Raw genomic sequence first — 48,921 nt, 5'->3', positions numbered from 1 at the left:
ATTTTGAATGTCATCCATACTGCCGATGTTTGCCATCTGCAGCAGCTCACGGATTTTTTCCCTACGGGCATTTTCTTCCGGGGTACGATTCTTTCTAGCCATATGTAAAACCTCCTATGCGGTGCCTCTATTCTACACCACACAGGAGATTTACACAAAACTTGGGATAGTCTCGATAGAGGCTGTCCAATCCCAGGGCAGGATATTTTTGGTGTAGTTCCACTAATTTCCGTTTCAGTGCTTGATTCCGCTGCTCACGGATACAGGGCTTGTGATGCAGCCAATCATAGTAGCCGCTGCGCGAGATCTCCAGGATCCGGCATGCCTGTTCCACAGTGGCTCCCTGGCGGTGCAGCGCCTGAACGCAGCGGTATTTTTCCACTATGGTTTCGACAGGATGCCGACGGATTTTTTTAGGATGTCAATGACCTCCTCTTTCTCACCCAGCTGCTTGCGCAGCGTACGGATCTCCGCTTCCAGCTCCCGGATCCGCTGCTGTTCCCGGTTGTAGCGGCTCACCTGGCCCAGCTGCATCCCTGAGGCCTTCAGCCAGCTCCGTAGGGTGTCGATGCAAATGCCGAGGTCTCGAGCAACTTCCTTGGGGTCCCGTCCCTGCTCTGTTACCATTTTCACCGCCCCGGCTTTGAATGCTGTATCATAGCGAGGTGGCGGCGTACCTTTTTTGTCCTTTTGCTGTTCCATTTTTTTCGCCCCTTTCTATTCCAGTTTACGACTGATTTTTCTGTCCGTCAATTCGGGTATGGGGGCAATGAGCGCTTGGACCAACTCTCCGAGCTGCTCCCGCAGTCCTTCTGGGTTCCGCAGTTCCGCCTTGTCTCCGAAGGTCAAAACCCAACTGAGCACGCTGTCTCCGTCGGGAAAGCCATGGTGGACTTTCTCGTCCGAACCTACAAGGAGCAGTATACAGTGCTGCAAGTTGGCACTGGAGATAGCCCGTCCACCATCCCGTTTTATGAATCCTGCGGTTTTCGCAGACATCATCTGGTCAAGAACTTTTTCACCGACCACTACGACCACCCCATCTATGAGTGCGGGGTACAGCTGGTGGATATGGTGTACCTGCAAAGAGAGCTATGAAAAACGGAGCGCCCGTGGGCACTCCGCTTTCTCCTGACAGAATTTTTTCATTAGGCATAGCAGATTTTAACAAGCAATAGACAAAGATAACCGCCCACTGAAATCCATGGATATTCAGCGGGCGGTTTGTCGTCTGTAGAGTCAGGCGAAATCATGCCGATTGCCGCCGCCGGAACCCAGTTCCTCAAAGGTGCAGACGATCTCCTCGATTTGCTGAAAGCATTCGCTGTCTGTCAATGCGTCATTCTCCAGGATGGCCTTGATTTTAGCCAGGGACTTGTAGCATTCCAGCTCCACAATCTTTGTTACATCCGTGTTGATGAGATTAGGGAAGGAGATCTGAACTTTTTCGTTTGCAAACACATGACAAAGAATTTCCTGATACAACTCCATGCAACCACCGCCTTAGTACTTATAAGTTCTACAATCAACATTCTAATGAAAATCTGCGGTATCGTCAATAGTATCAATCAGTACTAAAGGCGGTGGGCGGTATGTTATTTCAACGACTGAGAGATTTACGGGAGGACAGGGATTTGCGGCAGGAGGATGTGGCGGAAATTTTAGGGATCAGCCAAACGGTGTATTCCCGCTACGAGCGTGGATTTCAGACGATTCCGGTGATTCATCTTCTGAAATTGGCGGACTACTATAAGGTGTCCACGGATTATATCCTCGGACGGACCAACAACAGCAGACCATACGATATAAAATAGTTGTTTAACGCAGAAAAACCGCCTGTTTAGGCGGTTTTTCTAATAAAAATGTCGTGTGTCGACAGAAAAGATACCGCCGTCAAAGCCTTGTGCCGCAATGGTTTCTGCGGTTATGCCCCCTTTTTGAAAAGACAAACGGCAGAACATCCCTCGCATGGTGGATATTCCGCCGTTCATCTTCTCATTCATAGATTCCCTGCTCAATCACCGTTTTGCTGTCCCGGAACTGGATGCGGATGGTTTCCGCGTCCTCCACCGTGATCTTTTGGATGACCTGCCGGACGAGCTCATTGTCAAATTCCGTGTAGCCCGCGGCGCATTCCATGATACTGTCCCACATCTGCCGGCGTTTGGCAGCCTGCTCTTTCAGATCAGCCTCTACCTGCTGCGCGTCCGCAATCTGTGCCTTGAGGGATTCCTTCTCATCCGTCAGCGCTTTCATTCTGGCATTCAGCTCGGTATCGGCCATGTTGACGAGCAGCCGATTCAGCACATCGCTTTGCTCCCAGCTCACCGCATCCATGCGCTTCTTCAGCCGCAGCAGCTGCGCACCAGCCTGAGATAACGCCTGTTTTGCTTCCTCCGCCATGGCCAGCACATCGGGGCAGACCTCCTGCCGGATGGCGGCGTACTCATTCATGGCCGCGAGGATGGCACTGTGCAGCTTGCCTTCATCCAGTGTCGGGGAGTGCTGGCAGTATTTTGTACCGAACTCCAGCCGGGAGACGCAGCGCCATACGATGCGCTTTTGCCCATTTCTGGCCCATGTGACCCGCTTGTAGGGGGAGCCGCACTCGCCGCACACCAACAATTCTGTCAAAGCGTATTTGCCGGAGTATTTCCCAAGTTCCGTTTTTCCACTCTTTTGCAGCACCTTCCGTTTGCTGGACCGACGCGTCATCTCCTGCTGCACCTGATTGAACAGGTCCCTTGCGACAATGGCTGGGTGGCTGTTCTCCACATAGTACATCGTGCGTTCACCACGGTTCTTTTTGACCTTTTTGGTGATGCAGTCCGTCACATAGGTTTTCTGCAGCAGGGCGTCTCCAATGTACTTTTCATTGGTCAGGATATTGTGGATGATGGAGGGAGACCAGCGCTCTACACCCTGTGCGGTGGGAACGCCGTCCTCGTCCAGCTCCCGCTTGATCTGTCCCAAGGTGCAGCCGTCCAGATACCTATGGTAAATGCGGCGGATGATCTCCGCTTCCTCCGGTACGATCTCCGGCTGTCCGTCCGCCCCCTTCCGGTATCCCAGCATCTTCTTGTACTGGAAGGTGACCTTTCCCGCCTCCGCGCTCTTCTGCTTTCCCCATGCGACATTCTTGCTGAGAGACTCGGATTCCGCCTGGGCGAAGCCGCTGAACAGGGTGATGAGAAATTCGCTGGATTCCGTGAGGGTGTTGATGTTTTCCTTCTCGAAGTACACTCCAATGCCGTTTGCTTTCAGGAGCCGCACCGTATCCAGGCAATCCACCGTGTTTCTGGCAAAGCGGGAGAGGGACTTAGTGATGATGAGGTCGATGTGTCCCCGCTTGCAGGCGGTGATCATCTTGTTGAACTGTGTCCGCTTTTTCAGGCTGGTGCCTGAGATGCCCTCATCGGCATAGATCCCTGCCATCTCCCAATCCGGGCTGTCCTGGATCTTCTGGGTGTAGTAGGTCTTTTGGGCTTCGTAGCTGTTGAGCTGCTCTTCACTGTCCGTCGAGACACGGCAGTAGGCCGCTACGCGCATTTTTCCGTCATGGTCTCTGTGCAGTTCTTCCGGTTTTCTGGTTGCGGGGATCACCCGCACCCGCCGCTCTAAGGTGGCTGCTGTCGCTTCCATGGATCATTCGTCCTTTCCTGTCGCTTTTTTATCCGTAAATATAAGAGTTACTTCGGTATCCTGTGAGATGGTGATATGGGAAACCGCTCGTTGGAAGCGTCTCCAATCCGTCTCTGTCAAGCGCTCAGACCGATTAGATTCGGCAGACGGCGCTGGGCAGCAGGCATACCGTGCTGCCGCACCCTGCAGGATCAGCGCCATCACCGCTTCCGGCGAGTCCGGCTGCTCCAGCCCCCGGTTGATGGCGTTGTCCAGCCGCATGACCTCCGCGGAGGGCGCATAGGCGGTACAGCTGGGCTGCTCATGCTCTCGGAACTGCCGGACAGTCTCACTTACCGTCGCCTCCATGTCCACGACCGCGGTAGTCCCGCAGCCTTCGCATCTCAGATACAGCTTGCCGCTGTTCTGCCAGCCGCCGCCCAGCCGGGTCATCTTCCCGCCGCAGGCGCAGCGGAAGTATGGAGTCAACCGCGCAATGGCAGGCTTCTCTCCGTGGGACTGCTTCCTGGCATTCTTTTCCGCCGTCTTTTCCTGCGCCGCTTGGAAAATATCCGCTTCCACCAGTATGGGGTATCCCTCCTTACCGGTGTAACGGGGATTTTCCAAAAGGCGCTTTACCTTGTGCTTGTTCCAAAGCGGCACTTCCCGGCAATACGGAACGCCCTGCCGGTTCAAGGCGTCCGATATGGCCTGATAGGAAGCCCCGGCGTTATAGAGCGTAAAGACCATACTGACGGTCCGCTGCTCCTCCGGCACAATCACCAATGCGCCGTCACGAATCTGATACCCATATAAAATCTTTCGGTTTGTCATCTTGCCGCCACCTCCAATTGTTCTGCCAGTTCTAAACCACCATAAAGCCGGAAGCGGATGCGTGTCTGAGATTCTGCGATGACCTTTTCCACTAAGCTGTCGAACAAGTCCTCATCGAAGATGTTCATCTGTTCCGGCCCATTCTTTATGACATCTGTCATCTTGCGAATGGCATCCATGGTTTCATCCAAAGCCTCGTTTTCCGACAACCGGCGGCGTTCTCCTCGGAGCTGCGTCAGTTTGGCGCTGATGGCATTCATACGGGCGGCGCAGATATCCGCGTCCAGCAAACCATTGGCCCGCAGAGTGCTGATCTTATGGCTTTCTTCTGTAGCTTCCGCGATGGCCCGGTTGATGGCCAGCATCTGCGGATGATTCTGCCGCAGGATCGTGTCCAGCGTATTCAGCTGCCGGAGGGCCGGAGCCAGAATGATGTCCGCGTTGCTTTTGAGCCTGTGGTACATCCGCAGGAAGGCGGCATGGATCTCCGCTTCCGGGATGCGTCCTACAGGGCAGTCCGCGGCGTGGCGGTCGTGGGTCCGACAGACCCAGGTCACATATCCGTTCTGGCTGCTTCGGCGCTGAAACACCGTCCCACAGTTCCCGCAAACGATTTTTAAGGCGAGAGGGCTTTTTTCTCTGCGCTTTTTCTCTTTCTGCGCTTTCTTTTGCAGCAGTGCCTGCACCCGCTCAAAGGTATCCCGGTCGATGATAGCTGGATGGGAGTTCTCCGTGTAGTAGGCCGAATCTTTATCGGCTGTCACCGTGATGGTAAGGCAGTTCTCATCAGAAGCACAGGTCCCGCTGGTATCGGTGTACAGCACCTTGGAAACGCTGCGGACCGTGTAGCTTCTGGTGCCGAGCTTCGTCGTATAGGTGATGATGTTTCCTGTTTTCAGCGTATGGATCTTGCCGAAATGATTGGCAACGCCTCGGTTATGCCCCGCAAGGCAGACATTTCCGTCCCATATGCTCGTTTCTGAGAAGTGTCCCGCCCCTTTCCGCAGTGCGGCACTGTCCGTACCCTGGTAGACCTTGACATTCAGACCGATGGACGGAATGCTCAGAGTTCCAAGATGATCGTCATTGTAATAGAGGTTTGGCGTGACCGCCGTAAAGGATGCGCCAGTCCAATGATCCGCAGTCGAGTCAACTGTTGGATAACTCACTTCGCTGCTATCCGTTTTGACTGAGCTGATCAGTCCGCCGGACATTGCGCCGGGGAGCAGGTTCGGCGTCAACGGCTCGCCGCTGCCCGGCAAATAGCTGGTGGCCGTTCCGAAACCGGGCGGGATCAGGGCGGTGTTTTTTCCGCGATCCACATTGTTCGATTCCTGCTCGTACACAGTTCCTTCACTGGTGGGCGTGCCGAACAGATAGTCCTCCGGCGCATCTACGGTATATTCCAATGCGCTGGCCTGTCCAACACACAGGGTGCAGAGAACCGCAGCCGCGATCAGGCCGCGAAATTTCATTTTCACGATTCGTCCCCCTTTCTTTTTTTCTTTTTGATCTGTGTTGCTGCTCCACCGAGAATTGCTCCCAGCAGTGCCGCGCCGCCAAGCACAATGGGCAGGCGGTGATCCGTTTCTTCCACCGGCTGTTCCCCTTCCAGAGGCATACTGTCAAAAATCGCTGTGTAAACGACAGTACAGTGATCCGCTGTTCATAAACTGACGGATCACCTGTGCGGCGATGCCGCGTTTGCGAAGATAAGCGAATACGCGGCGGTCATCGGCATTGCGCGGAGGCAATGCAAACTGCTCTGCCGGCTTGTCCTGCTTGGTGACTGGTTTTGTTTTGACAGGAGCGTCTCTGGGTCTGCCTTGAAAGGTCAGCAGGTACTCTACTGCCTCCGGAAAAGACTGGTTGCAGAAATGCTGTAGGAAAGTGATCGCGTCGCCGCCGATGCCTTGAGAGTAGCGGAACCAGGTGCGCCGATCCTTGATCCGCAAGCTGTCCATTTCTGCGGTGGTGTGGTACCTGCCGATGCGTTTGACCTGATAACCCAGATGGGTCAGCAGCTCCGGCAGGTCGGTTTCTCTGGCAGTCTGCATTTCTGTGTCTGTGAAGCGTCTTTTGATCTCGCTTGTCATTGTGATGTCCTCCTCTCTGGTGAAACGCAAAAAGCCACCCAGGGCATCCGAATATCTCGGATGCCCTGGGTGGCTTTTCCCTAAATCGTGTTCTTTTGTTTGGCTTTTTGTGGGCTTACACGGCGTTATCTTCGTTGGGGGTGTCCGTGTCTATGGGGACGGTCTCGTCGGCCACACGGGGCGCGACAGGGGTCTCAGTGGGGGCGTTCTGCTCCGCAGTGTTCTCGGCGTCCGATTCGTCCAGCGCCTGCGTGATCAGGTTCAGCACGAAGTCTCGCTGGGTGAGCTTTTTGCCGGTTCGGAGCGTCTCGCGCTCCAAGTGACGCTTGATGCGCTGGAAGAGTTCTTCGGGAATCTGGAATGCCATGGTTCTGCCTTTTTCAGTCATTTGAAAGCCGCCTTTCTGATTTTTCATCATGTTGTAATAGTCTTGGATGAGGTTGGCGATGTACTCGCTGGTGGTCTGGCCCAGCCGTTCCCGTTCTTCGCTGACCCGCTCGTGCAGGTCAATGGGGATCTGAGCGCACAAGTTTTTGGTGGTTGCCATTCTCGGACACCTCTTTCGTATTTTTGTAACGCAAGCATACCCGAAAGGTTACGAGAAAGCTATTACCAACACCACCAAGGAATGATAGACAAACAAGGCGAAAGCAACATAAGCACCAATGTAACAGAAAAGGCCGCCGTTCTCTCCCACATGGGGAGCCGAACGGCGGCCTGCCTTCTTATTCTTCATTCTTTTTTAGCCTCGGTGTTCAAGTCACACCAGTCCGCAAGAGTGCTCTGCTGCATCTCTGAAATGTCGCCTCTCGCGCGGAAAAACTGAAATGTTGAAAAATCGAGTTTTTGCAACTTTTTCATCCTAAAAGTGGCGCATTATATGTGAAAACGCCGCACTCTTGTGCGGCGTTTTCTGCGTTGCATCTTTCATCAACACATTTTGGTCCGAGTGACTGGTTTCGAACCAGCGGCCTCGTGGTCCCAAACCACGCGCTCTACCAGCTGAGCTACACCCGGATTTAACATTCCTGGTTATTATACACGATTTTTTTGGAATTGGCAAGAGGATTCCTGTCGCCAACCACTTTACGTTGCTGCTGAAATTGTGTATAATGTATGCAATATTGCGATTTGTGAGGAACTGCCCTATGAGAATGAGAAAAAAGCCCAACCTCGGCCCACGGATGGAGGCCTGTGACCGCGTCTGGGTTCGCGATCCCGCTGCCCTAAAGGGTCACTGGAAGGACCTGATGCCTGCTGCGAGGGAAATCCGTCTGGAAATCGGCTGCGGCAAGGGAAAATTTACCGTGGAAACGGCCAAGGCCGAGCCTGATGTGCTGCTCATCGCCTTGGAAAAGGTCCCCGACGCTATGGTCATGGCTATGGAATACGCCATGCGGGAGAACCTCTCCAACGTCTTCTTCATCGATGCCGACGCCACGGTGCTGCCGGACCTCTTTGCTGAAGGGGAAGTGGACCTGATCTATCTCAACTTCTGCGACCCTTGGCCCCGGAATAAAACGGCCAAGCTGCGGCTGACGTATCGCACCTTCCTGGACAAGTATGCAGAGGTCCTCTGCGACGGTGGTCAGATTCACTTCAAGACCGACAACCGGCCCCTGTTTGACTTTTCTCTGGACGAGTTCCGCCGCTGCAACCTGGAAGTCCGCAATGTCACCAACGATCTGCACCGGAATGGCATTGTGGGCATTATGACCGGTTACGAGGAACGGTTCCACAGTTTGGGTACCCCCATCAACCGCTGCGAGTGCATTGTCCACAAGGACACCTATCAAAGGAGTGAAGAGCGCATGGAACGCATCAGAATGACCACGCCGCTGGTGGAGATCGACGGCGATGAAATGACGAGAATCCTCTGGAAGTCCATCAAAGAGCAGCTGATCCTGCCCTTTGTAGACTTGAAGGTGGAGTATTACGATTTGGGTCTGCCCAAGCGGGACGAGACAGGCGATCAGATCACCCACGACTGCGCCGAGGCCATCAAGAAATACGGCGTGGGCGTCAAGTGCGCCACCATCACGCCCAACGCCCAGCGCATGACCGAGTATAATCTCCATGAGATGTGGAAGAGCCCCAACGGCACCATCCGCGCCGCCCTGGACGGCACCGTGTTCCGCGCCCCCATCCTGGTGGACGGCATCAGCCCCGCCGTCCGCAACTGGAAGGCCCCCATCACCATCGCCCGTCACGCCTACGGCGATGTGTACCGCGGCACCGAGGTCCGGGCCACCGCCGGCGGCAAGGCCGAGCTGGTCTTCACCGACAAGGACGGCAACGAGTCCCGCCAGACCATCTACGAGTTCGAGTGCGACGGCGTGGTGACCGGCCAGTACAACAAGGATTCCTCCATTGCCTCTTTCGCCCGATCCTGCTTCCAGTACGCCCTGGACACCAAGCAGGACCTGTGGTTCTCCACCAAGGATACCATTGCCAAGAAGTACGACGGCACCTTCAAGGAGATTTTCCAGACGATCTATGACAGCGAGTACAAGGAGCAGTTCGAGGCTGCGGGGCTGACGTATTTCTATACCCTCATCGACGATGCTGTGGCCCGGGTTATCCGCAGCGAGGGCGGTTTCATCTGGGCCTGCAAGAACTACGACGGCGACGTCATGAGCGACATGGTCTCCACGGCCTTCGGTTCCCTGGCCATGATGACCTCCGTACTGGTGAGCCCCGACGGCAAATACGAGTACGAGGCCGCCCACGGCACCGTTACGCGCCACTATTATCAGTACCTGGAAGGGAAGGAGACCTCTACCAACCCCATGGCCACTATCTTTGCCTGGACCGGCGCCCTTTCCAAGCGGGGCGAGCTGGACGGCAACGAGGCGTTGCAAACCTTTGCCGCCAGGCTGGAAAAAGCCTGTATCGACACCATCGAGGGCGGTACCATGACCAAGGACCTGGCTGCCCTGTGGGAGAAGGGCAAGGCCCATGTGGTCACGTCCGACGGGTTCCTTGCCGCTGTGCGGACTCGTTTGGAACGGTCTCTGTAAGACGATTCAGGAGAACTTCCGGGCCGGGGCGCCGACTGCGCTTCCGGCCCGTCGTTTCCGGCGAAAGTTTGCAGAAAAGGTAAAAAAATCGTAAAAAATATGGGTGAAACCTATTGTCAACGGCGGTAAAAAGAGATATAATGGGTTGGATACGCAATCCGGGGGGATTTTCCCCTTTTTCATAGGTAACGAATTCATAAAGGATGTGCAAAATGGCAGAATCCAAGAATCAAATGAAAGCCAAGGACAATACGGAGGCCGTGGCAGCCATACAGAACCTCATTGCCAAGGCCAAGAAGGAAGGAGCCATCCAGGCGACGGAGCTGGTGGCCGAACTGGAAAAGCTGGACCTGTCGGTGGAGCGCATTGAGCAGGTCTACGAGCAGTTCGACGCCATGGGCATTCAGATTGTCGGCGCGGAGCTGGACCTGGATTTGGACCTGGACCACGACCTGGGTCCCGACATGCTGGACGACGAAGAGGACCTGGTAGACCCGGTGGAGCTGGCCGCCGAGTACAATCTGGACGACCCGGTACGGATGTACCTCAAGGAGATCGGTCAGGTGCGTCTGCTGACGGCCGATGAGGAGATCGAACTGGCCAAGCGGGTTTCTGAGGGCGACAAGTATGCCAAGGACAAGCTCACTGAGGCCAACCTGCGTCTGGTGGTGTCCATCGCCAAGAAGTATTCCGGTCGCGGTCTGCATATTCTGGACCTGATCCAGGAGGGCAACACGGGCCTGATCCGCGCTGTGGACAAGTTCGACTATACCAAGGGCAACAAATTCTCCACCTACGCCACCTGGTGGATTCGGCAGGCCATCACCCGTGCCATTGCCGACCAGGCCCGTACCATCCGCGTGCCGGTACATATGGTGGAGGTCATCAACAAGGCCACCCGCTGTAACCGGAAGCTGGTGCAGGAGCTGGGCCGGGAGCCCACCCTGGAGGAGATCGCCGCAGAGCTGAATCTGCCCATCGAAAAGATCATTGAGGCCAACCGGACCGCCGCCGATACCCTGTCTCTGGACACCCCTGTGGGTGATGAGGAGGATACGACCATCGGTTCCTTTGTGGAGGACGACAACACCCCCGGCCCCGCCGATGCCACGTCCAACACGTTGCTGGCCGAGGCCCTCAGCGAGATTCTGGGGACCCTCACGGAACGGGAAGCGTCGGTGCTGCGTATGCGTTTCGGTATGTACGACGGACGGACCCATACTCTGGAGGAGGTGGGCCAGCTGTTCGGCGTCACCCGCGAACGCATTCGCCAGATCGAGAACAAGGCCATCCGCAAGCTGCGCCACCCCAGCCGCGCCAAGAAAATCAAGGATTTTTATTGCTGAGGCAATAGCAAACGGGACGCCGTTTCCTGCATCGTGCAGGAACGGCGTCCCGTTTTCATGATACCGGCGGATCGAAGAAGCTGACCCGCACCAACAGAATCCATAGGGTGGCTGCGGCCAGACAGGCCACCAACAGCCATCGCATGCGGCGGGACCGCCAGGGCTGTCGCCACTTCTGGGACAGGATTCCAGCCACCAGAGACAGCAGGAAGATGCCGCCCCAGAGTGCCCAGCCGGAATGGCCATAGCCGTAGGCCGCCCCGGCAGGATTGGGGCCCAGCAGCTCTCCCAGCGCCAGCCCCAGACTGAAACCACAGAAAGTACACAGGGAAAAGCGGTGCAAGCCAAAGAGGGACGGCAGGGCCGACAAGGCCATGGCATACCAGTAAAGGTGGTTGTGGATCAGCCATCCATATACATAGCTGTGCCGTCCGGGTTCGGTACTCAGCAGCCAGCCCAGAACGCTGGTGTTTTCCAAATCGCTGCCCACCATGCGCCACAGGAGATACAGCAGCACATAGCCGCCCGCCGTACCCAAGGCACACCCCAGGTTCCGCTTCCACGGCGGGGTGCGGGGAGACGGCACAGGCTGGGAGGGGGGCGTTTCCACCAGCAGCAAATCCACCGTGGTATCGAAGACTTCTGCCAGCTTAAAGAGGTTTTCTGTGCTGGGGGCCGACTGGCCGCCCTCCCATTTTGCCACAGCCTGCCGGCTGACGCCCAACCGGCCGGCCACCTCCTCCTGGGAGTAGCCTTTTGCCATCCGCTGGGCCTTGATGCGCTCGGCCAATGTCATGGACCTCACCTCCATTTGTCCCGTATAGCATACGACAAAACCCGGTTGCTGTCCACCAACTATCGGTTGCGGCGGCAAAAAGCCGTCAAAAAGCAATCAAAAACCGGCAGACGCCGGAGGCGTCTGCCAGTGGAAAGGGTCAGCGGCGCTTGGCTTCCTTGCGGCGCTCCATGGCGCTGACGCAGACAGAACAGGCAATATCGCCGGACACGTTGAGACAGGTACGGCCCATGTCAAACAGACGGTCCACGGCCACAATCAGACCGATGTAGGCCACGGGAATGTTGATGGCTTCCAGAACCATGGCCAGCATGATCATACCGGCGCCGGAGACACCGGCGGTGCCAACGGAGGCCAGGGTGGCCGTCACTACGATGAGGACCATCTGACTCAGGGTCAGATTCATGTTGGCGCAGGAGGCGATGAACACGGCGGCCACACATTGATAGATGGCGGTGCCGTCCATGTTGATGGTAGAACCCAGGGGAAGGACGAAGGAGGCCACATCGCCGCTGGCGCCCAGGTCGTCGGCGCACTCCTTGGAGACGGGCAGGGTGGCGGCCGAAGAGGTGGAGGTAAAGGCAAACAGCATGGCCGGAGAGGCTTTGCGGAAGAAAGTCAGGGGGTTGACACCGGCAAACAGCTTGACCGTGGAGGAGTAGACCAGCAGGCCGTGGGCGATATAGCCGATGTAGGCGCACAGGAGCACCAGAGCCAGATGGCCCAGGATCTCCGCGCCCTGGCTGGCCACCACCCAGGCCATGTAGGTAAACACGCCGATGGGGGCCAGATTGATGATGAAGTGCATGAGCCGCTCAATGACGGAATAGGCCGAGGCGACGAAATCGCGGCACAGCTTGGACTTTTCCCCGGCGGCCAGCATGGCGCCGCCCAGGAACAGGGCGATGACAATGACCTGGAGCATATTGGCCGTGCGGAACGACTCCCACATGTTGGTGGGGAAGATGGCCACGATGGTAGCCATAAAGCCGGCGTATTCGCTGGGGGTGTATTCGGCGCTGCCCAGCTGACCGCTCAGGTCGGGGAACAGGCCCGCGCCCTTGAAGATGTTGGCCAGCACCAGGCCGATGATACAGGCTACGGCGGTGGTACACAGGAAGTACAGTACCGTCTTGACGCCGACGGAGCCCACCTTGCGCATGTCGTCCATGGACAGGATACCGTCGATCATGGACAGCAGTACCACCGGCACCACAATGAACTTCAAAAGATTGACGAAGATATCACCGAAGGGCTTGAGGTAGTTGGTGGTAAAGTCGGCGGTCTCTGTAAAGTAACAGATCAGACCCACCACCACGCCGAGAACAAGGGCGATGAGAATGCGCATTGGCAGACTCAGTTTTTTCCGATTCATACGCTTCACCTCTAAAATTTTCTGTTAAATCGAATCCTCCCACGAATTCTGTCCAAAGTATACCATGTTTTAGGAACATATGCAATGCTGGTTTGTATACTTCGACTATTTTTGTTAAGATTCCATATAGAAATTTTGCGCAGGCAGCGAGATTTTGACGGAATCGAAAAAAAGAAGAAAAGAAAAATGCAAGATTGCACAAAAAATGTTGCATTTTAAAATTTGAGAACGAGCAAAAAACCCGCTGGACTTCTGAAAGTCCGGCGGGTTTCCTATGGACAGCGGGACGGCGGGAATTACTGGGCCTTGCGGTTGTCGATGGCCTTGTTGCGGAAGTACATGATCAAATTGATCATGACGGTGCAAATGTTGATAAAGTACATGACCAGGACATAGTTGATGGTGCCGGAGATCAGCTTGGCGCCGACGCCGCAGAAGTAGCCGAAGAGGATCAACAGGATAAAGGTCAGACTGGTGCTGGCTGCGGTACGGGCTTTGTAGGCCTTGTAGGCATTCATGGGCCAGGACATACCGAAGCAGATCAGCATGATGGTTTCTAACAGTGATGCCATGGTATTCTCATTCCTTTTCATTTCTTTTTGATCCAGCACAGCTGGGGAGGCGAAATCAATATTTCTGTATCGATTTCTATTATACTGTATCACGTTCTACAAAGAAAGTAAAGACGTAAAACAAAAATATTGTAAAAACTGTCGAGCAGCGCCGGAGACGGTTTTTCCTGTGGAAATTTGGAAAAAAATCTGATAAACTATAGAATCAGTGTGTATCATATCGCAAAGGGGAGGCGTATTCGTGGTCTTTTCCAGTTTTGTGTTTCTGTTTCTCTTTTTTCCGGCGGTGCTGGCCTGCTATTTTCTGGTTCCCCGGCGGCTGCGCAGCGTCCGCAACGGCGTGCTGCTGCTGTTCAGCCTGTTTTTCTATCTCTACGGCGAGCCCAAGGGCATTTTTGTGATGCTGGGTGTCATCGGCGTCAGTTATCTGTCGGCCATGGCCATGGAGCGGACCAAAACCCAGCGGGCCCGGCGGTGGGCCATGGGCATCGCGGTGGCGGCCATGGTGGCGGTGCTGGGCTACTATAAATATACGGGCTTTGCCGTGGAAAATCTCAACAGTTTCTGCGGCCTGTCTCTGCCGGCGCCCCAGGTCATCATGCCCATCGGCATTTCCTTTTTCACCTTCCAGTCCATGAGCTATGTGCTGGACGTGTACCGCCGGACGGTTCCAGCCCAGCGCAACCCCCTGTATGTGGCCCTGTATGTGTCGCTGTTCCCCCAACTGGTGGCGGGTCCCATCGTCCGCTATGAGACTGTGGCCCAGGAGATTGTCTCCCGGCAGGAGCGGTTCGACGACTTCCACACGGGCTTGCAGCGGTTTTTGGTGGGCCTGGCCAAAAAAATGCTCCTGGCAAACCCGCTGGGCAAGGTGGCGACGGACCTGTTCGGCATGGGCGGCGACGCTCTTTCGACGCTGCTGGCCTGGCTGGGAGCCGTCTGCTTCGCCTTGCAGATTCTCTATGACTTCTCCGGCTATTCCGACATGGCCATCGGTATGGGCCGTATGTTCGGATTCCACTTCCTGGAGAATTTCCGGTATCCCTACCTCTGCGATTCCATCACGGACTTCTGGCGGCGGTGGCATATCAGTCTGTCCACCTGGTTCCGGGACTACATTTATATTCCCTTGGGCGGCAACCGCAAGGGCAAGGCCCGGCAGCTGGTCAATCTGGTGGCGGTGTGGGCGCTGACGGGCCTGTGGCATGGGGCCAGCTGGAATTTTGTCCTGTGGGGTCTCTATTTTGCGGCCCTGCTGATCTTTGAAAAGCTGGTGTTCGGCAAGGTGCTGGAGCGGCTGCCCGCGGTCCTGCGCCACCTGTACGCGCTGTTCTTTGTGCTGCTGGGCTGGGTCATCTTCAACTGTACCAGTCTGGATGCCATCGGCGCGTATCTCTATGCCATGTTCGCCGGAACGCCGGGAGCGGCGGACGGACAGTATCTGATCTGGTTCCTGCGGCAGTACGGCCTGGAGCTGGTCGGCGCCGTCCTGGCGGCCACGCCCCTGCTGCCCAGATTGGTCGCCCCCTGGAAAGAGAAAGCCTGGGCCCAGACAGCCTATACGGTGTGGCTTCTGGGGCTCTTTGGCCTGTCCCTGCTGACGCTGGCCAATTCGTCCTTCAATCCCTTTATTTATTTCCGGTTCTAAAGGAGGCGCCGACGGTGAAAGATAAACGAATCAAGCTGCTTTTGATCGTACCGGTGGTGGGCTTCCTGTTTCTGGTACCCCTGTTGACGCTGATTTCCAAGATTCCCGGCGGGCCGCTGACGCCGACGGCGTCCTATTCCGTGTGGGAAAACCGCACTATGGCGGTCTTTCCCCAGCTGACGGCCGAGGGCTTTTGGGACGGCTCCTATTTTGCCGGTTGGGAAACGGCGCTCTCCGACCAGTTTTACGGCCGGGACTATTGGCTCAAGGCCCACACCCAATACGCTATGCTGCGCCGCAGCGCTTCGGTCAACGATGTGGTCATCACCGAGGAGACGCTGCTGCCCCAGCAGACGGCCACCGATTACAGTGGACGGAACCTGGATGCGGAAGCTCAGGCAATGGCCGAGAATTTAGCAGCAGTGCGAGACCAGGTGGAGGACTACGGCGGCACCTTCCTCTATGTGGGCGTGCCGGAGCAGCGATCCATGCTGGAATCCTCCTATCCGGACTGGCAGACCACCAACCGGGATTACCGGCAGGCATTGCGGGACGCCTTTGTGTCGGCCATGGCGGCGGAACAGGTGCCGTTTCTGGAGATGAAGCCCCTGCTGGAGGGACGGGAGGATTTGACAGACCTCTATTCCACCGTGGACCACCACTATACGCTGCTGGGAGCCTATGAGACGTATCTGGCCGTCTGCGACCGGCTGATGGCGGCGGGCTGGGACTTCCCGGTGGTGACGGAGGAGCAGATCACCTTCACGGCCCTGCCCAATCCCTACCTGGGCACGTACAACCGCAAATTGTACGGCCAGTCGCCGGTGACGGAGCTTCTGTGGGTCTGTGAATCGCCTATGGAGGTACCCTTTACCCGTCAGGACGACGGCGAGGAAGTGGACGCGGAGGTGTTTGATCTGCCCGATTCCACTTGGCAGTATGTCTATTATACGGCCTACATGGGCGGCGATCAGGCGGAGACCATTCTGGACACGGGCCGGGAGGATTTGCCCAAGGTGCTGATCTGGGGCGATTCCTTTACCAATGCCTTTGAATCTCTGGCTTGGATGAGCTTCGGGGAGATGCGCTCCATTGACCTGCGCTATTATACAGAAAAGACGCTCTCCCAGTATATCGATGCGTACCGGCCCGACATTGTGCTGTGTATCCGGGATGATCTTTCCTATCTGGTGACCGAGGGCAACGGCGATATTGCGCCATAACCCGCCGGGGGATTGCACGGCGGCCGGGAACATGGTATGATTGGAATAGAATACCATGGAGCGGCAACGCAGTGAGGGAACGCCATGGAGAAAGTGGGGAATGGCTATGTATTGGAAGAAGGTCGCAATGATTCTCGCATTATGCGAATTGCTGGGCGGTTGCGGCCAGCAGCTGCCTGCCCCGGGCGGGGACCCCTCCACGCCGGTATCGGGGGAGACGACGCCGGGAACGGAGGACACCACGCCGGACGCAGAAGAGGAGACCGCGCCGCCGGTGGAGGAGGAGCCGGAACCGACGCTGGAAGCCCAGGTGACGGAGACGGCGGCGGAAGCCGGAACTCTGACTCAGCGCACCTATGACCTGGAAAATGGCGACACAGTGGAGCTGCTGTCTCTGGAGGCCCAGGAACCCACCGCCGCCGGGGCGACGGTCTATACGATCACCATTCCCAGCGACAGTGTGCTGCGGCTGTGCAAAGCCGACGGCAGCGGTTGGCAGGAGACCACAGCGGCGCCGGGGACCTACCAGACGTCGCTGCTCATGGTGGACAGCGGCGAAGCCGGGTCCTTTATGGCCTACATTCCCCAGGGCTGGGAGGCCAAGGAGAACGATTGCCGCCGTTATCTGGGCATGGGCGCGGTGGAGGTGACGGCGGCGGAGGATGGCAGCTGCGATCTGACGCTGACGGCTCCGGCCCTGAGCACGGGCAACACGGCCGAGTGCATGCTGGCCCAGTCGTCGGAAGCGCTGGTGGATTGGGACCAGAAGGGCGTTCCGTCCCTGTGGGCCACCTATACCAATCTGGGCGATGGCCGTTGGTGCTATGATGGGTACTACTGGATCACCTACAGCAACTATATTCCCACAGGCCCCGACGTCTATTTTCAGATGAGCGACGCCTATCTGTGCAACAGTATGCTGGCTATGGCGCCCTACAACCGCCTGGCCGACGATCTGGCCCCCTGCATGATGGACGTCATGGCCCAGCGGCAGAACGAGTACGGCTACTTTGCCACGTCGGCGGGCAGCGAGTGGCTCCTGGGGGACTATGGCATCGGCGCGGGTTTCTATGATACCCGGTTCAATACGGATTTGATGATGATGTTTCTGGACGCCTGGGAGCGGTATGAGTTCCCACAGTTCCTGGAGACGGCCCGGATTTACGCCGATTTCTTCACATCCTATGTGGAAACGCACAGCCGGACTACGGCGGGGGGCGGTCTGTTGGTGGACGATTACTACCATCCCGACGGCAATCTACCCACCCATACGTCCCTGAACCATCAGGTTGCCCAGAATATTCTGGTGTACCGGCTGGGAACCACCCTGGACCGGCCGGAGCTGACGGCGTTGGGCGATCGGATGCTGCTGGCCGTGACGGACACGGAGCAGAGTTGGATTCGGCCCGATTCCAGTCTGCACTATGCGGTGTACAGCGACGGCCATTTCGGCGGCAGCGACTACCCCTATCTGACGTACAACGACCTCTTTAATATGCAGGAATATCTGATGGAGACCCGTGGCAGCCGCAGCGAAAGTCTGGACCGGCTCATGGCGGCCAAAAAGGCCTGGATGGACGCCAACGGCGTGACCCAGTACAAAAAATAAGAGAGCAAGACCACGCGGGCGCGCTGCCGGAGACAGCGCGCCCGCGTTTTTTGATGTGGCAGGGGGGAATTTCACTGGCCTACTCGATTTTTTGATCAAAATCGAGTAAAACTTTTACTTATTCGCACAGGGGATACTTGCTGCAGATTTCAGCCACGGCGGCCCGGACCGCGTCGCGGGTGGCCGGGTAATCCACTGCCGTTTTATACATGCACTCGGCGATGATCTCCATGTCCTCCGCACCCAGACCGCGGGTGGTGGCGGCGGGGGTACCGATGCGGACGCCGGAGGTGACGGTGGGCTTCTCCGGGTCGTTGGGGATGGCATTTTTGTTGACGGTGATGCGAACGTCGTCCAGTCGGGTCTGGAACTCCTTACCCGTCACATGGAGGGGCCGCAGGTCTGCCAGCATCAAATGGTTGTCGGTGCCGCCGGACACCAGATCAAAGCCTTTTTCCAGCAGCGCCTTGGCCAGAACCTGGGCGTTGGACACGATCTTTTCGGCATAGGTGCGGAATTCCGGGGCCATGGCCTCCTTGAGACAGACGGCCTTGGCGGCAATGATGTGCATCAACGGGCCGCCCTGGGTACCGGGGAACACGCCGGAGTTCAGCTTCTTGGCGAACGCCTCCCGGCCGAGAATCAGGCCGCCACGGGGGCCGCGCAGCGTCTTATGGGTGGTGGTGGTGACGATATCAGCGTAGGGAATGGGGCTCTGATGGACGCCGCCGGCCACCAGACCGGCAATATGCGCCATGTCCACCATCAAAAGTGCGCCGTGCCGGTGGGCAATGTCGGCGAACTTGTCAAATTCCAGCGCACGGGGATAGGCGGAAGCGCCGGCCACCACCAGTTTGGGCTGCACCCGCTTCACCAAATCCTCCACAGCGTCGTAGTCGATGCGACCGGTGGCCGGGTCCACACCGTAGGCATGGAAATCATAGTATTTGCCGGACAGGTTGGCGTGGCTGCCGTGGGTCAGGTGGCCACCGTTTTCCAGACTCATACCCACCACGGCGTCGCCGGGCTGCAGCAGCGCCGCGTAGACCGCCAGATTGGCCTGGGCGCCGGAGTGGGGCTGCACGTTGGCAAACTCCGCGCCGAACAGCGCCTTGGCCCGGTCGATGGCTACCTGCTCCAGCACATCCACGTATTCACAGCCGCCGTAGTACCGCTTGCCGGGGAGACCCTCGGCGTATTTGTTGGTCAGGACGCTGCCCATGGCGGCCAGCACCGCCTGGGACGTGATGTTTTCCGAGGCGATCAGCTCGATATTGCGCCGCTGACGGCGCAGTTCTTCGTCCATGAGACCGGCGATCTCCGGATCGAAGGAACGGACAAATTCGATGGATTCCACAGCTGCATTGTTCATGGGGTTCATTCTCCTGTTCTGCATAAAAGTAAAAAAAGAGCCGGTCCCGGAGGGCCGACCAACGTGAAAATGCAAAGCAGCGACTGTACCGATTCCATAATAATATAATAGGGGTACAATCGGATACTCTGTCCTTTTGCCTGAGAGATTCGATAGCTGACGCCGTCTTGCACCTTCGGCACTCCACATTGGAGATTCTCCAGAGTTCCCTCGATCTTTCAGTCCCATCCCCGGAGGGATTCCTGAGAGTGTGGCTCCTTCGGCAGACCATGGCGGTCACTTTCCTGAAAGACTTCGCAGGGCGATATGGAATTGCTTTTATTATAAAGTGAAAAAAAGCGGGAGACCATTGACGTTTTACATAAAATATTGTGGCGGTTTTCAACGGAAAATATACGAAGTGTTAAAGTGGTGTAGGTTGACATAAACGACGGCCATGGTATGATAAGGAGAGAGATACCCGACAGAAGGAGGGACGGACCATGAGACGAAGCCTGCTTGCCTTGACGGCGCTGCTGTCGGTGCTGCTGACGGCCTGCACCCCGTGGGACAATCCAAAGACCGAAACCAGTGGTATGAATACGGACGGCGAAGAGACGACGGAATCCACAGAAAAAAATTTCGAAAATTCTGTAACCAATCCGCCGGTAACTCCGTCTAAAGAACTGGAGGAAACAATGCCCAAAGTGTCGGTTCGGGTGCAGACGGAGCAGTACGACGCCACGGACGACGACGGCGCGCTGTTGTGTACGGTACGACTGGCCGCGCCCAACGTGACGGTGGAGGGCCGGGAAGCGGCCCAATCGGCCATCCAGGCCGTATTGGACCAGACGGCAGACCAGCGGCGGACCGAGGCGGAACAGATCACGGAGCTGGCCCGGTCGGACCGGCCCAATGTGGAGCAATATACCACCTTCCAGGGCTATGGCGTCACCGACAGCCTGGACCTGGGACGGCTGGACGGCCGCACCGTCAATCTGCTCTGGACCACCAGCGACAATACCGGAGGCGCCCATGGCAATTCCGTGACCACAGCCTTTGTATTTGACGCGGAGACGGGGGAACGGCTCAGCTTGTCGGATGTGGCCGTCAACGCCGACGCCCTTTTCATGCAGCTGGAGGAACAGGTGTTGCAGCAGATGGCCCAGGCGCCGGAACAGTATTTTCCCGAGGCGCAGCAATGGGTACCCCAGCTGTTGGAGGACGGCTGCTGGTACTTTTCCGCGGAAGGGTTGGTGCTGCTGTCCAATCCCGGCGTGCTGGCCCCTTACGGCGCCGGAACCCTGGAATTTACGGCTACCTATGCGGCGTTGACAGGACTGCTGGACGAACGGTGGAACCCGGACCCGGCTGCGGACAGCCAGGGAGAGCCCCTGGTGGCCCTGACTGCCGACGACGGTGCGCCTGTACCCACGGAGACTGTCCAGGCCGATGACTTCGGCGCGGAGATGGTCCTGTGGACCGATGGTGTGCTGGAGGACTTCCGCATCTGGCGGGTCACCAGCAGCGACGGCGTCACCTGGTACCGGGGCGGCTGCTGCTATGCCGCCGACCGTCTGGAAACCGGGCAGGCCGTGGGCCTGACGGCCATGCTGCCCGACGTTATGACCAATGTGATGATCTCCTATACGACGGGCGGGGAGACCGTCTACCGGGGCATCGGGGAAAGCGGAAAGGACGGGTCAGTGTTTTTCCTGGAATTGGACACGGTTGTTGATTAAGAATCCTTTAAATTTCTACAAAGGGAATTGGCATTTTTCAAGCCTCCATTGACAAGACTGGGAAAGATTGATATATTTTCTGTACTAAGACATTTAACACACTCGTTTATATTTTAAGGAGGAATCGCCCATGGAGGATCAGGGTGTCAAGTTGGAACAGCGGCCGGAGGAAACGCCGGCTATTGACACGGCGGAAGCCGACCGTCTGCGGGTTCTGGAAGAAAAGAAGGCCCGGCGGGAGGCGGCAGCCAAGCTCAAGCGGAAGAAAATCCGCCGGAAACGGCTGATCACGTCTGTCATTACGCTGGCGGTGATAGGCGGCATTGCCTTTGGAATGATGCAGCTGTTCAAAGAGAAAAAACCGGAGCTGACCATCTGGAGCCAGCCGGTGGAGCGGGGCACCATCAGCAGCAACGTCAGCGGCAACGGCGAGACCAAGGCGTTGAAATCGGCCACGCTGACCCTGACCTCCGGCGGCACAGTCCAGGAGGTCTTTGTCAAGGAGGGCCAGCAGGTCAACGAGGGTGATCCCCTCTATACGGTGGATAGTGCCGAGGCCCGCAAAGCGGTGGAGGACGCCCAGAAGAACGTCAACGACTATCAGAAGCAGATTGACGCCTTGAACAAGTCCTATGCCGATCTGACCTTTACCGCCCCCTTTACGGGCAAACTCATCGAGGCCCCGAGTCTGAAAGTGGGCAACACCATTTCCAGCGGAGAAAAGCTGGGCAAGCTGGTGGACGACACTTCTATGAAGCTGTCCCTCTACTTCAGCTACGCCTATGAGCAGGAATTTGCCGTGGGCAAGACGGCCAATATCTCCATTCCCACCACCATGACCAATGTCACCGGCACGGTGGAGACCATCAACAAGGTCCAGCGCATCAGCCCCGAGGGGTCCAAGCTCTTTGAGGTCATCTTCTCCATGAAAAACCCCGGCACCCTCACCGAGGGCATGGGGGCCACGGCGTCGCTCAAGGCCGCTGACGGCAGTGAGATTTTTGCCTATGAGCCTGGTACGCTGACGTATAATCGCTCTGTGGACTTGGCGACCAAGGCCGGCGGCGAGCTGATTCAGGTGAATCTCGTCAACTACGGTACCGTCCAGGCCGGTACGGTGCTGGTCCAGATGAAGGGCGACAACAACGACGATCAGATGGCTTCCCTCAACACCTCTATGAGCACGGCCCAGGAGAACCTCAAGAAGGCCCAGGACGCCCTGGCCAAGTACAACGCTGTGGCTCCCATCTCCGGCACGGTCCTGTCCGTCGGCTTGCAGCCCGGCCAAAAGGTGCCCACCGATACGGTGGCCGTGACCATTGCCGACGTCAGCGTTATGACTGTGGAGGCCAAGGTGGACAGCATGAACGTCTCCTATGTCAAGCCCGGTATGCCCTGTAATATTGTCCAGTACACCATGAACGGCGAGCAGACCACCGCCCCTGGCACGGTTCTGTCCGTCAGCCTGGAGGGTAAGACGGAGAACGGCATATCCTATTTCCCGGCCACCATTCAGGTGGAAAACCCCGACGGCAGTCTGCGGCCCGGCATGTATGTGGAATACAGCCTGTCGGCGTCCCAGGTGGAGGATGCCCTGATGGTGCCCCTCCAGGCCGTCAAGCAGACGGAGCAGGGAACCTGTGTCTTTGTGGAGGCCGCCGAACCCCCGGCCAATGCTTTGGATTCCGCCAGCCTGGGTATGGAGGTCCCCAAGGGCTTCTATGCCGTCCCCGTCACCATCGGCGTCTCCGATCAGACCAACGTGGAGATCAAGGAGGGCGTGGAGGAAGGCCAAACCGTCTTCATCCAGTACATGACCAACGAGGGCAGCTCCTGGGATGACAGCGGCATGGGCGGCATCGCTTTCGGATGAGGTGAGTGACATGGATACCATGGAAACGAAACTCATCGACGTGCAGGAGGTCTATAAGATCTACAATGAGGATGAGGAAAATGAGGTCCGGGCCCTGGATGGCGTGTCCCTGGAGATCGGCCGCGGCGAATTTGTGGCCATTGTCGGCGCCTCCGGTTCCGGCAAATCCACCCTCATGAACATTCTCGGCTGTCTTGATGTGCCGACCTACGGCGAATACTATCTGGATGGCCACGATGTCACCACCCTGACGGATCAGGAGTTGTCCCGCATCCGTAACCGGGAGATCGGTTTCATCTTTCAGGGGTACAACCTGATTCCCGGTCTCAACGCCGTGGAGAATGTGGAACTGCCCCTGATTTACCAGGGCGTCCGGGGCGAAAAGCGCCGGGACATGGCCATGGAGGCGTTGGAGCGGGTGGGCCTGGAGGACCGGTACGACCGGCGTCCCTCTCAGCTCTCCGGCGGCCAGCAGCAGCGCATCGCCGTGGCCCGGGCCATCGCCGCCCAGACCCCCATCATCATGGCTGACGAGCCCACCGGCGCATTGGATTCCAAAACCGGTGAACATGTGCTGCAAATCCTCCACGATCTGAACAAGCAGGTGGGAACCACCATCATCCTGATCACCCATGATATCAAAATCGCCAAGACGGCCCGGCGCATTGTTCAGATTTCCGACGGCAACATCCTCCAGGATTGCCCCAGAGAGGAGGCGGTATTTTGAATCTGCGTCAATCCTTTAAAATGTCCATGCAGTCGCTGATGTCCAACAAGGGCCGCGCCTTTTTGACGATGCTGGGCATTATCATCGGTGTGGCTGCCGTTATGATCATGGTTTCGGTGGTCCAGGGACAGAACAAGATGACCAAGGAGCTTTACGAAGCCCAGGGAACCAATAAAATCAGCGTCAGCGCCACGAGCTACACGGGACTGGACCTGACCGAAGACCTCTATGAATACTGCCTGAGTCTTTCAGACTATGTGGCCGGCGTCACGCCAAACGGGTCGGTTTACGGCAATCCGGTGAAATACATGTCGGCCAACACGGAAAACAATAAAAAAATGGGGTCTCCCAATCTCTATTTGGGCAGCGACCAGTATTCGATCTGCAATAATTTCACCATCGCCCAAGGGCGGGACCTGTCCTATCTGGATGTGAAGCGATACAACAAGGTCATCGTTCTGGGCAGCAAGCTGAAGGAATATTTGTTCCAGGCAGAGAATCCCATCGGAAAATATGTGGCGGTGGGTTCCCAGTATTACAAGGTCATCGGTGTATACGCTCCCATTGGAGGAGATGTCAAGGGCAAAAACGCCCAATCCTTCGACTACATCAATTACATGGGCGTCATGCCGTACACCACCGGCCGTTTTCTCAACAATTACAGTATGTCTTCGGATTTTACGGTAAAGGCAAAGGACCGCGCATCCATTACCATGGCGGTCACCCAGATCACCGGTTTCCTCAAGGGAAAAATCAGTCAGAATACGGGATATTTCAATGTCTATTCTCCGGATACCTGGCAGCAGCAGGAGGAGAAGCAGAACACCATGATGAGTCTGGTGCTGGGCGGCATCGCCGGTATTTCCCTTCTGGTCGGCGGCATCGGCATCATGAACATCATGCTGGTCACCGTCACAGAGCGTACCAGAGAAATCGGCATCCGCAAGGCCATCGGCGGCAGCCGCCGGTCCATCATCACCCAGTTTTTGATTGAGGCCAGCGTCCTCTGTGGTGTCGGCGGCTTTTTGGGTGTGGCCGTCGGATTCCTGGGCACAGTGATTGCGGGCAAACTGATGTTGCAGATGCTGCTGCTGCCAAGCATCCCAATGACCTTGGGCGCGGTGGCGTTCTCGGTGCTCATGGGCGTGGGGTTCGGCATGTACCCCGCCGTCAAAGCGTCGGGATTGCAGCCGGTGGAAGCGCTGCGAGCCGATTAAAGGAGGAGTGATACGATGAAGAAAAAATTTCTTTCCCTGCTGCTGAGCGCGGCGCTGGTGCTTGCCATGGTGCTGCCCGCCTCGGCGGCCTTTACAGACATCACCGACAGCCAGCTCCAGAAGCAGGTGTCTGTCCTGCAAATGCTGGGCGTCATGGGCGGTACGTCGGCCAGTACCTTTTCCCCCAACGGCACCCTGAGCCGCGCCCAGTTCTGCAAAATGGCGGTGGTGCTCCTGGGCCGGGAAAATGAGGAGCCGCTGTACCGCAACCGGACCATTTTCCCCGATGTGAAATCCAACCACTGGGCCAGAGGCTATATCAATCTGGCCGTTTCCGTGGATGTGGGCGGCAGCACCGGTGAGAACGGCCAGACCACCGGCGGCGTCAAACTGATTCGCGGCATGGCCGACGGCACTTTCCAGCCGGATCGGGCCATCACCTATGCCGAGGCCGTCACCATTCTCATGCGGGTCCTGGGCTATTCCGACACCGACGCCGGGATGAATTGGCCCATGGGCTATTTGCAGCTGGCAGCCAAGCTGAACGTCACCGACGGCCTCACGGGCCTCGGTGCCAACAGCAGTCTGACCCGCGCCCAGGCGGCGACCATGTTCTATCAGGCGCTGTTCGCCAAGACCAAGGATGGCGCGCCCTACTATCAGAAGCTGGGTACCGCCAAGACCGGCGTCATCCTCACCGGCAACAACGGCAAGCTGGAGGATGGCTCCACCGGCGGTCTGGTCACCAGTGACGGCAACGTTTACAAGCTGGCCAACGGTATGTCGGCGCCCGCCGAGCTGGTGGGCCAGCGGGGCATGCTGCTGCTGCGGACCCTGGATAACGCCGTTTTGACCTTCCTGCCCCAGGGTACCCAGAAGACCGTGTCCGTGGACAAGGCCGAGGCGGCATGGTTCACCGACAACGCCGGGCAGAAGTACACCATCGACCCCACTACCACCGTCTATACGCCCAACGAGACCACCACCTATGAAAAGCTGTGGATGGACCTGCGGGGCGGCAGCGTGCTGACGGTGTACTACAGCGACACCGGCAAGATTGAATCGGCCTTTTACAGCATGGGCGCATCGGATACGGTCATGATCGCCAAGAGCCTGACCAACGGCGGCAATCCCTTTGGCGCCCTCCTCAATGGCGCCGCCAACTACAAGATCTATCGGGACGGCAACCCGGCCACGGTGGCGGACATTCAGGAATACGACGTGGGCATCTATGATGCCACGGCCCGGGTGCTCCAGGTGTCCAGCGCCAAACTGACCGGCACCTATGACAATGTGGAGCCCAACGCGAAGAGCCCGGTCAAGGTGACTGTCCTGGGCGTAACCTTTGAACTGATGACCCAGGCCCAGCAGGATATGGCCAAGTTCAAGCTGGGCGACCGGGTGACGCTGCTGCTGACGGCCGACGGCCGTGTGGCCGGTGTCCGCAGCGCCGGCGAAGTGGAAAGCAGCAATGTGGGCATTCTGGAAAAAGCCAGCGGCGGAGACGTGGAAGTGCGGCTGCTGAGCGGCCTTACCATCAAGAGCAAGGCATCCAATACGGCGGCCCAGCAGGGCCAGCTGGTGACCGTCAGCTCCAAGGACCTGTACAGCGTCTATGTCTCCCCGGTGACCAGCTCCAATGTCAGCGGGTCTCTGGATGTGGCGTCCGGCAAAGTGGGCACCCTGTCCCTGAGCACCAGCTGTCGGATTTACGACCAGGCCGGCGGCGGCCAGCTGGTGGAGGTCTCCCTGGACGATCTGGCGGTAACCACCGTTCCCAATCATAAGATTACCTATGCCTACCGCAATGCCAGCGGTCGGATTGACGTGCTGGTGCTCAACGATGTGACCGGCGACGGCTATACTTACGGCAAGGTCAGCTATGGCGATCAGGATGGCGTTACCGTGGGCGTAAAGGTGATCCTGACCAACGGAGAGGGCACCAAGACGGCTGTAGGCGCGGTCAGCGTGCCGGGCACCGGCTGGGGCGGCGTCGCGTTCAGCGGCGATGGCGCCAGCGCCATGGCTACGGTTCCCCTGAAGACAAAAGCCAATGTACACCGCAGCGCCTTCACCGAACGCGACGGTAAGACGTATGTGACCCTGGGCGATCAGGAACTGCGGGTTTCCGACAAGGTCCAGTGCTACAACAGCACCACCGGCCAGTGGTTGAACGACCTGGAGACGGCCAGAGCCTTTGCCGAGCGCTTGACCGTCTACTATGACCGCAACGCCAACGAGGGCGGCAAGGTCCGCGTGGTTGTGGTCGAGTAACCTCTGCTTCACTCACTCCCCAAGATACATCCCCGTACAGGGGGCAAAAACGGAGCGCCCCGGCGCTCCGTTTTTGTATGTTCCGTCCATCATGTGTTCGTCCTGGCTGGCATGCTCTGCCCTCAGAGAATCTCAATCTGACAGCACTGCATGGCGTTTAGGGCATTTTCATGACTCTCTGGTGTGACGCCGGCACAGCAGCGGCTGTCCACGGCAATGGGGACCTCCGGCAGAAACGCCTTGAGCAGCAGGGCGTTGGAGATCACGCAGATGTCGGTGCAGAGGCCCACCAGAGTCACGGCGGTGACGCCCTCCCGGCCCTGGGCCAGCAGATCCCGATGGTAGTCCTGTAGCAGCTGGCCCAGGGCGGTGCTGCCGAAGGTTGGCTTGTCGATGGGCGGTTCCGTGCAGGCGGCGGCCACCTCCGGGTGCAGCTGCCAGCCGTCGGTCCCTCGGATGCAGTGGGGCACCGGCAGATGACGGCCCTCCAGGCTGTCCGGATAGTCGGGGCCGTGGGTGTCACGGGTGCAGAGAATTCTGCCGTCAAATTGCCGCATCTTTTCCACAACGCGGGGCACTATGGCCACGGCCTCCGGCGTGCCCAGAGCGCCGTCGATGAAATCTTTCTGCATATCGATGACCAGTAATACGTGCATGGAATATCCCTCCTGTTTTTCTCTAGTATATACCACAGACAAGACAATGGCAAGGCGCATTGACAGACGTCTCCCGCTTTGTTATAGTCAAGGAAAGAAACCCACGGAAGGAATGGAACGTATGGCGCAGATTATGGAAGTGACCGACCTGAATGCCCCGGAGCTGGAGGTGTTCACGCGGCTGACGGAAGCCCAGCTGCGGAACCGGCTGGAGCCGGATAAAGGACTGTTGATTGCGGAAAGTCCCAAGGTCATCGGAACGGCTCTGGACGCAGGCTACGAGCCGAAAGCGCTGCTCATGGAGCGCCGGCATCTGGAGGGCCAGGGACGGGCCATCATTGACCGATGCGGCGATATCCCGGTCTATACTGGGGCGCGGGAGGTCCTGGCCTCGCTGACGGGCTATACGCTGACCCGGGGCGTCCTATGCGCCATGGGGAGAAAGCCGCTGCCCACTGTGGAGGACGTCTGCAACGGAGCCCGGCGGCTGGCCGTGCTGGAGGGCATTGTGGACACTACCAACGTAGGTGCGCTGTTCCGGGCGGCGGCGGCTCTGGGCATGGACGGGGTGCTGTTAAGCCCCACCTGCTGCGACCCCCTGAACCGCCGGGCCGTCCGGGTCAGTATGGGTACCGTGTTTCAGATTCCCTGGACCCGATTGGAGGAGGGCTGGCCGGAGCCGGGCTTGTCCCGGCTCCACAAGTTGGGTTTTTCCACGGTGGCTATGGCGTTGGATGACCGGGCGTTGTCCATCGATGATCCGGTGTTGAAAGCGCAGGACAAGCTGGCGATTGTTCTGGGTACCGAGGGCGACGGCCTGGCCCATGATACCATTGCCGCCTGCGATTATACGGCCTGTATCCCCATGCAGCACGGCGTGGATTCCCTCAACGTGGCCGCCGCCGGGTCCGTGGCGTTCTGGGAACTGCGGGCCAGATAAACCAATACAGCAAAACGCCGCGCTGTCTTGAAACAGCGCGGCGCGATTGCTATGGAACATTACTGCTGGTCGATGGGGAAGGTCCAGCCGAAGGGGTCTTCGGTGGTACCCCACTGAATGCCGGAGAGATCGTCATACAGCTTCTGGGCAAAGGGGCCGATTTCGCCGTTGTGAACGGTGTATTCCTCGCCCTTGTAGGCCAGAACGCCAATGGGGGAGATGATAGCGGCGGTACCGATGCCCCAGGCCTCGTCCAGGGTGCCGTCCTTGGCCGCGCCGATGAGCTCGTCCACGCTCAGCAGCCGCTCGGACACGGTGATGCCCTGGCTGGCCAGCAGTTCAATGGTGCTCTTGCGGGTGATGCCCGGCAGGATGGAGCCGGTGAGCTTGGGCGTTACGATTTCATCGCCAATCTTGAACATGACGTTCATGGCGCCCACTTCTTCGATGTACTTCCGCTCCACGCCATCGAGCCACAGGACCTGGGAATAGCCCTTGGCCTCTGCACGGTCACCGGCGCGGGTGGAAGCAGCGTAGTTGCCGCCGCACTTGGCCTCACCGGTGCCGCCGCGGACTGCGCGTACATCTTCATCCTCAATCATAATCTTAACAGGTTCCAGGCCATTGGGGAAGTAGCTGCCGACGGGGGAGGCAATGAGGATAAAGGCGGCTTCCTTGCTGGTGTGGACGCCCAGGGCAGCCTCGGTAGCAATCATAAAGGGCCGCAGATACAGGGAGGTACCGGGAGCGGAGGGTACCCAATCCTGCTCCAGCTCCACAAAGAGCCGCAGGGCTTCCAGGGCCAGCTCCTCATCGATGGTGGGCAGGCACATACGGCGGGCGGAATTATTCATGCGGCGGATGTTTTCCATGGGGCGGAACAACTGCACCGTGCCGTCGGGACGGCGATAGGCCTTGAGGCCCTCAAAAATCTCGGTGCCGTAGTGGAGCACCACGGCGGCCGGATGAAGTTCCAGATTGCCGAAGGGCTCAATGCGGGCGTCGTGCCAGCCGATACCGGCGGTGTAGTCAATGCGCAGCATGTGATCGGTAAAGTGTTTGCCAAAGCCCAGATGGTTCTGATCAGGCTTTGCCTTGGGAGTCGTCGTTCTGGTAATTTTGATGTTGCTCATGGTGTCTTCCTTTCCGCCGGGACCCAGGGGGGCGCCGGTTTATTCTGTCTGTATCTTCAATACTTCTCCTATTTTAGTCCTTTTTACAGGCCAGGTCAAGCCGAAGCCGTCGGGACCCGTCGTGGAATGCTTTATCGCATTTTAGTATTGAAGGATTTTCCCTATTGTAAACCATGGGTCTGCCGTTGTCAATGGCGGAAATCCGGGGGCGTTTTGTGCGGAGTGGCCGAAGGTTTTCTGAAAAAATTGTGGCTTTCGTGGAAAATAACCGTTGACGGCGTCCGGTCCGTATCGTATACTATGACTACTAATTCCATAGCTTGAAAGGCAATGAAGGAAAGAGTAAGCCAAACCGACCGTCCAAGAGAGCCCCGGCAGGTGAGAGGGGGCACGGCACGCTGTGCTGAACATGGTTCCGGAGCCGCGCACCGACTACCTGCGGGTACAGGCTGCGACGGGAGCGCCCGTCATCGCGCAGGCGTATGTCAGTACGCTGTAAGGCCGTTTCCGTGAGGCAGCGGTGAACCAAGGTGGTACCACGGTGGAGTTTTTCTGTCGTCCTTGATCGAAGATCAAGGGCGTTTTTTTGTACCCTTATGACATTTTTTCAACGAAAGGAGCCTATGGCCCATGGCAGAACCGATCATTCAGATTCGCGACCTGACCAAGACCTTCGGCCAGGGGGCGGGCGCAGTCCACGCCCTGGAGCACATCTCCCTGAATATTGAAAAAGGGGAGATTTTCGGCATCATCGGCCTGTCCGGCGCCGGTAAAAGTACGCTGGTGCGCTGTATGAATCTGCTGGAGCGGCCCACCGCCGGCAGTGTGGTGGTGGATGGCCAGGAACTGACCCAGCTCAGCGACCGGCAGCTGCGCAAAGCCCGCCAGTCCATCGGCATGATCTTTCAGGGCTTCAATCTGCTGATGCAGCGGACGGCCCTGGACAATATCTGTTTTCCCCTGGAGCTGACGGGCGTGCCCAAGGCCCAGGCCCGGAAAAAGGCCCGGGAGCTGCTGGAAGTCGTGGGCCTGGGCGACCGGGAGAATGCCTACCCGGCCCAGATGTCCGGCGGCCAGAAGCAGCGCATTGCCATTGCGAGAGCCTTGGCCACGGACCCCAAGGTGCTGCTGTGCGACGAGGCCACGTCGGCGTTGGACCCCACCACGACCCTGTCCATTCTGGAGCTGCTCAAGGACCTGAACCAGAAACTGGGCGTCACAGTAGTCATCATCACCCATGAGATGAAGGTGGTGGAGCGCATTTGCCACCGGGTAGCCATCCTCAGCGGCGGTGTGGTGGCCGAGCAGGGCGAAGTGGCGGAGATTTTCGCCAATCCCCAGTCGGAAATCGGCCGCCAGCTGGTGTACCCCGGCGGCGTCAAGCTGGAGGCTTTGCGGGAATCCCGGGTCATCCGCATTGCCTTCAACGGCGGCTCCTCGTATGAACCGCTCATTGCGTCCCTGGCCATCGACTGCGGTGTGAAAGTCAACATCCTCGGCGCGGATACCCGCAACATCGAAGGCAAGGCCTTCGGCACGATGCTGCTGGGCCTGCCCCAGGACCCCACAGAGGCTGCAAAAGCGGTCAACTATATCCAATCCCAACCCAACGTGACGATGGAGGAGGTGCCGGACCATGGCTGAATTTTGGAGTGAATACGGCGGACTGATTCTGGAAGGTCTTCGGGACACGTCCATTATGGTGGTGGCGTCCACCATCTTCGCCTATATCATTGGCTTGCCCCTGGGTGTGCTGCTGATCGTCACCCGCCCCGGCGGCATCTGGGAGCATCCCTGGCTCAACCGCGTTGTGGGCTGGATTATCAACATCGGCCGGTCCATCCCCTTTATCATTTTGATGATTCTGCTGCTGGACTTCACAAAGTTTCTGGTGGGTACCAAAATCGGCGTGCGCGGCGCGATTCCGCCCCTGGTGATTTCCGCCGCCCCATTCATCGCCCGGATGGTGGAGTCGTCCCTGTCGGAAGTGGACGGCGGTGTGGTGGAGGCGGCCCAGTCCATGGGCGCTTCCACATGGCAGATCGTCCGGAAGGTCTACTTGCCCGAGGCCCGGCCGTCCCTGATTCTGGGCGCGGCGGTGTCCATCGTCACCATCATCGCTTATACAACCATTGCCGGTACGGTTGGCGCGGGGGGACTGGGCGATCTGGCTGTCCGCTACGGCTATGTCCGCAGAGTGCCGGAGATGTTGGCAGCCACCGTAATCCTGATTATTGTCATGGTGCAGATCATTCAATCGTTGTTCAGCTGGCTTTCTACAAAGCTGGATAAGAGACTTCGCTAAGCTGCAAGGAGGAAACTGAAAATGAAAAAATTCATCGCAACACTGCTGGCCTTTGGCCTGGTGGCAACTCTGGGCGCCTGCGGCGCCAAGGAGTCCGAGACGACCAACCCGCCTGCCGCCACCGGAGAAACCGGCGCCACGGACACTACGGAGACCACAGAATTGCAGACCATCAAAGTGGCTGCCACGCCGGTACCCCATGCCGAGATTCTCAATGCGTGTGTCGATATGATGGCCGAGAAAGGCTACAAGCTGGAGGTTACCGAGTACAGCGACTACATCATCCCCAATACCGCCGTGGAGGACGGGGAAGAAGACGCCAACTTCTTCCAGCACACCCCCTACCTGGACCAGTTCAACACCGACAACGGTACCCATCTGGTCAGCGTGGCCAAGATTCACTATGAGCCCATGGGCATCTATCCCGGCAAGTCCGCTTCCATTGAGGAAGTGCCCGACGGCGGCACCGTGGCTGTGCCCAACGACGTGACCAACGAGGCCCGCGCCTTACAGCTGCTGGCCGCCCAGGGCCTCATTGAGATTGACCCGGAGGCGGGTCTGAATGCCACCCCCAAGGACATCACTTCCAATCCCAAGAACCTGGAGTTCACCGAACTGGAGGCCGCTATGCTGCCCAATACCGTGGAAGAGTTTGACCTTAACGTCATTAACTCCAACTTTGCAATGGCCGCCGGTCTGAACCCTGCCACCGACGCTCTGGCCTCTGAGGGCGCCGACTCCGAGGGCGCGCAGACCTATGCCAATGTGCTGGTGGTCAAGGAGGGCAACGAGGACAATGAGGCCGTCAAGGCTCTGATTGAGTGCCTGACCTCCGACGAGACTCGGGCTTTCATCGAGGAGACCTACGGCGGCGCTGTGGTCCCGGTATTCTAAGAGATACTGCCCCCCACTGTTTCTCTCTGGGAAATGGTGGGGGGTTCTTCTGCAATGGAATGCCTTTACAGGCGGGATGCAAGCTGATATAATGACGAAATAAAGCGGTGCTTTATTATATTGTTGCTGTGGAGCAAGGGACGGGGATCGTTGCTATGAAATGTATGTTATGTGGCGCAGAGATGCAGCAAGGAGGCATTGTGGCAAATGGCATTACAGTCGTGTGGGTGCCGTGCCGGGAGTTTCAAAAAAAGGGACTGCGCAAATTGATCTATGAAGGCGGAAAGTCCATCGGACACAGTACCGTAAGTGATATGGTTTTTGGTCAGACAAGAATACCAAATGCGTATTATTGCGAGCACTGCAACAAGATCATAGGGATTTTTGACGTCAAAAGGTAAGCAGCCGGCAATGATGCGGCGCTCTCTTCCATTGCATAGCAAAAAGTATCGGGAATCGCCGGAAAGACGATTCCCGATACTTTTTGCACATTTGATACCAGAATCTGAGACGGCTTATCTGTCCCACTTGTCGATGAGGGATTTGATCTGATCGGCAAACTTGCCCAAATCCTTGTTGGAGCCGCCCCGGTTGTGTTCCACCGCCAGCAGCAGTTCCTTTGCCATCTGTTCCAGACGGCGATAGGCCGGGGAAGCGGGCTGCACCGGCTTGGCCTTGGCCGCAGCCGTGGGACGGACCCGGGCCGTACCGGCTTCCACCACCCGATTCTCCAGCAGGTCATAAACCTCGCCGGGCAGAGGTGCATGGGCCGGAATGTGGTGATCGGTCAGCAGCTGGGCGTATTCCTCCGTCACCTCGTCCTGGCCGTGGACCACAAAGGTGTGACGGGGGGCCGGGTCGAAGTTCTGCGCCCAGGCCAGCAGGTGAGAGCGGTCGGCGTGGGAGGACAGGCCGTGAAGCACATAGATATTGGCGTTGACCTCAATTTCCTCGCCAAAGAGCTTGACGCGCTTGACGCCGTCCAGCAGGGACCGTCCCAGAGTCCCCTCGGCCTGGTAGCCCACAAAGACCACTGCGCACTCCCGCCGCCAGAGGTTGTGTTTCAGATGGTGCCGCACACGGCCCGCGTCGCACATGCCGGCGGCGGAGATGATGACCCGGGGCGTGGGGTCCGTGTTCAAGGCCCGGGACTCCTCCACGCCGGGAATCAGCCGCAGGCCGGGGAAGGTGAACAGGTCCCGTTCCCGGATGGTGGCCAGTGCTTCCTCGTCCAGATAGCCCCGCAGGTCGCCGGAATAAATGCGGGTGGCTTCATTGGCCAGGGGGCTGTCCACTACCACTTCAAAGTGGGGGACGCTTTTGACCATGTTCTGCTCCTTCATCTCCCGGATTTTATAGAGCAGTTCCTGAGTGCGGCCCACGGCAAAGGAGGGAATCACCACATTGCCGCCGTTGCCCAGGGTGTCGTCGATGATCTGGGCCAGTCGGGCCGTGTAGTCCTCCCGGTCCTCGTGCTCCCGGTTGCCATACGTACTTTCTGTCACGAGATAGTCCGCGTCGTAAATGGGCTGGGGGTCCCGGATGATGGGCTGATCGGTGTTGCCCAGGTCGCCGGTGAAGACAATCTTGCGGGAGGAACCGTTTTCTGTCAGCCACAGTTCGATGGCGGCGGAGCCCAGCAGATGGCCCGCATCGGTGAACCGGGCGTGGATTTGATCGTCAATGCGGACCTCCCGGCCGTATTCACAGGGGACAATCAGTTCCAGCGTCTCCATGACGTCCTGAAGGGTATACAGAGGCTCCACCGGAGCCGCGCCGGACCGGCGGCCTTTCTGGTTTTTCCAGTTGGCGTCGCTTTCCTGAATGTGGGCCGAATCGCGGAGCATGATGTCCAGCAGTTCCCCCGTGACCCGGGTGCAGAAGATCCGGCCCCGGAAGCCCTGCTTCACCAGCAGGGGCAGGCGGCCCGTATGGTCGATGTGGGCATGGGTGACAATGACATCGTCAATGAGACTCGGTACAAATTCCAACTCGCTGTTGCTGTTATCCCATTCGTCTTTTCCCTGCTGCAATCCGCAGTCAATGAGAATTTTGCGGCCATTGCAGGTGATGCAGTGGCAGCTGCCGGTGACGGCTCTCGCCGCACCGTAAAAGGTCAGTTTCATAGAGTTTCCTCCTTTCCTGCACCTCTATTATAATGCATCCTCAACAAAAGGAAAAGCGCTCTTGGAGAAATTTTTCACCAATTTGTAAAATCTCTGTGGCCTCCGGTCCCAGAACCTCCGTCAGCAGGGCCAGCTCATCGGCGGTGCCGCTGCCGTGGGGGACCCGCCAGGCCCCGGCGTCGCTGCCCAGGGCAATGATCGCCCCATACCGGTGAGCGGCGGCGATGTTGTTCATATGGAGCCGTGTCAGCCGCTGTACATCCTCCTCTGGGAACCGTCCGGCCCCCCGGAGATTGGCGATGGTCACCAGCGTAGGCACCCAAACGGTTTTGGATTCGGCCAGTTGGTGCAAAACCTCGTCGTTGGCATAGCCGCCGTGCTCCAGGGAGTCAATGCCCGCATCCAGTGCCGCCGCCATGCGGTCCGCACCGTTGACGTGGGCCATGACGGGAAAGCCTGCGTCATGGGCGATGGCCACTAGATCGTGGACCTCCGACGGCGGCAAGGGCTCGTCGGAAATGACGCCGAAGTGGGAAAAATCCATAATGCCCGACAGCATCAGTTTGATGAAATCGGCCCCCTGGGCCTTGGCCTCGGCCACCAGCTGCCGGTATTCGTGGAGATCGTCGTAGCCCCGGCCGATGAAACTGCCGTAACGGCCCCTTCGATGGATGGGGAAGATGGGGCTGCGGTAGTCGATGCCGTATTGGGGAGCCAGCGCCTTTGCCCGGCGGCTGACGCCGAATTTGTCGCCGCCGTCCCGCAGAAAGGTGATGCCCAATTCCCGATATCGGTCCAGAGCCGCATGGATGGGGGTGTCGTCCACAGTCTCCCGATGGCGGCCCAAGGCCGCCTTGTAGTCGTATCCGTCCAATGCCAGGTGGATGTGACAGTCTCCCAGCATGTCCAATGCCTCCTTTTTTACCAGTCCACATATAGTAGACAATTGTCTTTTCTTGTGCTTCAACGATGGACTGTGTTATATTCTATACAAGAAAATACCGCAAATCCTGCAAAAAGTAAAGTAAAATGCCGTTTGACTTTATTCCATACGGACAGTAGAATACATATATAAGTACAAAAAGATTGAAAGGGGTCATACCATGACTGCATACGCAACTCTGACCGCAGCCCAGCTGCAACAGGAATATGACGTTGTTACCGCTGCCTTCCAGGCGGCCAAGGCCAAAAACCTCAAGCTGGATATGTCCCGTGGCAAGCCCGGCAAGGCGCAGCTGGACCTGGTCAGCGACATTCTGACCGTGCTCTCCACGCCGGACGATTGCGTGGCAGACGGTATGGATGTCCGCAACTACGGCGAGCTGGCCGGTGTGCCTGCCTGCCGCGCCCTCTTCGCGGAGATTCTGGGCTGCAAGCCTTCCGAGGTCTTTGCCGGCGGCAACGCCAGCCTGAACCTCATGTACGACGTGATTTCCAAGGCGTTCACCCACGGCCTGCTCCACAGCCAGCGCCCCTGGTGCAAGGAGGATGTGGTCAAGTTCCTGTGCCCGTCCCCCGGCTATGACCGCCACTTCAAGGTCGCCGAGTCCTTTGGCATGGAGCTGATCACCATTCCCATGACCGAGGAAGGCCCCGATATGGACGCCGTGGAAGAAGCCGTCAAGGACCCGGCGGTTAAGGGTATCTGGTGTGTGCCCAAGTATTCCAACCCCCAGGGCATCACCTATTCCGACGCTGTCATTGACCGTCTGGCCGCTCTGAAGCCCGCCGCCCCCGACTTCACCATCATGTGGGATAATGCCTACTGCATCCACGAGTTTGACGGCGACTTTGTGCCTTTCCGGGACATTCTCACCGTGTGCCGCGAGGCCGGTAACCCCGACATGGTCTACGAGTTCGCCTCCACCTCCAAGGTGACGCTGCCCGGCGCTGGCGTGGCGGTCTTCGCCACCTCCGAGGCCAACATGGCCTATATGCAGAAGCTGCTGACGGTCCAGGTCATCAGCTATGACAAGGTCAACCAGCTGCGCCACGTCCGCTATCTCAAGGACAAGGCCCACACTCTGGAGCTCATGAAGAAGCACGCCGCCATCATGAAGCCCAAGTTCGACGCCGTGGTGGATATGCTGGATCGGGAGATCGCGCCCCTGGGCATCGGCAGCTGGTGCCGTCCCAAAGGCGGATACTTCGTCAGCTATGACGCCATGCCCGGCACCGCCAAGCGGGCGCTGGCCCTGTGCAAGGAGGCGGGCGTGGTCATGACCGGCGCCGGCGCCACGTATCCCTATGGCAAGGACCCTCAGGACTCCAACATCCGCATTGCCCCGTCTCTGCCCCCAGTGGCCGAGCTGGAGGCCGCCATGGAGGTGTTCTGCATCTGCGTCCGTATGGCCGCGCTGGAAAAGCTCATGGGCAAATAAGTACATTTATAAAAATCCGGGCGAAAGCCCGGATTTTTTGGCAGAAGGAGGTTTTTCTGTGAAACCCATTCGATACGGTCTCCTCAGTACCTCGTCCATTGCGCCCCGGTTCGCGGCTGCCGTCCGGGCAGCGGGCGGCGGGGAAGTGGTGGCGCTGTCCTCCCGGTCCCTGGAAAAGGCAAGAGAAAAGGCGGCGGGCTGGAACATCCCCAGGGCCTACGGCAGCCATGACCAGCTGTTGGGGGACCCTAATGTGGACGTGGTGTATCTGTCCACCGTCAACGGCCAACATTACCAATGGGCCAAGGCGGCGCTGCTGGCCGGGAAGCATGTCCTGTGTGAAAAGCCCTGTACCACCTCATCCCGGCAGACGCGGGAACTGTTTGCTCTGGCCCGGCAGCGGGGCATCTTCCTGATGGAGGCTCAGAAAATGCTGTTTCTGCCCGCTGTCCTGGCGCTGAAAGAGCGGGTGGAGCGGGGCGACGTGGGAAAAATTCATCTGGCGGAGTTCCGCCACTCCTTTTCCCCCGATTATAACGGCTGGATGTTCCGCCGGGCCGACGGCGGCGGAACGCTGCTGTCCAGCGGCATCTATGTGCTGGAACTGCTGCTGTGGCTCTTTGGTCCCCTGGAGACGTGCAGCGGCGTCTGGACCCCATCGCCGGAGGGCGGCGAATGCCAGTATATGTTGGCGGGCCGTATGAATAACGGCGTCCTGTTCACGGCGGCCAACAGTACAAAAGCCATGCTCCAGGATGGGGCGCGGTTCTATGGGGAACGGGGGTATATGGACCTGCCACTCTACTGGAAAGCCCGCACTTTGACCATCCATGCCGACGGCAGGGAACCGGAGACGCTGGAATTTCCCTGTGACCATGAATTAGTTTACGAGGTGCGCCACGTGCAGGACTGTCTGACGAAAAACCATCTCACCAGTCCTGTAGTGACAGAGGAGCTGAGTGTGGCCGCCATGGAAGCCATCGAGCAAATCTATCAGAATTGGAAATAATAACCGCCCTGTGCCAAATGGCACAGGGCGGTTCGCTTGTGGCAGAGATCAGGCTTCCTCAGAGAACTGGTCCTTGCCTACGCCGCACAGAGGGCACTCAAAGTCCTCGGGCAGGTCGGCCCAGGCGGTGCCGGGGGCGATGCCGTTATCGGGATCGCCGACAGCCTCGTCGTAAACATAACCGCAAACGTCGCAAACATACTTAGCCATGGGAAATTCCTCCTAAAAATTTGAATTATGTAAATAGTTTAACCGATTTTCTCAAAATCAGCCACGCCGTGCTTGCACAGGGGGCAGATAAAGTCGGCCGGGATGTCCTCGCCCTCGTAGAAATAGCCGCAGATCTTGCAGACGTAACCCTTCTGCTCGGGGTCGGCGGGCTGGGGCTTGGGCTTGGTGTTGTCGAAGTAGTAGGCGTAGGTGATGGAGGGCTCGTTGTTCAGCACGCGGGCCTCGGTCACGTCGGCCACAAACAGAGTGTGGGTGTCATAGTCATAGGTCTCGGTGACCTTGCAGGACAGGAAGGAGTTGGCGTACTTGTTCAGGTACACCAGACCGTTTTCGCTGCGCTCGGTGCAGGCGAAGCCCTCGAACTTGTCGGTATCGCGGCCACTGTGGAAGCCGAAGCGCTGGAACAGGGCAAAGGGAGCCTCCTGGGTCAGGACGGACACGTTGAACACGCCGGTCTTGAGGATGGTATCGTGGCTCAGGTTGGCCTTGTTGACAGCGATGGTGACGCGCTTCTTCACATCGGTCAGCTGGGTGACAGTGTTGATGATGCAGCCGTTGTCCTTGTCGCCGTCCTTGGTGGTCAGCACGAAGAGGCCGTAGCTCAGCTTAAACATGGCGTTGGGCTCGATCTGCTGGGAGTGGTCGATGACCACGGGCTTGGGCATGGAGTCGGCGATGGCGTCGGCCAGGGCCTCCAGCTGCTGCCGCTGGGCGTCCTTGACAGAGGACAGGATATTTACCTGGGCGTCCAGAATGGTCATGTTCTTCATGGAGGAGATGCACTCGCGCATGAGCTGGCCAGAGGTGGGAGCCCAGGAACCGTTCTGGATGATGCCCACCACGCGGTTTTGCAGGTTATGGTGCTGCAAATCGGTGAGGACCGTCTCCATGTTGGCGAAGATATTGGCGTTGTAGGTGGTGGAGGCGAAGACCAGATGGCTGCAACGGAAGGCCTCGGCCACGATGACGGAGGGATGAGTCACGGAGACGTCGTACATGACAACGTTGCGGATGCCGCGGTCGGCCAGCTCATTGGCCAGGATGGTGGCGGCGTTCTCGGTGTTGCCGTACACGGAGCCGTAGGCGATCATGACGGCGTTTTCCTCAGGCTGGTAACGGCTCCAATGCTGGTACTTGTCGATGAACCAGCCGATGTTCTTGCGCCACACGGGACCGTGCAGGGGGCAGATCATCTCGATCTCGATGGTGGCAGCCTTCTTCAGCAGCGCCTGGACCTGGGTGCCGTACTTGCCGACAATGTTGGTGAAGTAGCGGCGCATATCGTCCAGCCACTCGGTCTCAAAGTTGACTTCGTCGGCGAAGATGTTGCCGTTGAGGGCGCCGAAGGTGCCGAAGGCATCGGCGGAGAACAACGTCTTGGTGGTGACATCATAGGTCACCATGGCCTCGGGCCAGTGGACCATGGTCGCCATGACAAACGTAAAGGTATGCTTACCGGTGCAGAGGGTGTCGAATTCCTTGACTTCCAGGGAACGGGAATCCACGTCAAAGGTGAAGAAGTTACGCAGCATGGGAATGGTCTTGGCGTTGCCCACGACGGTGACGCCGGGATAACGGCGGACGACTTCCTCGACGGTGGCACAGTGGTCGGGCTCCATGTGGTTGACCACCAGATAGTCCAGGGGCCGGCCATTCAGCACATGCTCCAGGTTCTCAAAGAACTGGGTGCTGACGGAGTGGTCCACGGTATCCATCAGAACGGTCTTCTCGTCCAGCACCACGTAGGCGTTGTAGGACACGCCGCGGGAGATGGGGTAAATATTTTCAAACAGGGCCAGACGGCGGTCGCTGGCACCTACCCAGTAGAGATCTTCCTGTAATTTCTTCACACAATACATGGGTCAGATTGCCTCCTTGATGATTTCTATAATATAATAACATTGATTCCTAAAATTGTCTGTTGGATTTCTAACAAATTGGAAAAAATTTTAGCTTTTTTTATAATAATGTAAACCGGTTTTTGTGGAATTCCAGCAATCCCTCCTTGCGCAGCTTGCCCAGCTCCGTAGACATGGCGCTGCGGTCCACGCTGAGATAGTCGGCCAGTTCCTGGCGGTTGTAGGGGATGGTGAAGCTGCTGCCGCCGCTCTGGGCTGCCTGCTCGGAAAAGTAGGACAGGAGCTTTTCTCTGGTAGTCCGCTTGACCAGATGGGAGATTTTATTGGTGAGCATCAGGTTTTTCCGGGCGATGAGGGACAGCATATTCTGGATCAGCGCCGCGTGGAACGGGCAGGCATTGGGACAGGTGGTGGTGACCTTCCGGTAGTTGAGGAACAGAATTTCGCTCCGTTCCGCTGCCACCACGCTGACGGGCATGGAGGGGACATCGATGCAGGAACAGGCTTCCCCAAAGATACCTCCGACGCCGATTTTGGTGATGATGGCACGGTTGCCCCAATAGTCTTCCTTAATCAGATTGACGCTGCCCCGAAGCACCACGCCCAATTCCCGGGGCGGTTCCTCGGCGGTACAGATATAGGCCTCCCGCTCGTAGGTACGCTGGTGGATGGACAGACAAGTAAGCATTTTGCCGATGTCCTCCGGGTCCACGCCGGCAAACAGGGGGGAGGCGGCCAAAATTCGCGGTTCCAAATCCATCGCTCCTTACCGTTGGAAATACAACAGAACGTGCAACCATATTATGATACAATTCTCCTATAAAGTCAAGGAGGCAACGGCAAATGATCCGTAAAATTATACACATTGATACGACGGCCTGCAATGGCTGCGGGGCCTGCGTGACCGCGTGTCACGAAGGGGCCATTGAATTGGTGGACGGCAAGGCCCGGCTGACCCGGGAACACTACTGCGACGGCCTGGGCGACTGCCTGCCCGCCTGCCCCACCGGGGCCATCACCTTTGAGGAGCGGGAGGCCCCGGCCTATGACGAGGCGGCGGTTCTGGCCGAAAAGGCCCGGAAGCAGCAGCGCCATGGGGGCGGATGTCCCGGCAGCCGGGCCATGGCCTTCCAGCGGGACGAGGCTCCGGCCCCGGCGGGGGAGCAGCCTTCCCGGCTGCGTCAGTGGCCGGTGCAGATTCAGCTGGCTCCCATCCACGCACCGTATTTTGACGGATGCGACCTGCTGGTGGCCGCCGATTGCACGGCCTTTGCCTACGGGGCCTTCCATGAGAAGCTCCTGAAAGGGAAAATCGTCCTGGTGGGCTGTCCCAAGCTGGACGCGGTGCAGTACGAGGAGAAATTGGAAGCCATCTTCCAATCCAATGACATCCGCACTGTCACCGTGGCCCGTATGGAGGTACCCTGCTGCGGCGGCCTGGAACGGGCGGTCCGCACGGCGCTGGAGCGCAGCGGCAAGGCCGTGGCCTGCCATGTGGTCACCATTTCCACCGACGGCCGCATTTTGTAAGGGCAATCCCAGTTGGACCATATGGCAAGTAGACGCGCCGGAGGCTTTTGCCTCCGGCGCGTCTACTTGTTAAAACTGCCGTTTTGCCAGTTGCGTCAAGAAATCGACATGGGAACATGGCGGCCACTGCATTCAATCGGTGCGGATTTTGGAACACTGCAGCGCGAAGATATCGCTGAGCAGCCGCTGCTGGTTGCTGTCGTCCGGATGGAGGAAGCGGCAGCCATAAACGTTTTGCTGCATTGCGTTGCGGCGCGGAATTTTTCGCACCACAACGCAGTCCAGATCATGGGTGGGACCGTCGGGATAGAGCTGTTGTTCCGTGATCTGGATGGAGTCGCCCACCTGATAGTCCATCGGCGTGTGCAGACACAGGCCGCCGGCGCTGATATCCACCAACGTGCAGTCGTGTTGGACCGGCTGGCCGTTGTGGGAGATAATGACGGTTTGTAGCTGGATGGGCTCTCGGAAGTATTCGCGTTCGTTGGATTTGTAGGTAATGGACTGAGGCAGCATGAAAAAATGATCGGCTGAGGCATTGATCACCATACCGTGAATCATAATGAATTGTTTGGAATCCTGACTGTCCTGAAGCCGAAGATAAATTTTACTGGCCGGCTTCAGCGTCCAGTAGGGACAGCAGGTGTCGGGATCGTATAGGATGTTGATACGGAGGGTGCTGCTGTACTGTGCGATCTGTCCGGGAAAGAGGGCTTCACTGGCATCGTTGTATACCAGACAGGTGCTGTTCACAAATTGGTGGAGTTGATCCAGTTCCATAATGATCGATAACCTTCTTTCTGATCTGTGGGGGGGGACACGGCGCTCAGCCGATGCCGCCCAGGACGATACCCAAAATCAGCACCAGCAGCGTCACGCCGCAGAAGCCGTATTTTGCCAGGGGATAAAACCAACTGCCCAGGGGCTTGGAACGAGCCAGATTCACCTGTTCCAGTACATACTCTTTCCGGCACAGCCAGAAGAAGCAGACACCGGCCAGCAGGGCGCCCAAGGGGCAGATATAGATGGAGCAGACGTCCATCCAGGGGGAGACGATGGGGGCGATGAGCAAACTCACCCCAGCGCCCACCACCGCCACAGCGGCGGGCCGCCCCAGGCGGAACAGCTCCTGCAAGGTGGCAATGGGCGATTCGAACAGGTTGATCAGAGAGGTCATGGCCGCAAAGACCACGGCCAGAAAGAACAGCGCCAGCAGCACCGCGCCGCCGGGAATCTCCCGCAGGACGTTGGGCAGATAAATGAACAGCAGGCCCGGGCCGCCCTCGCTGAGGTTCCGGCCGGTGACGGCCATGGCCGGGATGATGACCAGAGCGGCCAGCATGGCGGCACAGGTGTCGAAGAAGGCTACGGCCTTGGCATCGCTGGGGATGTTGGCATCCCGGCTCAGATAGGAACCGTAGATCAGTGTTCCGTTACCGGCTACCGACAGAGAGAAAAAGGCCTGGCCCAATGCGTAGACCCAGACCAGGGGATCGGCCAGTCCCTTGGGGTCCAGGACAAAGATATACCGGTAGGCTGCTGCCGCACCGGGGCGGGTAAAAATGTAGACAGCCAGACCGATGAACAGCACATAAAACAGTGGCATCATGATTTTATTGGCCTTTTCAATGCCGCGGCCTACGCCCAGCGCCAGAATCACCATGGTCAACGCCAGTCCCACCATCTGCCACAGACCGTTGGAGGCGGCGGCGCCGTTGAAAAAGGCGGCATAGTCATCCACGCCGGCCATACCGGAGAAACTGCCGATCAGGGCGCTGAACAGATATTTGAAAATCCAGCCAACCACCACAGAATAGCCGATGGCCAGGGCCAGGGAGCCCAGCACCGGCAGCAGTCCCAGGAGCTTGCCGGGCGTTTCCGAGCCGAAGCGCTGCCGTGTGGCCAGGCCGAAGGCATCGATGGGGCCGGAGCGGGCGGCCCGTCCGAAGGCCATTTCACCGATGACGCCGGTGGACCCGATGATGACCACAAAGAGCAGATAGGGAATTAGAAATGTTGCCCCGCCATAGGCGGAAATCCGGGCCGGAAACAGCCAGATGTTACCCATACCCACGGCGGAGCCGATACAGGCCAGGATGAACCCCCATTTGGAGCCCCAGGCGTCGCGTTTTTTGCTGTGTGCCATCGGAATAATTCCTTTCTTACATTAAATCGCTATATCCAAGAGAAATACTGCGTTTATTTTATCATAAAATGGCCACGATGCAAAGGGAAAAAAAGCCCCACCAGTTGAGACGCCAAAGGGTCCCGGGCTGGCGGGGAAGCAGGGGAGGAGCGTGTCAGATGGCTGCCGGAGCAAAGGCCTGCTCCAGAGCCGACAGAACCTGCGTATCCTGAAACGGTTTATAGACAAAGCCCAGGGCGCCGATGCGCTTGGCCTCGTCGATGGTGTCGTCGTAGGCCAGGGAAGAGATCATCAGGATCTTGGCATCGGGGTGGGTCTCCAGCAGCAGCCGGGCCGCGTCGAGGCCGTCCATACCGGGCATGACGATGTCCATGGTCACCAGATCGGGCCGGACCTTGTCATAGGCCGCCAGGGCCTCCTCGGCGCTCTGGCAGCAGGCTGCCACTTCATATTCTGTATTGGAAATAATCTGTTGTAACTGTAACTGGGCGATTCTGGAATCATCCACCACCATGATTTTTTTCGACATTTGTTAATCGCTCCTTTATTCTGTCTGCAGCACGTCTGCGGGCACATAGACCGGACGCGCCGGTTCAATGGGTCGGTCGGTCAGGCCTGGCAGACCTGGTCTTCGGGGGTGAGAAGGCCCAGGAACATGAGCTGGGCTTTCTCATTGCTGCCGCCGCTGTAGCCCAGTACGCAGCTGCCGGACTGCGGCGTCTCAGGAATATAGGCGCCGGTATGGAACCGGGGGGCATGGAACCGGGACGAAATTCGGGCGGACTGATAGAGTCCTGCGGCGATGCGGCCGCAGACGACATTGAAATATTCAAGGGCCACGTCCTGTACATCCTGTTCCGTCACCTGTTCCGAACGCATGATGATACGGGCCAGACGCACCAGCAGCGCCGTGTCGGCGCACAGTACCAACGTGGCGTTGCAGCCGCCCTCCAGGGTGGTGTGGACGGTGCAGACGTTGTCGGAAAGGGCGGTCTCCTCCCGCAGCAGATCGATGCCTGCGAAGCGAATGGTGGTGTCCTGCATGCACTGATGAATGATCTCCTGCAATTCCTTAAGCTGTTGCGAAGTCATTGGCAACCCTTCTCTAAAACTTACAGCCAACCCACATGGCCGTCGGTCACGCCGATGGCGCAGGGCTGGGTGATCTGATCCACAGGTACGTCCCTGTGGCGAATGGTAACGACGGTGCCGGGATAGGCGGTGTCGCAGAGCAGGCGGCAGTCTTCTGTCTCCAGCGCTTTGGCCGCGGCTTCCAGCTCCCGGTCGAATTTTTCCAGCTTCAGCTTGGCCACACCCTGGTGCAGCTTCAGCTTGGGCAGCTGCCGGACGGCTTCCTCGTCGGTCCGGCGGCTCAGTTCTGCAATGGTTTGGTCGGCGTCCTCGATCTCCTGCAATACCTGTGCCCGCTCGGCCTCTTCGCAGGGTTGGCCGCCCAGAAAAATATGGGTGGGCCGGTGGGCCTGGGACCCTACCATGGTGGCGGAGACTTCCCGGGTGGCCCGGACCGTGCCGCCGATGATGGCGCCCAGCCCCGTGCGGACCCGCACCAGGTCGTTGCTGTACAGTTCACAGCGGATGATACAGTCGGCCTGGATGCTTTCGCGGGCGTAGACGGTGCAGTGATCGAGGTACTTGGCATACACGGACCGCTGGGCACGCAGCATGGCCCGGTTTACGCCCTGGGCGCCGCTGGACAGGATGATATTCTCACCGGCCTCAATGGTACAGGCTCCCACAGCGCCGTCCACCTGCACGGTGCCGACGGCGTAAACGGAAGCGCCGTCGGGCAGATCGCCGTGGATGTGGATATCGCCCAGAAATTTGACCACCTGTTGGGGGGAGACGGGAGGCTCCCGAAGCTCCAGAACCGGTTTCACCTGAAAGCTGCGGCCGGAGAACACCACATGGCCCCGGCAGGCGGCCACCAGATGCAATCCGTCTTCGGACAGACAGGTGTTGCGGCCCTGGGGCACGGTGACGGTCCGGCCGTCGGGGGCGTCCAGGGGCCGGCCGGTGACGGTGAGGCCCGGCGTGCCCTTGGTGGCCGGGAAGATGTCGCAGATCACGTCGTTTTCTCCGATGTCCCGCACCAGATGCAGGGATTCATAATCCTCATGGGCCAGAACATCCACCTGGACCTCCGCGCCGATGGAGCGGGGAAAATGGTCTACAATGCGGCCGTCCCGGCCGGGGATGGGCGCCGTGCCCGCAGCGATGGGCACCATGCGGAAATGGCGTTGGGGCAGCGTGGGAAGCTGCCGCAGAGTATCCCATTGGATGCCGGTGGTGATATTGTGCCGCAACAGCGCCTGTTGCAGCCGGGCATTGGTCAGCGCCCGGCCCTGTCCCACGGCGGGGAACAAAAACAGCCACGCCGCCAGCTCATCCCGGGTCAGAAAGACCAGGGCTCGTTCGTTCAGAGCGTCCGGTGACGCGGCCAGGGCTTCCAGCCGGGCCTGGGCCGCATCGTTGAGCAGCAGCTGAAGCCGTTGGTGCTCCCGGGGCAGATTGTCGCCCAGCAGGGCGCCGCATGGGTCCTCGCCGGACACAAGGCTCAGGCGCAGCGGTTCCTCATCGTCGCCGCCCCGCCAGAGATGGTAGAGCTTCCATAGGGCTTGCCCGGGGGAAAAGGTTATAAAAGGAGGGGACTGCGGCGGCTCAGGGGCCCGTCCGGAAACAGGGGAAGGGACGTCATGGGAATGCTGCGCCGAAAGGGTGTCCTGAAAACACAATGCCGATCACCTCTTTGCTGCGGTCCGCGGGGTCCTGTGGGACCGGCTGCGGACGAGAAATGCAAATTTGTATACTCATTTATTATATCGTCTGATTTTGAAAAACGTTAATATTCCCCCAATGGTTCATGGGAAATAATTTTGCAGATTCATGGATATAGCGTCTTTCCACGGCCGCAGATAAACCGTCTGCGCCTTGATCCTCCAGACATTCCCGGGAGACGATGTATTTAAATGATACCAAAAGCTGGGAGTTACAGCATATGGAAAAACTCCTTTTATAACGGAAATATTGCCCTTGGTTGTACCATGTATTCCATCCTATTGTGTTGGAGCATGTTGTGTGTTTGCCGGACGGGTTCCAAGAGCGTAAAAAATCTTGTGGTATTTTTTCAAAAATGGTTGACAAAGTGTGAGGGACGAGATATAATATCAAAGCACTCAGGAGTGCATAACAAAATATGGGGGTATAGCTCAGCTGGGAGCCCGGTTGAAGCGGTTACACACCCCTCTCGAAAATTGAATAAGAAATACTCAGCACACCCTTTTATTTGGGGGTATAGCTCAGCTGGGAGAGCGCTTGAATGGCATTCAAGAGGTCAGCGGTTCGATCCCGCTTATCTCCACCAAACTTTGGTGTGCTGAGTATTCTTAGATAACCTGCTTCATGCGAAGCAGGTTTTTTCATGCCTGTTCCCTTTTGGGAGCGGGCTTTTTGTTTTATGCGGCAATCGTTACAATGTCCAGCCCTTCACAGAACTGCGTAAAGTCAATGTTGAAATCAATGTGCAACTTGTAGTCGCGGTAGACATCCACCCGCTTGATTAAGCAGTTGACGATCATTTTTTTGGCCTCCATACTGGCCGTGTCGTACATTTCCGCCCATGAGATTATAGGCGGCCTCGTACAGTCTGCTTGCCCGGAGCTCGTCAGCCACTTCCTCGGAAACCTCTATGTATTTGTCGTGGGTGTACCACGGATAAAAGTCTTTCAGATTGATCGTCGTCATTTGTAATTCCTCCGTTCAGATAGTTAGGGGGTGAATGGCAATCTGAACAGAGGGCGGTGGAGAACGACACCCCGGGCCGCCTTTACCTACTTCGGGACAATTTGTCCCAAAGCAGCCAAAACAAAATGCGCCTGTGTACCACAATGGCACACAGGCGCAGGAAATTACATATTCACTTCAAAGCTGACAATTTTCGCATCCGCCACCGGATTGATCCCGTCGGAAAGAGGAGCTTTTTTTGATAGGTTAGGCGGATGAAAAATGAAAGCTAACAAAGGGCACCTCCCTATGAATTATAAAAGAGCCGATAACCGCAGCTCATGGCTGACTGGTTATCGGCTCTGCGTCTATGCGTCTGGCTCTATGATAACTGATATATTAAATTGGAAGAAACTCTGCGACCTTTTCAGAAATCAGTGCAGAGAGTTCTTGAATGTTTATCACTGTTCTGAAAACAATTCTTCTACAATATCCTGTGCTTCATGCAAACAAGCATACGGAACAAAAAAACTAAGGAGCCGCTGATTAAATGAAGCATTACAGCTTATAAAGGGCAGCAATCGTGTCAAATCATGCAAGATATGCTCAAAATTCAGTCATATTTTGCTGTTTTTGCGCCATTTTG

At 57.9% G+C, this 48,921-nt stretch carries 45 protein-coding genes, 2 tRNA genes, 2 pseudogenes and 1 riboswitch; of the genes and pseudogenes, 22 read left to right on the top strand and 27 right to left on the bottom strand.

From position 1 onward, the window contains the following. Positions 1-381: 381 nt before the first annotated feature. On the bottom strand, positions 382-702 hold the full coding sequence (locus ACTQ33_RS14055) for a transposase (protein WP_441463523.1): 321 nt from the start codon (positions 700-702) through the stop codon (positions 382-384). Positions 703-717: 15 nt separating this feature from the next. Then, complete coding sequence (locus ACTQ33_RS14050; RefSeq protein WP_441465198.1) at positions 718-864, bottom strand: hypothetical protein; 147 nt, start codon at positions 862-864, stop codon at positions 718-720. Between the two features lie 12 nt (positions 865-876). Here ACTQ33_RS14050 and ACTQ33_RS14045 point away from each other — a divergent pair. Continuing rightward, positions 877-1,098, top strand: a pseudogene (locus ACTQ33_RS14045) (GNAT family N-acetyltransferase); the annotation flags it as partial. A gap of 141 nt (positions 1,099-1,239) precedes the next feature. Here the strand turns inward: ACTQ33_RS14045 and ACTQ33_RS14040 are convergent. Next, positions 1,240-1,491 (bottom strand): hypothetical protein, encoded by a 252-nt coding sequence (locus ACTQ33_RS14040; RefSeq protein WP_441465197.1) that lies wholly within the window; start codon positions 1,489-1,491, stop codon positions 1,240-1,242. 101 nt (positions 1,492-1,592) lie between these two features. Here ACTQ33_RS14040 and ACTQ33_RS14035 point away from each other — a divergent pair, with 101 nt between their 5' ends. Further along, complete coding sequence (locus tag ACTQ33_RS14035) at positions 1,593-1,814, top strand: helix-turn-helix domain-containing protein (protein WP_441465196.1); 222 nt, start codon at positions 1,593-1,595, stop codon at positions 1,812-1,814. 39 nt (positions 1,815-1,853) lie between these two features. Here the strand turns inward: ACTQ33_RS14035 and ACTQ33_RS14030 are convergent, their stop codons facing one another. The 7 genes from ACTQ33_RS14030 to ACTQ33_RS14000 all read right to left on the bottom strand — a co-directional run bounded on the left by ACTQ33_RS14030 (position 1,854) and on the right by ACTQ33_RS14000 (position 7,568). Then, entirely contained in the window at positions 1,854-2,003 is a 150-nt protein-coding gene (locus ACTQ33_RS14030) for a hypothetical protein (protein ID WP_441465195.1), read from the bottom strand. Next, entirely contained in the window at positions 1,996-3,642 is a 1,647-nt protein-coding gene (locus ACTQ33_RS14025) for a recombinase family protein (protein WP_441465194.1), read from the bottom strand. The genes ACTQ33_RS14030 and ACTQ33_RS14025 overlap by 8 nt, the downstream gene beginning before the upstream one ends. Before the next feature lie 3 nt (positions 3,643-3,645). Further along, the gene (locus ACTQ33_RS14020; protein WP_441465193.1) at positions 3,646-4,455 is read right to left on the bottom strand and encodes a recombinase family protein; all 810 of its coding nucleotides are present in this window, start codon (positions 4,453-4,455) and stop codon (positions 3,646-3,648) included. Beyond that, positions 4,452-5,930, bottom strand: coding sequence for a sortase (locus ACTQ33_RS14015; protein ID WP_441465201.1), 1,479 nt, complete (start codon positions 5,928-5,930; stop codon positions 4,452-4,454). Before ACTQ33_RS14015 ends, ACTQ33_RS14020 begins: the two co-directional genes overlap by 4 nt. 150 nt (positions 5,931-6,080) lie before the next feature. Beyond that, positions 6,081-6,551 (bottom strand): hypothetical protein, encoded by a 471-nt coding sequence (locus tag ACTQ33_RS14010; RefSeq protein ID WP_441465192.1) that lies wholly within the window; start codon positions 6,549-6,551, stop codon positions 6,081-6,083. Between the two features lie 115 nt (positions 6,552-6,666). Next, positions 6,667-7,098: a translation initiation factor 2 gene (locus tag ACTQ33_RS14005; RefSeq protein ID WP_441465191.1), complete on the bottom strand. Its 432-nt coding sequence runs from the start codon at positions 7,096-7,098 to the stop codon at positions 6,667-6,669. Between the two features lie 394 nt (positions 7,099-7,492). Next, a tRNA-Pro gene (locus ACTQ33_RS14000) sits at positions 7,493-7,568 on the bottom strand. A 95-nt stretch (positions 7,569-7,663) separates the two neighbouring features. On the opposite strand from ACTQ33_RS14000, the pseudogene trmB reads away from it, so the two are divergent. The 3 genes and pseudogenes from trmB to rpoD form a co-directional block, all read left to right on the top strand. Beyond that, positions 7,664-8,308: pseudogene (trmB, locus tag ACTQ33_RS13995) on the top strand (tRNA (guanosine(46)-N7)-methyltransferase TrmB); the annotation flags it as partial. Positions 8,309-8,362: 54 nt separating this feature from the next. Continuing rightward, complete coding sequence (locus ACTQ33_RS13990) at positions 8,363-9,571, top strand: NADP-dependent isocitrate dehydrogenase (protein ID WP_441465200.1); 1,209 nt, start codon at positions 8,363-8,365, stop codon at positions 9,569-9,571. A gap of 212 nt (positions 9,572-9,783) precedes the next feature. Further along, positions 9,784-10,917, top strand: coding sequence for an RNA polymerase sigma factor RpoD (gene rpoD / locus ACTQ33_RS13985; protein ID WP_441465190.1), 1,134 nt, complete (start codon positions 9,784-9,786; stop codon positions 10,915-10,917). A 55-nt stretch (positions 10,918-10,972) separates the two neighbouring features. On the opposite strand, the gene ACTQ33_RS13980 is transcribed toward rpoD, so the two are convergent. The 3 genes from ACTQ33_RS13980 to ACTQ33_RS13970 form a co-directional block, all read right to left on the bottom strand. After that, positions 10,973-11,713 carry a helix-turn-helix domain-containing protein gene (locus tag ACTQ33_RS13980; RefSeq protein ID WP_441465189.1) on the bottom strand — a complete coding sequence of 247 codons (741 nt, stop codon included), beginning with the start codon at positions 11,711-11,713 and terminating at the stop codon, positions 10,973-10,975. A gap of 139 nt (positions 11,714-11,852) precedes the next feature. Continuing rightward, positions 11,853-13,088 carry a dicarboxylate/amino acid:cation symporter gene (locus tag ACTQ33_RS13975; protein WP_441465188.1) on the bottom strand — a complete coding sequence of 412 codons (1,236 nt, stop codon included), beginning with the start codon at positions 13,086-13,088 and terminating at the stop codon, positions 11,853-11,855. A gap of 296 nt (positions 13,089-13,384) precedes the next feature. Continuing rightward, positions 13,385-13,660, bottom strand: a complete 276-nt coding sequence (locus ACTQ33_RS13970; RefSeq protein ID WP_441465187.1) for a hypothetical protein — start codon at positions 13,658-13,660, stop codon at positions 13,385-13,387. Positions 13,661-13,901: 241 nt separating this feature from the next. Between ACTQ33_RS13970 and ACTQ33_RS13965 the strand changes: the two genes are divergently transcribed. From ACTQ33_RS13965 to ACTQ33_RS13955, 3 genes are all read left to right on the top strand, one after another. Further along, entirely contained in the window at positions 13,902-15,308 is a 1,407-nt protein-coding gene (locus ACTQ33_RS13965) for an MBOAT family O-acyltransferase (RefSeq protein ID WP_441465186.1), read from the top strand. 14 nt (positions 15,309-15,322) lie between these two features. After that, entirely contained in the window at positions 15,323-16,531 is a 1,209-nt protein-coding gene (locus tag ACTQ33_RS13960) for an alginate O-acetyltransferase AlgX-related protein (protein ID WP_441465185.1), read from the top strand. Positions 16,532-16,631: 100 nt separating this feature from the next. Then, positions 16,632-18,140 carry a hypothetical protein gene (locus tag ACTQ33_RS13955; protein WP_441465184.1) on the top strand — a complete coding sequence of 503 codons (1,509 nt, stop codon included), beginning with the start codon at positions 16,632-16,634 and terminating at the stop codon, positions 18,138-18,140. 118 nt (positions 18,141-18,258) lie between these two features. Here ACTQ33_RS13955 and glyA read toward each other — a convergent pair whose 3' ends face one another. Next, the gene (gene glyA / locus ACTQ33_RS13950; RefSeq protein WP_441465183.1) at positions 18,259-19,512 is read right to left on the bottom strand and encodes a serine hydroxymethyltransferase; all 1,254 of its coding nucleotides are present in this window, start codon (positions 19,510-19,512) and stop codon (positions 18,259-18,261) included. A 118-nt stretch (positions 19,513-19,630) separates the two neighbouring features. Continuing rightward, positions 19,631-19,725: riboswitch (glycine riboswitch) on the bottom strand. 269 nt (positions 19,726-19,994) lie between these two features. Here glyA and ACTQ33_RS13945 point away from each other — a divergent pair. The 5 genes from ACTQ33_RS13945 to ACTQ33_RS13925 all read left to right on the top strand — a co-directional run bounded on the left by ACTQ33_RS13945 (position 19,995) and on the right by ACTQ33_RS13925 (position 27,324). After that, on the top strand, positions 19,995-21,233 hold the full coding sequence (locus ACTQ33_RS13945) for an RsiV family protein (RefSeq protein WP_441465182.1): 1,239 nt from the start codon (positions 19,995-19,997) through the stop codon (positions 21,231-21,233). Between the two features lie 130 nt (positions 21,234-21,363). Continuing rightward, positions 21,364-23,106, top strand: coding sequence for an efflux RND transporter periplasmic adaptor subunit (locus ACTQ33_RS13940; protein WP_441465181.1), 1,743 nt, complete (start codon positions 21,364-21,366; stop codon positions 23,104-23,106). A 19-nt stretch (positions 23,107-23,125) separates the two neighbouring features. Continuing rightward, the gene (locus ACTQ33_RS13935) at positions 23,126-23,833 is read left to right on the top strand and encodes an ABC transporter ATP-binding protein (RefSeq protein ID WP_441465199.1); all 708 of its coding nucleotides are present in this window, start codon (positions 23,126-23,128) and stop codon (positions 23,831-23,833) included. Next, positions 23,830-25,050: an ABC transporter permease gene (locus ACTQ33_RS13930; RefSeq protein WP_441465180.1), complete on the top strand. Its 1,221-nt coding sequence runs from the start codon at positions 23,830-23,832 to the stop codon at positions 25,048-25,050. Before ACTQ33_RS13935 ends, ACTQ33_RS13930 begins: the two co-directional genes overlap by 4 nt. A 15-nt stretch (positions 25,051-25,065) precedes the next feature. Continuing rightward, positions 25,066-27,324: an S-layer homology domain-containing protein gene (locus ACTQ33_RS13925; protein WP_441465179.1), complete on the top strand. Its 2,259-nt coding sequence runs from the start codon at positions 25,066-25,068 to the stop codon at positions 27,322-27,324. A 122-nt stretch (positions 27,325-27,446) separates the two neighbouring features. Here the strand turns inward: ACTQ33_RS13925 and ACTQ33_RS13920 are convergent, their stop codons facing one another. Continuing rightward, positions 27,447-27,980: a cysteine hydrolase family protein gene (locus tag ACTQ33_RS13920; protein ID WP_441465178.1), complete on the bottom strand. Its 534-nt coding sequence runs from the start codon at positions 27,978-27,980 to the stop codon at positions 27,447-27,449. Between the two features lie 121 nt (positions 27,981-28,101). Here ACTQ33_RS13920 and ACTQ33_RS13915 point away from each other — a divergent pair, with 121 nt between their 5' ends. Continuing rightward, positions 28,102-28,920: a TrmH family RNA methyltransferase gene (locus ACTQ33_RS13915; RefSeq protein ID WP_441465177.1), complete on the top strand. Its 819-nt coding sequence runs from the start codon at positions 28,102-28,104 to the stop codon at positions 28,918-28,920. Between the two features lie 59 nt (positions 28,921-28,979). On the opposite strand, the gene ACTQ33_RS13910 is transcribed toward ACTQ33_RS13915, so the two are convergent. Further along, positions 28,980-30,053, bottom strand: a complete 1,074-nt coding sequence (locus ACTQ33_RS13910; protein WP_441465176.1) for a branched-chain amino acid aminotransferase — start codon at positions 30,051-30,053, stop codon at positions 28,980-28,982. A 630-nt stretch (positions 30,054-30,683) separates the two neighbouring features. On the opposite strand from ACTQ33_RS13910, the gene ACTQ33_RS13905 reads away from it, so the two are divergent. From ACTQ33_RS13905 to ACTQ33_RS13890, 4 genes are all read left to right on the top strand, one after another. Beyond that, on the top strand, positions 30,684-31,697 hold the full coding sequence (locus ACTQ33_RS13905; protein ID WP_441465175.1) for a methionine ABC transporter ATP-binding protein: 1,014 nt from the start codon (positions 30,684-30,686) through the stop codon (positions 31,695-31,697). Next, positions 31,690-32,358: a methionine ABC transporter permease gene (locus ACTQ33_RS13900; protein ID WP_441465174.1), complete on the top strand. Its 669-nt coding sequence runs from the start codon at positions 31,690-31,692 to the stop codon at positions 32,356-32,358. The genes ACTQ33_RS13905 and ACTQ33_RS13900 overlap by 8 nt, the downstream gene beginning before the upstream one ends. Positions 32,359-32,379: 21 nt before the next feature. After that, a complete protein-coding gene (locus ACTQ33_RS13895; protein ID WP_441465173.1) occupies positions 32,380-33,252 on the top strand; it encodes a MetQ/NlpA family ABC transporter substrate-binding protein in 873 nt (290 codons plus the stop codon). Between the two features lie 155 nt (positions 33,253-33,407). Beyond that, complete coding sequence (locus ACTQ33_RS13890; protein WP_441465172.1) at positions 33,408-33,653, top strand: PF20097 family protein; 246 nt, start codon at positions 33,408-33,410, stop codon at positions 33,651-33,653. Between the two features lie 114 nt (positions 33,654-33,767). Here the strand turns inward: ACTQ33_RS13890 and ACTQ33_RS13885 are convergent, their stop codons facing one another. Together ACTQ33_RS13885 and ACTQ33_RS13880 are read right to left on the bottom strand one after the other, a co-directional pair. Further along, positions 33,768-35,378, bottom strand: coding sequence for an MBL fold metallo-hydrolase RNA specificity domain-containing protein (locus tag ACTQ33_RS13885; RefSeq protein ID WP_441465171.1), 1,611 nt, complete (start codon positions 35,376-35,378; stop codon positions 33,768-33,770). Positions 35,379-35,418: 40 nt separating this feature from the next. Then, positions 35,419-36,282: an amidohydrolase family protein gene (locus ACTQ33_RS13880; RefSeq protein WP_441465170.1), complete on the bottom strand. Its 864-nt coding sequence runs from the start codon at positions 36,280-36,282 to the stop codon at positions 35,419-35,421. A 199-nt stretch (positions 36,283-36,481) separates the two neighbouring features. On the opposite strand from ACTQ33_RS13880, the gene ACTQ33_RS13875 reads away from it, so the two are divergent. Together ACTQ33_RS13875 and ACTQ33_RS13870 are read left to right on the top strand one after the other, a co-directional pair. Continuing rightward, positions 36,482-37,759, top strand: coding sequence for an aminotransferase class I/II-fold pyridoxal phosphate-dependent enzyme (locus ACTQ33_RS13875; protein ID WP_441465169.1), 1,278 nt, complete (start codon positions 36,482-36,484; stop codon positions 37,757-37,759). A 58-nt stretch (positions 37,760-37,817) separates the two neighbouring features. Next, complete coding sequence (locus ACTQ33_RS13870; RefSeq protein ID WP_441465168.1) at positions 37,818-38,768, top strand: Gfo/Idh/MocA family protein; 951 nt, start codon at positions 37,818-37,820, stop codon at positions 38,766-38,768. Positions 38,769-38,816: 48 nt separating this feature from the next. On the opposite strand, the gene rd is transcribed toward ACTQ33_RS13870, so the two are convergent. From rd to ACTQ33_RS13855, 3 genes are all read right to left on the bottom strand, one after another. Further along, positions 38,817-38,978 carry a rubredoxin gene (gene rd / locus ACTQ33_RS13865; protein WP_441465167.1) on the bottom strand — a complete coding sequence of 54 codons (162 nt, stop codon included), beginning with the start codon at positions 38,976-38,978 and terminating at the stop codon, positions 38,817-38,819. Positions 38,979-39,016: 38 nt separating this feature from the next. After that, complete coding sequence (locus ACTQ33_RS13860) at positions 39,017-40,858, bottom strand: flavin reductase (RefSeq protein WP_441465166.1); 1,842 nt, start codon at positions 40,856-40,858, stop codon at positions 39,017-39,019. Between the two features lie 100 nt (positions 40,859-40,958). Beyond that, a complete protein-coding gene (locus ACTQ33_RS13855; protein ID WP_441465165.1) occupies positions 40,959-41,612 on the bottom strand; it encodes a Crp/Fnr family transcriptional regulator in 654 nt (217 codons plus the stop codon). Positions 41,613-41,701: 89 nt separating this feature from the next. On the opposite strand from ACTQ33_RS13855, the gene ACTQ33_RS13850 reads away from it, so the two are divergent. Continuing rightward, positions 41,702-42,388: a 4Fe-4S dicluster domain-containing protein gene (locus ACTQ33_RS13850; RefSeq protein WP_441465164.1), complete on the top strand. Its 687-nt coding sequence runs from the start codon at positions 41,702-41,704 to the stop codon at positions 42,386-42,388. Positions 42,389-42,520: 132 nt separating this feature from the next. Here the strand turns inward: ACTQ33_RS13850 and ACTQ33_RS13845 are convergent, their stop codons facing one another. The 5 genes from ACTQ33_RS13845 to ACTQ33_RS13825 all read right to left on the bottom strand — a co-directional run bounded on the left by ACTQ33_RS13845 (position 42,521) and on the right by ACTQ33_RS13825 (position 47,287). Further along, a complete protein-coding gene (locus ACTQ33_RS13845; protein ID WP_441465163.1) occupies positions 42,521-43,168 on the bottom strand; it encodes a PilZ domain-containing protein in 648 nt (215 codons plus the stop codon). A gap of 46 nt (positions 43,169-43,214) precedes the next feature. Further along, entirely contained in the window at positions 43,215-44,534 is a 1,320-nt protein-coding gene (locus ACTQ33_RS13840) for a sodium-dependent transporter (protein WP_441465162.1), read from the bottom strand. 154 nt (positions 44,535-44,688) lie between these two features. Continuing rightward, entirely contained in the window at positions 44,689-45,063 is a 375-nt protein-coding gene (locus ACTQ33_RS13835; protein ID WP_441465161.1) for a response regulator, read from the bottom strand. A gap of 80 nt (positions 45,064-45,143) precedes the next feature. Continuing rightward, on the bottom strand, positions 45,144-45,626 hold the full coding sequence (locus tag ACTQ33_RS13830; RefSeq protein ID WP_441465160.1) for a chemotaxis protein CheX: 483 nt from the start codon (positions 45,624-45,626) through the stop codon (positions 45,144-45,146). Positions 45,627-45,646: 20 nt separating this feature from the next. Beyond that, entirely contained in the window at positions 45,647-47,287 is a 1,641-nt protein-coding gene (locus ACTQ33_RS13825; RefSeq protein ID WP_441465159.1) for a DUF342 domain-containing protein, read from the bottom strand. A 553-nt stretch (positions 47,288-47,840) separates the two neighbouring features. On the opposite strand from ACTQ33_RS13825, the gene ACTQ33_RS13820 reads away from it, so the two are divergent. After that, positions 47,841-47,916, top strand: a tRNA-Ala gene (locus ACTQ33_RS13820). Between the two features lie 91 nt (positions 47,917-48,007). On the opposite strand, the gene ACTQ33_RS13815 is transcribed toward ACTQ33_RS13820, so the two are convergent. Then, positions 48,008-48,130: a hypothetical protein gene (locus ACTQ33_RS13815; protein WP_441465158.1), complete on the bottom strand. Its 123-nt coding sequence runs from the start codon at positions 48,128-48,130 to the stop codon at positions 48,008-48,010. Positions 48,131-48,921: the final 791 nt, after the last annotated feature.

It is taken from the genome of Candidatus Avoscillospira sp. LCP25S3_F1 (assembly GCF_052117125.1).
Lineage (GTDB): Bacteria > Bacillota > Clostridia > Oscillospirales > Oscillospiraceae > Avoscillospira_A.
This window is presented reverse-complemented; position numbering and strand designations above follow the sequence as displayed.

Bases quoted from the DNA above. Each gene is read 5' to 3' on its own strand.
- ACTQ33_RS14055 (WP_441463523.1), bottom strand. From the start codon at position 702: ATGGAACAGCAAAAGGACAAAAAAGGTACGCCGCCACCTCGCTATGAT.
- ACTQ33_RS14040 (WP_441465197.1), bottom strand. From the start codon at position 1,491: ATGGAGTTGTATCAGGAAATTCTTTGTCATGTGTTTGCAAACGAAAAA.
- ACTQ33_RS14035 (WP_441465196.1), top strand. From the start codon at position 1,593: ATGTTATTTCAACGACTGAGAGATTTACGGGAGGACAGGGATTTGCGG.
- ACTQ33_RS14030 (WP_441465195.1), bottom strand. From the start codon at position 2,003: ATGAATGAGAAGATGAACGGCGGAATATCCACCATGCGAGGGATGTTC.
- ACTQ33_RS14025 (WP_441465194.1), bottom strand. From the start codon at position 3,642: ATGGAAGCGACAGCAGCCACCTTAGAGCGGCGGGTGCGGGTGATCCCC.
- ACTQ33_RS14020 (WP_441465193.1), bottom strand. From the start codon at position 4,455: ATGACAAACCGAAAGATTTTATATGGGTATCAGATTCGTGACGGCGCA.
- ACTQ33_RS14015 (WP_441465201.1), bottom strand. From the start codon at position 5,930: ATGAAATTTCGCGGCCTGATCGCGGCTGCGGTTCTCTGCACCCTGTGT.
- ACTQ33_RS14010 (WP_441465192.1), bottom strand. From the start codon at position 6,551: ATGACAAGCGAGATCAAAAGACGCTTCACAGACACAGAAATGCAGACT.
- ACTQ33_RS14005 (WP_441465191.1), bottom strand. From the start codon at position 7,098: ATGGCAACCACCAAAAACTTGTGCGCTCAGATCCCCATTGACCTGCAC.
- ACTQ33_RS13990 (WP_441465200.1), top strand. From the start codon at position 8,363: ATGGAACGCATCAGAATGACCACGCCGCTGGTGGAGATCGACGGCGAT.
- rpoD (WP_441465190.1), top strand. From the start codon at position 9,784: ATGGCAGAATCCAAGAATCAAATGAAAGCCAAGGACAATACGGAGGCC.
- ACTQ33_RS13980 (WP_441465189.1), bottom strand. From the start codon at position 11,713: ATGACATTGGCCGAGCGCATCAAGGCCCAGCGGATGGCAAAAGGCTAC.
- ACTQ33_RS13975 (WP_441465188.1), bottom strand. From the start codon at position 13,088: ATGAATCGGAAAAAACTGAGTCTGCCAATGCGCATTCTCATCGCCCTT.
- ACTQ33_RS13970 (WP_441465187.1), bottom strand. From the start codon at position 13,660: ATGGCATCACTGTTAGAAACCATCATGCTGATCTGCTTCGGTATGTCC.
- ACTQ33_RS13955 (WP_441465184.1), top strand. From the start codon at position 16,632: ATGGCTATGTATTGGAAGAAGGTCGCAATGATTCTCGCATTATGCGAA.
- glyA (WP_441465183.1), bottom strand. From the start codon at position 19,512: ATGAACAATGCAGCTGTGGAATCCATCGAATTTGTCCGTTCCTTCGAT.
- ACTQ33_RS13945 (WP_441465182.1), top strand. From the start codon at position 19,995: ATGAGACGAAGCCTGCTTGCCTTGACGGCGCTGCTGTCGGTGCTGCTG.
- ACTQ33_RS13940 (WP_441465181.1), top strand. From the start codon at position 21,364: ATGGAGGATCAGGGTGTCAAGTTGGAACAGCGGCCGGAGGAAACGCCG.
- ACTQ33_RS13935 (WP_441465199.1), top strand. From the start codon at position 23,126: ATGGAAACGAAACTCATCGACGTGCAGGAGGTCTATAAGATCTACAAT.
- ACTQ33_RS13925 (WP_441465179.1), top strand. From the start codon at position 25,066: ATGAAGAAAAAATTTCTTTCCCTGCTGCTGAGCGCGGCGCTGGTGCTT.
- ACTQ33_RS13920 (WP_441465178.1), bottom strand. From the start codon at position 27,980: ATGCACGTATTACTGGTCATCGATATGCAGAAAGATTTCATCGACGGC.
- ACTQ33_RS13915 (WP_441465177.1), top strand. From the start codon at position 28,102: ATGGCGCAGATTATGGAAGTGACCGACCTGAATGCCCCGGAGCTGGAG.
- ACTQ33_RS13910 (WP_441465176.1), bottom strand. From the start codon at position 30,053: ATGAGCAACATCAAAATTACCAGAACGACGACTCCCAAGGCAAAGCCT.
- ACTQ33_RS13905 (WP_441465175.1), top strand. From the start codon at position 30,684: ATGGCAGAACCGATCATTCAGATTCGCGACCTGACCAAGACCTTCGGC.
- ACTQ33_RS13900 (WP_441465174.1), top strand. From the start codon at position 31,690: ATGGCTGAATTTTGGAGTGAATACGGCGGACTGATTCTGGAAGGTCTT.
- ACTQ33_RS13895 (WP_441465173.1), top strand. From the start codon at position 32,380: ATGAAAAAATTCATCGCAACACTGCTGGCCTTTGGCCTGGTGGCAACT.
- ACTQ33_RS13890 (WP_441465172.1), top strand. From the start codon at position 33,408: ATGAAATGTATGTTATGTGGCGCAGAGATGCAGCAAGGAGGCATTGTG.
- ACTQ33_RS13885 (WP_441465171.1), bottom strand. From the start codon at position 35,378: ATGAAACTGACCTTTTACGGTGCGGCGAGAGCCGTCACCGGCAGCTGC.
- ACTQ33_RS13880 (WP_441465170.1), bottom strand. From the start codon at position 36,282: ATGCTGGGAGACTGTCACATCCACCTGGCATTGGACGGATACGACTAC.
- ACTQ33_RS13875 (WP_441465169.1), top strand. From the start codon at position 36,482: ATGACTGCATACGCAACTCTGACCGCAGCCCAGCTGCAACAGGAATAT.
- rd (WP_441465167.1), bottom strand. From the start codon at position 38,978: ATGGCTAAGTATGTTTGCGACGTTTGCGGTTATGTTTACGACGAGGCT.
- ACTQ33_RS13860 (WP_441465166.1), bottom strand. From the start codon at position 40,858: ATGTATTGTGTGAAGAAATTACAGGAAGATCTCTACTGGGTAGGTGCC.
- ACTQ33_RS13850 (WP_441465164.1), top strand. From the start codon at position 41,702: ATGATCCGTAAAATTATACACATTGATACGACGGCCTGCAATGGCTGC.
- ACTQ33_RS13845 (WP_441465163.1), bottom strand. From the start codon at position 43,168: ATGGAACTGGATCAACTCCACCAATTTGTGAACAGCACCTGTCTGGTA.
- ACTQ33_RS13840 (WP_441465162.1), bottom strand. From the start codon at position 44,534: ATGGCACACAGCAAAAAACGCGACGCCTGGGGCTCCAAATGGGGGTTC.
- ACTQ33_RS13835 (WP_441465161.1), bottom strand. From the start codon at position 45,063: ATGTCGAAAAAAATCATGGTGGTGGATGATTCCAGAATCGCCCAGTTA.
- ACTQ33_RS13830 (WP_441465160.1), bottom strand. From the start codon at position 45,626: ATGACTTCGCAACAGCTTAAGGAATTGCAGGAGATCATTCATCAGTGC.
- ACTQ33_RS13815 (WP_441465158.1), bottom strand. From the start codon at position 48,130: ATGATCGTCAACTGCTTAATCAAGCGGGTGGATGTCTACCGCGACTAC.